Origin of the sequence: Kitasatospora phosalacinea, from assembly GCF_000716545.1 — a bacterium.
Taxonomy (GTDB): domain Bacteria; phylum Actinomycetota; class Actinomycetes; order Streptomycetales; family Streptomycetaceae; genus Kitasatospora; species Kitasatospora phosalacinea.
Window position 1 is genome coordinate 55,447 of record NZ_JNWZ01000007.1, and the last position, 56,236, is coordinate 111,682.

General features: G+C 75.3%; 56 protein-coding genes (2 of these 56 running past the window's edge). 35 read left to right on the plus strand and 21 right to left on the minus strand.

The features are described 5' to 3' along the window. The 4 genes from OO48_RS05340 to OO48_RS05355 form a co-directional block, all read left to right on the plus strand. Positions 1–1,163, plus strand: partial view of a hypothetical protein gene (locus OO48_RS05340; protein ID WP_157845381.1) — the 3' portion only. 1,114 nt of this gene lie to the left of the window's left edge; the window shows 1,163 of its 2,277 coding nt (coding positions 1,115–2,277); its start codon lies beyond the left edge, outside the window; the stop codon is at positions 1,161–1,163. After that, on the plus strand, positions 1,153–2,493 hold the full coding sequence (locus tag OO48_RS05345; RefSeq protein ID WP_245194520.1) for a hypothetical protein: 1,341 nt from the start codon (positions 1,153–1,155) through the stop codon (positions 2,491–2,493). The genes OO48_RS05340 and OO48_RS05345 overlap by 11 nt, the downstream gene beginning before the upstream one ends. 181 nt (positions 2,494–2,674) lie before the next feature. Beyond that, entirely contained in the window at positions 2,675–3,403 is a 729-nt protein-coding gene (locus OO48_RS05350; protein WP_033213173.1) for an SDR family oxidoreductase, read from the plus strand. A 296-nt stretch (positions 3,404–3,699) separates the two neighbouring features. After that, positions 3,700–4,122: a MarR family transcriptional regulator gene (locus OO48_RS05355; RefSeq protein ID WP_051731757.1), complete on the plus strand. Its 423-nt coding sequence runs from the start codon at positions 3,700–3,702 to the stop codon at positions 4,120–4,122. A gap of 46 nt (positions 4,123–4,168) precedes the next feature. On the opposite strand, the gene OO48_RS05360 is transcribed toward OO48_RS05355, so the two are convergent. Beyond that, positions 4,169–5,755, minus strand: coding sequence for a multicopper oxidase family protein (locus OO48_RS05360; RefSeq protein WP_081951924.1), 1,587 nt, complete (start codon positions 5,753–5,755; stop codon positions 4,169–4,171). Positions 5,756–5,936: 181 nt separating this feature from the next. Here OO48_RS05360 and OO48_RS05365 point away from each other — a divergent pair, with 181 nt between their 5' ends. Continuing rightward, a complete protein-coding gene (locus tag OO48_RS05365; protein ID WP_033213175.1) occupies positions 5,937–6,578 on the plus strand; it encodes an NAD(P)-dependent oxidoreductase in 642 nt (213 codons plus the stop codon). Between the two features lie 15 nt (positions 6,579–6,593). On the opposite strand, the gene OO48_RS05370 is transcribed toward OO48_RS05365, so the two are convergent. Continuing rightward, the gene (locus OO48_RS05370) at positions 6,594–7,376 is read right to left on the minus strand and encodes a dioxygenase family protein (protein WP_033213176.1); all 783 of its coding nucleotides are present in this window, start codon (positions 7,374–7,376) and stop codon (positions 6,594–6,596) included. Positions 7,377–7,478: 102 nt separating this feature from the next. Between OO48_RS05370 and OO48_RS05375 the strand changes: the two genes are divergently transcribed. Beyond that, positions 7,479–7,943 carry a MarR family winged helix-turn-helix transcriptional regulator gene (locus OO48_RS05375; RefSeq protein WP_033213177.1) on the plus strand — a complete coding sequence of 155 codons (465 nt, stop codon included), beginning with the start codon at positions 7,479–7,481 and terminating at the stop codon, positions 7,941–7,943. 30 nt (positions 7,944–7,973) lie between these two features. Here the strand turns inward: OO48_RS05375 and OO48_RS05380 are convergent, their stop codons facing one another. Both OO48_RS05380 and trxA read right to left on the minus strand, forming a co-directional pair. Next, positions 7,974–9,080 (minus strand): WD40/YVTN/BNR-like repeat-containing protein, encoded by a 1,107-nt coding sequence (locus OO48_RS05380; protein WP_033213178.1) that lies wholly within the window; start codon positions 9,078–9,080, stop codon positions 7,974–7,976. Between the two features lie 228 nt (positions 9,081–9,308). After that, positions 9,309–9,698 carry a thioredoxin gene (gene trxA, locus OO48_RS05385; RefSeq protein ID WP_280842390.1) on the minus strand — a complete coding sequence of 130 codons (390 nt, stop codon included), beginning with the start codon at positions 9,696–9,698 and terminating at the stop codon, positions 9,309–9,311. A gap of 170 nt (positions 9,699–9,868) precedes the next feature. On the opposite strand from trxA, the gene OO48_RS05390 reads away from it, so the two are divergent. The 5 genes from OO48_RS05390 to OO48_RS05410 all read left to right on the plus strand — a co-directional run bounded on the left by OO48_RS05390 (position 9,869) and on the right by OO48_RS05410 (position 12,619). Next, positions 9,869–10,444, plus strand: coding sequence for a hypothetical protein (locus OO48_RS05390; protein ID WP_051731758.1), 576 nt, complete (start codon positions 9,869–9,871; stop codon positions 10,442–10,444). Positions 10,445–10,622: 178 nt separating this feature from the next. Next, positions 10,623–11,195: a sigma-70 family RNA polymerase sigma factor gene (locus OO48_RS05395; protein WP_106970255.1), complete on the plus strand. Its 573-nt coding sequence runs from the start codon at positions 10,623–10,625 to the stop codon at positions 11,193–11,195. Further along, positions 11,192–11,959: an anti-sigma factor family protein gene (locus OO48_RS05400; protein WP_051731759.1), complete on the plus strand. Its 768-nt coding sequence runs from the start codon at positions 11,192–11,194 to the stop codon at positions 11,957–11,959. Before OO48_RS05395 ends, OO48_RS05400 begins: the two co-directional genes overlap by 4 nt. A 53-nt stretch (positions 11,960–12,012) precedes the next feature. Beyond that, positions 12,013–12,213, plus strand: a complete 201-nt coding sequence (locus OO48_RS05405; RefSeq protein WP_033213179.1) for a hypothetical protein — start codon at positions 12,013–12,015, stop codon at positions 12,211–12,213. Between the two features lie 115 nt (positions 12,214–12,328). Then, on the plus strand, positions 12,329–12,619 hold the full coding sequence (locus OO48_RS05410) for a DUF1876 domain-containing protein (RefSeq protein ID WP_033213180.1): 291 nt from the start codon (positions 12,329–12,331) through the stop codon (positions 12,617–12,619). 19 nt (positions 12,620–12,638) lie between these two features. On the opposite strand, the gene OO48_RS05415 is transcribed toward OO48_RS05410, so the two are convergent. Next, positions 12,639–13,844, minus strand: a complete 1,206-nt coding sequence (locus OO48_RS05415; RefSeq protein WP_033213181.1) for an NAD(P)/FAD-dependent oxidoreductase — start codon at positions 13,842–13,844, stop codon at positions 12,639–12,641. A 210-nt stretch (positions 13,845–14,054) separates the two neighbouring features. Between OO48_RS05415 and OO48_RS05420 the strand changes: the two genes are divergently transcribed. Continuing rightward, positions 14,055–14,840 (plus strand): VOC family protein, encoded by a 786-nt coding sequence (locus OO48_RS05420; protein WP_033213182.1) that lies wholly within the window; start codon positions 14,055–14,057, stop codon positions 14,838–14,840. Between the two features lie 26 nt (positions 14,841–14,866). On the opposite strand, the gene OO48_RS05425 is transcribed toward OO48_RS05420, so the two are convergent. Then, a complete protein-coding gene (locus OO48_RS05425; protein ID WP_051731760.1) occupies positions 14,867–15,616 on the minus strand; it encodes a DUF2470 domain-containing protein in 750 nt (249 codons plus the stop codon). 72 nt (positions 15,617–15,688) lie between these two features. Further along, positions 15,689–16,315, minus strand: a complete 627-nt coding sequence (locus OO48_RS05430) for a TetR/AcrR family transcriptional regulator (RefSeq protein ID WP_033213183.1) — start codon at positions 16,313–16,315, stop codon at positions 15,689–15,691. Positions 16,316–16,495: 180 nt separating this feature from the next. On the opposite strand from OO48_RS05430, the gene OO48_RS05435 reads away from it, so the two are divergent. Genes OO48_RS05435 through OO48_RS05445 form a run of 3 tightly spaced genes read left to right on the plus strand, consistent with a single transcriptional unit; the run spans position 16,496 to position 18,986 of the window. Next, positions 16,496–17,251 carry an SDR family oxidoreductase gene (locus OO48_RS05435; RefSeq protein WP_033213184.1) on the plus strand — a complete coding sequence of 252 codons (756 nt, stop codon included), beginning with the start codon at positions 16,496–16,498 and terminating at the stop codon, positions 17,249–17,251. Continuing rightward, complete coding sequence (locus tag OO48_RS05440; protein WP_033213185.1) at positions 17,248–18,033, plus strand: SDR family NAD(P)-dependent oxidoreductase; 786 nt, start codon at positions 17,248–17,250, stop codon at positions 18,031–18,033. The genes OO48_RS05435 and OO48_RS05440 overlap by 4 nt, the downstream gene beginning before the upstream one ends. Then, on the plus strand, positions 18,030–18,986 hold the full coding sequence (locus OO48_RS05445) for an NADPH:quinone oxidoreductase family protein (RefSeq protein WP_033213186.1): 957 nt from the start codon (positions 18,030–18,032) through the stop codon (positions 18,984–18,986). The genes OO48_RS05440 and OO48_RS05445 overlap by 4 nt, the downstream gene beginning before the upstream one ends. Before the next feature lie 71 nt (positions 18,987–19,057). On the opposite strand, the gene OO48_RS05450 is transcribed toward OO48_RS05445, so the two are convergent. The 10 genes from OO48_RS05450 to OO48_RS34890 form a co-directional block, all read right to left on the minus strand. Beyond that, positions 19,058–20,269 (minus strand): acyl-CoA dehydrogenase family protein, encoded by a 1,212-nt coding sequence (locus OO48_RS05450; RefSeq protein ID WP_033213187.1) that lies wholly within the window; start codon positions 20,267–20,269, stop codon positions 19,058–19,060. A gap of 3 nt (positions 20,270–20,272) precedes the next feature. Continuing rightward, positions 20,273–21,304: a phosphotransferase family protein gene (locus OO48_RS05455; protein ID WP_033213188.1), complete on the minus strand. Its 1,032-nt coding sequence runs from the start codon at positions 21,302–21,304 to the stop codon at positions 20,273–20,275. A 182-nt stretch (positions 21,305–21,486) separates the two neighbouring features. Continuing rightward, positions 21,487–22,035 (minus strand): DUF6529 family protein, encoded by a 549-nt coding sequence (locus OO48_RS05460; protein ID WP_063830615.1) that lies wholly within the window; start codon positions 22,033–22,035, stop codon positions 21,487–21,489. A 1-nt stretch (position 22,036) separates the two neighbouring features. Next, positions 22,037–22,975: a COG4315 family predicted lipoprotein gene (locus OO48_RS34885; RefSeq protein WP_081951926.1), complete on the minus strand. Its 939-nt coding sequence runs from the start codon at positions 22,973–22,975 to the stop codon at positions 22,037–22,039. Between the two features lie 141 nt (positions 22,976–23,116). Beyond that, entirely contained in the window at positions 23,117–23,353 is a 237-nt protein-coding gene (locus OO48_RS05470; RefSeq protein WP_033213189.1) for a hypothetical protein, read from the minus strand. A 780-nt stretch (positions 23,354–24,133) separates the two neighbouring features. Beyond that, positions 24,134–25,162, minus strand: coding sequence for an NAD(P)/FAD-dependent oxidoreductase (locus OO48_RS05480; protein ID WP_033213190.1), 1,029 nt, complete (start codon positions 25,160–25,162; stop codon positions 24,134–24,136). Continuing rightward, entirely contained in the window at positions 25,159–25,677 is a 519-nt protein-coding gene (locus OO48_RS05485; RefSeq protein ID WP_033213191.1) for an isoprenylcysteine carboxyl methyltransferase family protein, read from the minus strand. The genes OO48_RS05480 and OO48_RS05485 overlap by 4 nt, the downstream gene beginning before the upstream one ends. A 6-nt stretch (positions 25,678–25,683) precedes the next feature. Then, positions 25,684–26,739, minus strand: coding sequence for a type III polyketide synthase (locus OO48_RS05490; RefSeq protein ID WP_033213192.1), 1,056 nt, complete (start codon positions 26,737–26,739; stop codon positions 25,684–25,686). A 75-nt stretch (positions 26,740–26,814) separates the two neighbouring features. Beyond that, positions 26,815–27,003: a hypothetical protein gene (locus OO48_RS05495; protein ID WP_033213193.1), complete on the minus strand. Its 189-nt coding sequence runs from the start codon at positions 27,001–27,003 to the stop codon at positions 26,815–26,817. A 28-nt stretch (positions 27,004–27,031) separates the two neighbouring features. Beyond that, positions 27,032–28,792 carry a serine/threonine-protein kinase gene (locus tag OO48_RS34890; protein ID WP_051731763.1) on the minus strand — a complete coding sequence of 587 codons (1,761 nt, stop codon included), beginning with the start codon at positions 28,790–28,792 and terminating at the stop codon, positions 27,032–27,034. Between the two features lie 157 nt (positions 28,793–28,949). Between OO48_RS34890 and OO48_RS05505 the strand changes: the two genes are divergently transcribed. Then, positions 28,950–29,765 carry a UbiA family prenyltransferase gene (locus tag OO48_RS05505; protein ID WP_245194521.1) on the plus strand — a complete coding sequence of 272 codons (816 nt, stop codon included), beginning with the start codon at positions 28,950–28,952 and terminating at the stop codon, positions 29,763–29,765. A 96-nt stretch (positions 29,766–29,861) separates the two neighbouring features. Here the strand turns inward: OO48_RS05505 and OO48_RS05510 are convergent, their stop codons facing one another. Together OO48_RS05510 and OO48_RS05515 are read right to left on the minus strand one after the other, a co-directional pair. Continuing rightward, positions 29,862–30,608, minus strand: coding sequence for an SDR family NAD(P)-dependent oxidoreductase (locus tag OO48_RS05510; protein ID WP_033213195.1), 747 nt, complete (start codon positions 30,606–30,608; stop codon positions 29,862–29,864). Positions 30,609–30,930: 322 nt separating this feature from the next. Next, positions 30,931–32,499, minus strand: a complete 1,569-nt coding sequence (locus tag OO48_RS05515) for an alpha-amylase family glycosyl hydrolase (RefSeq protein ID WP_033213196.1) — start codon at positions 32,497–32,499, stop codon at positions 30,931–30,933. A 163-nt stretch (positions 32,500–32,662) separates the two neighbouring features. On the opposite strand from OO48_RS05515, the gene OO48_RS05520 reads away from it, so the two are divergent. The 17 genes from OO48_RS05520 (at position 32,663) to ddaH (ending at position 51,041) form a co-directional block, all read left to right on the plus strand. Further along, the gene (locus tag OO48_RS05520; protein ID WP_157845382.1) at positions 32,663–33,289 is read left to right on the plus strand and encodes a tetratricopeptide repeat protein; all 627 of its coding nucleotides are present in this window, start codon (positions 32,663–32,665) and stop codon (positions 33,287–33,289) included. Between the two features lie 24 nt (positions 33,290–33,313). Further along, the gene (locus OO48_RS05525) at positions 33,314–33,592 is read left to right on the plus strand and encodes a hypothetical protein (protein ID WP_033213198.1); all 279 of its coding nucleotides are present in this window, start codon (positions 33,314–33,316) and stop codon (positions 33,590–33,592) included. Positions 33,593–33,746: 154 nt separating this feature from the next. Next, positions 33,747–35,153 carry a hypothetical protein gene (locus OO48_RS05530; protein WP_033213199.1) on the plus strand — a complete coding sequence of 469 codons (1,407 nt, stop codon included), beginning with the start codon at positions 33,747–33,749 and terminating at the stop codon, positions 35,151–35,153. Between the two features lie 184 nt (positions 35,154–35,337). Beyond that, the gene (locus tag OO48_RS05535; RefSeq protein WP_033213200.1) at positions 35,338–36,624 is read left to right on the plus strand and encodes a lysine N(6)-hydroxylase/L-ornithine N(5)-oxygenase family protein; all 1,287 of its coding nucleotides are present in this window, start codon (positions 35,338–35,340) and stop codon (positions 36,622–36,624) included. Continuing rightward, a complete protein-coding gene (locus OO48_RS05540; RefSeq protein ID WP_033213201.1) occupies positions 36,624–38,171 on the plus strand; it encodes a class I tRNA ligase family protein in 1,548 nt (515 codons plus the stop codon). The genes OO48_RS05535 and OO48_RS05540 overlap by 1 nt, the downstream gene beginning before the upstream one ends. After that, positions 38,168–39,220 carry an NAD(P)/FAD-dependent oxidoreductase gene (locus OO48_RS05545; RefSeq protein WP_051731764.1) on the plus strand — a complete coding sequence of 351 codons (1,053 nt, stop codon included), beginning with the start codon at positions 38,168–38,170 and terminating at the stop codon, positions 39,218–39,220. The genes OO48_RS05540 and OO48_RS05545 overlap by 4 nt, the downstream gene beginning before the upstream one ends. Continuing rightward, on the plus strand, positions 39,217–40,491 hold the full coding sequence (locus OO48_RS05550; RefSeq protein WP_033213202.1) for an MFS transporter: 1,275 nt from the start codon (positions 39,217–39,219) through the stop codon (positions 40,489–40,491). Before OO48_RS05545 ends, OO48_RS05550 begins: the two co-directional genes overlap by 4 nt. Further along, entirely contained in the window at positions 40,488–41,756 is a 1,269-nt protein-coding gene (locus OO48_RS05555; RefSeq protein ID WP_033213203.1) for an ATP-grasp domain-containing protein, read from the plus strand. Before OO48_RS05550 ends, OO48_RS05555 begins: the two co-directional genes overlap by 4 nt. Beyond that, on the plus strand, positions 41,753–43,069 hold the full coding sequence (locus OO48_RS05560; RefSeq protein ID WP_081951928.1) for an ATP-grasp domain-containing protein: 1,317 nt from the start codon (positions 41,753–41,755) through the stop codon (positions 43,067–43,069). The genes OO48_RS05555 and OO48_RS05560 overlap by 4 nt, the downstream gene beginning before the upstream one ends. Then, on the plus strand, positions 43,066–44,280 hold the full coding sequence (locus OO48_RS05565) for an acyl-CoA dehydrogenase family protein (protein ID WP_033213204.1): 1,215 nt from the start codon (positions 43,066–43,068) through the stop codon (positions 44,278–44,280). Before OO48_RS05560 ends, OO48_RS05565 begins: the two co-directional genes overlap by 4 nt. A 53-nt stretch (positions 44,281–44,333) precedes the next feature. Then, positions 44,334–45,503, plus strand: a complete 1,170-nt coding sequence (locus tag OO48_RS05570; protein ID WP_033213205.1) for an acyl-CoA dehydrogenase family protein — start codon at positions 44,334–44,336, stop codon at positions 45,501–45,503. Positions 45,504–45,546: 43 nt separating this feature from the next. Then, positions 45,547–47,274: a tryptophan 2-C-methyltransferase gene (gene tsrT, locus OO48_RS05575; RefSeq protein WP_033213206.1), complete on the plus strand. Its 1,728-nt coding sequence runs from the start codon at positions 45,547–45,549 to the stop codon at positions 47,272–47,274. Between the two features lie 63 nt (positions 47,275–47,337). Beyond that, the gene (locus tag OO48_RS05580; protein ID WP_245194522.1) at positions 47,338–48,081 is read left to right on the plus strand and encodes a LuxR C-terminal-related transcriptional regulator; all 744 of its coding nucleotides are present in this window, start codon (positions 47,338–47,340) and stop codon (positions 48,079–48,081) included. 34 nt (positions 48,082–48,115) lie between these two features. Next, a complete protein-coding gene (locus OO48_RS05585; protein ID WP_051731765.1) occupies positions 48,116–48,466 on the plus strand; it encodes a cupin domain-containing protein in 351 nt (116 codons plus the stop codon). Beyond that, positions 48,463–48,801 carry an avidin-fold protein gene (locus OO48_RS05590; protein WP_033213207.1) on the plus strand — a complete coding sequence of 113 codons (339 nt, stop codon included), beginning with the start codon at positions 48,463–48,465 and terminating at the stop codon, positions 48,799–48,801. Before OO48_RS05585 ends, OO48_RS05590 begins: the two co-directional genes overlap by 4 nt. Continuing rightward, a complete protein-coding gene (locus OO48_RS05595; RefSeq protein ID WP_033213208.1) occupies positions 48,798–50,153 on the plus strand; it encodes an FAD-binding oxidoreductase in 1,356 nt (451 codons plus the stop codon). Before OO48_RS05590 ends, OO48_RS05595 begins: the two co-directional genes overlap by 4 nt. Positions 50,154–50,231: 78 nt before the next feature. Beyond that, the gene (ddaH, locus tag OO48_RS05600) at positions 50,232–51,041 is read left to right on the plus strand and encodes a dimethylargininase (protein ID WP_209439437.1); all 810 of its coding nucleotides are present in this window, start codon (positions 50,232–50,234) and stop codon (positions 51,039–51,041) included. A gap of 55 nt (positions 51,042–51,096) precedes the next feature. Here ddaH and katG read toward each other — a convergent pair whose 3' ends face one another. After that, positions 51,097–53,319 carry a catalase/peroxidase HPI gene (gene katG, locus OO48_RS05605; RefSeq protein WP_033213209.1) on the minus strand — a complete coding sequence of 741 codons (2,223 nt, stop codon included), beginning with the start codon at positions 53,317–53,319 and terminating at the stop codon, positions 51,097–51,099. A 190-nt stretch (positions 53,320–53,509) separates the two neighbouring features. Here katG and OO48_RS05610 point away from each other — a divergent pair, with 190 nt between their 5' ends. After that, on the plus strand, positions 53,510–53,920 hold the full coding sequence (locus OO48_RS05610) for a Fur family transcriptional regulator (protein WP_033213210.1): 411 nt from the start codon (positions 53,510–53,512) through the stop codon (positions 53,918–53,920). Between the two features lie 137 nt (positions 53,921–54,057). On the opposite strand, the gene OO48_RS05615 is transcribed toward OO48_RS05610, so the two are convergent. Next, positions 54,058–55,356 carry an amidohydrolase family protein gene (locus OO48_RS05615; protein ID WP_051731766.1) on the minus strand — a complete coding sequence of 433 codons (1,299 nt, stop codon included), beginning with the start codon at positions 55,354–55,356 and terminating at the stop codon, positions 54,058–54,060. Between the two features lie 222 nt (positions 55,357–55,578). On the opposite strand from OO48_RS05615, the gene OO48_RS05620 reads away from it, so the two are divergent. Then, positions 55,579–56,236, plus strand: the 5' portion of a protein-coding gene (locus OO48_RS05620) for a methyltransferase (RefSeq protein WP_245194523.1). It continues 338 nt past the right edge of the window; 658 of the gene's 996 nt are visible here — the first part of the coding sequence; it begins with the start codon at positions 55,579–55,581; the stop codon falls past the right edge of the window.

The following is a 56,236-nucleotide window of genomic DNA, read 5'->3' on the forward strand; positions in this document are numbered from 1 at the left end:
CCGACCCGCTCACCGCCGAGCAGTTGGCGGCCGTCCGGCAGCGGATCGCCGACCTCGCCGCCAAGACCCCCGTCCACCTGCTGTTCACCCCCTCCGGCACCGACGACGAGAGCGCCGGCAACGGTCAGCTCCTGCTCGCCCAAGTCCGCCGGCTCACCGGCCGGGACGGCGTGTACGTGCAGGTCGACCCGGTCAACGGCTACCTCAGGCTCGCCGAGTACGCCCCCGCCGGCACGGACGTCGAGAGCCGGTTCCGGCGCGCCGACCTCGACTACCCCGACCGCAGCACCGCCTCCGACGGGTTGAGGATCCCGGAGCGGCTGAACACCGCCCTGGACGAGATCGCCGCCGCCCGGCCCACCGGCGAGCGGGGCGACGACGCCGACGACTACCCGCTGCCCGAACTGCGCAGCAACAAGCTGCCGCCGCTGTTCAGCGACGACTTCGCGCCCGGCGTCCTGCTCGGTGCCATGCTGCTCGGCATCCTGCTGCTGCTCGCCTGGGGCGCCGTCGCCGCCGCCCGGGCCGTCGTCCGCTCCCGGCGCCACCGGGCCGTCAACCCGGTCCCGGCGCAGCGCGCCGCCGGCCCCCACCGCACCGCCGCCCGGCCCACCGCCCGCCAACTGCGCGTCTGGGCCGGCGAGGACACCCGCGCCCTCGCCGCCCGCCTCGCCGCCGTCGACCAGGACGCCCCCGGCCGGGCCCGCGCCTGGGACTGCCTGGACGCCGCCGAACTCCTGCTCGGCGGGGACGGCGGACGCGCCGCCGACCCGTCCGACCTGGCCGCCGCCACCGCCCTCGCCCGGGCCGGCTTCGACGCCCTCCGGGGCCGCCCCGACCGGCAGTTGTGCCGCACCAACCCGCTGCACGGCGCCGCCGCCGGAGGCAAGGTCCCGTCCTGGTTCGACTCCGTCGACCTCAGCCCCCGGACCGCCCGCCTCTGCGCCGAATGCCACCACGACTTCCAGAACGGCGGTGCCGTCCGCACCGCCGCCGACCGCACTGCCCGCCGCGCCGAGGCCGAGAAGCGACTGCTCCACCTCCCCGACGCCGACGGCGGCGCCCCCGTCCCCTGGGACCGGTCCGGCCAGGTCCTGCCGGCCGCACTCGAAGGTCTCGACGCACTCATCCTCAGGGCCAGGGAGTCCGCCAGTGTCCAGTGACCGAACCGCCGTGCCGAACCGCCGCCCGCTGCGGAGCCCGCTGCCGGGCCCGCTGGCCGCCCTGCTGCTGGCCTGCGCCGTCCTGCTCGGCACCGGCGCCCCCGCCCGGGCGGCCGACGCCACCCCGGCCACCACGGCGACCGGCGAGAGCATCGCGGCCGCGCTCAAGACCGGCCCGGTGTACGTCGACCCGGCCTTCGCCGCCGCCGTCACCCCCCTCCAGCAGCAGCAGATCAGCGAGCAGATCGCCGCGACCGGGCTGCCGATCAAGGTGGTGCTGGTGCCGCTCCAGAAGGGCGACGCCTTCAACGGCGAAGCCAAGTCGATGGCCGCGGTGGTGCAGGAACGGCTCGGCCAGTCCCCGCTGATCCTGCTCACCAGCGACGACTACGGCAGCTGGCTCAACGGCTACGAGTGGCCCACCGGCAACGCCCACCAGGCCCGTGACGCGGCCAACGCCGTCGCCCTGATCAAGGAGCTCAAGGACGCCGGACTGGCCGCCAAGGTCGGCCGGGCGATCGAGCTGATCAGCACCGGCAAGGGCACCGAGGTCTACAAGGCCGAGGCCGAGCGCGTCGACCGCGAGTACGCGTCCCGCCCGAAGCACCAGGAGCCCTCCGACGGCTCCCCGTCCTCGTCGTCCACCGGCCCGTTCGCCGTCGCCGCGGTGCTGGTGCTCGTCCTGGTCGTCGGCGCCGCCCTGGTGGTCCGCGGCCGCCGCCGGCCCCGGCACACCGCCTTCACCTTCCCGGACGCGGTGTTCGCCGCCGACCGGGCCGCCGACGAGGCCGGGCTGCGCCGCCAGGCCGCCGACGAGGTGCTCGCCCTCGGCACCGCCCTGGAGGGCGCCGACGGCGCCACCACCCCCGGCCTCGGCCGCGCCCTGGACGCCTACGACGCGGCCGGCCGGGTCCTCGACGGCGCCGCCGGCATCCCCGACCTGGCCGGCGTGCTCGCCCTCGCCGCCGAGGGACGCGCCGCGCTCACCACCGAACCCCGGCTGCCGCTCTGCTTCTTCGACCCCCGGCACGGCACCGCCGTCCGCCGCACCACCTGGCGCCCCCTCGGCCGCCGCGAACGCGTCGACGTCGCCGTCTGCGCGGACTGCGGCCAGGCGCTCAAGGCCCGCCGCTCCCCGCAGGTCCTCGCCGTCCGCGACCAGGGCCGCACCGTTCCGTACTTCGAGGTCCCCGCCGAACGCAGCCTGTGGGCCGCCACCGGCTACGGCTCCCTGCTCTCCGGCCCGGACGACACGCTCGCCGCCCGCGTCGGCGCCGGTGAGTTCAGCCGCGCCGCGACCCGCCACCGGACCGCCGACCACCGGGACTGACCCCGGCGCCCGGCCCGTCCCGCGCACCCAGCTCGGCGCGTCCTCGTACCCGAAGCCCGGGCAGCCGCCGCCCCCGCACCGCTCCGCAGTCGCACGGCACTTCGGCTCCCGCGCCCCGACTGCTCACGTCCGCGCCGGTAGGTTCGCGCACGAGAACGGACACCACCGACGGAGGCCACCGATGGAACTGACCGACCGCGTCCTGGTCGTCACCGGCGCGGGCCGCGGCACCGGCCGCGCCCTCGCCCTGCGGGCCGGACGGCTGGGCGCCCGGGTGCTGCTGTCCGCCCGCTCCGCCGAGACGGCCCGTGCCGTCGCCGCCGAGATCGCCGCCGACAGCGGCGCACCCGCCGAGGGCCTGCCCTGCGACCTCGCCGACCCCGCCTCGGTACGGGACTTCGCCGCCGCGGTCGCCGCCCGCACCGACCGGGTCGACGTCCTGGTCAACAACGGCGCCCGCTACCTGCACGGCACCGACCTGCTGGACGCCGACGACGAGGCGGTCGCCGACACCATCGCCGCCGGCGCCACCGGCACCGTCCTGGTCACCCGGCACCTGCTGCCCCTACTGCGCGCCTCCGCCGCCGCCGACGTGGTCAACCTGGTCTCCTCCGTCGCCGAACCCCGCAACCACCGCTCCGGCTCCCACCCCGCCTTCTACGCCGCCAAGGCCGCCCAGGCGGGCTTCGCCGACGTCCTCTCCGCCCGGCTGCGCCCCGAGGGCATCCGGGTGATCTCCCTCTACCCGCCCGACTTCACCGACGCCGACCCGCTCGACCCGTCCTGGGAGACCGCCCCGCGCACCGCCGCCGACCCGCTCACCGCCCAGTCGGTCACCGACTGCGTGCTGTTCGCGATCTCCCAGCCCCGGGACTGCTTCATCCGCTCCTTCCAGTTCGAGCAGCTGTAGCGCCCCGGGGGACGAGCGACCCGCGACCGCCGACACCCGCGCGGCGGCGGCCGCCTGTACGCGGTCGACGCCGCCGGCCCGGTCCGGAAGTCCGCAACCGCCTCCCGGGAGGGCGAGTTCGTCGTCGCGCCGAGCCTGCGGGAGTTCCTCGAACAACTCACCGGACGGATCGCCGACGGGCTCTGAGCACGCGCCCCGCCCCGCCGGGGCGGCGCGTCACTCCGACGGAACGGCGGCCCGGCGGTCGTCCCGCCGCGCCCGCGGTGGTGAAGCCGAGGAGGGCGACGACGGACCGGATGATCGCCCTGGCCCAGTTCGGCCAGCAGGACATCGCCGCCCGGCTGGGGCTCAACGTCACGGACCTCACCTGCCTCGGCTTCGTCATCGAGGCGGCCCTGGCCGGCGAGCCGCTCGCGGCCGGAGACCTCGCCGAGCGCGCCCAACTGACGACGGGGGCGGTGACCGGGGTGCTCAACCGCCTGGAGAAGGCCGGCTACGCCGTCCGCGAGACCGATCCGAACGACCGGCGGCGGGTCCGCGTGGTGATGGCGGACGACGCGCAGGCCCGGGTCTTCCAGGTGTACGGCCCGTTCTACGAGCGCCTCGGCGCCCTGTTCGCCGACTACACGCCCGACGAGGTCGCGGTGATCGCCGACTGGTTCACCCGGGCCGGGGCGGCGATGGACCAGTCCCTGGAGGAGATCAGGAACGCCGGGTAGGCGGCGCGGGCGCGCCCCGGGCGGCGGCTCCCCGCCGCCGGCCCGGTCAGGGGGCCGTGTACCGCACGGTCTGCATCATGCCGAGGTCCTCGTGGTGCAGGTGGTGGCAGTGCGCGATGGCGCGGCCGGTGAAGTCCTCGTAGCGGACCAGGAAGGTCACCGACTCGCCGGGCGTGCCGCCGGCCAGGCCGACGGTGTCGTGCCAGACGGGCGGCTCCAGTCGGACGCCGTTCCGGTGGGTGACCATGAACTGGTTGGTGTGCAGGTGGAAGGGGTGGTTGAAGCCGGGGGAGGTCTCGCCGGTGCGCACCGTCCAGCGCTCGGTGCGGCCCAGCGGCAGCACGTGGTTGACGTGGTCGGGGTCGTACAGGCCGTACGCCGGGTCGCGGCGCAGGTCGCCGCCCGGATCGGCGGGCGGGGTCGGGTGGGTGCCGAGCACCCGGAAGGCGTCCGGGAAGGGCTGCGGGAAGACGCCCGGGTCGAGGTGGAAGAGCACCTCCCGGTCCGGGCCGGTGACCTCCCGCTCGTCGAGGAACGGCCGGCCCGGCGGCAGGGCGCGCGGCAGGCCCATCGGCGGGACGACCGGCTCGCCCGCGACCTCGACCGTCAGCAGCGGCTGCGGCACCCGCTCCGCGCGCAGCTCGTACCGCCCGGGCGCCCCGCCCCGGACCAGCACGTCCACCCGGTTGCCCATCACCAGCTCGACCGTCCGCGCGGGCACCGGGGCGGGCAGCGTCACCCCGTCCTGGGCGATCCGGTGCATCGTCAGCACGCCCTCGGGGCCGCCGAGTTGCAGCTTGAGCGCGGTGAACGCGGTCGCCCCCACCAGCCGCCACCGCTGCACCTCGCCCGGCCGCAGCGCCAGCACCGGGTTGACCGCGCCGTTGACGGTGAACACCGACGGCACCCCCGCCGTCCAGGCCCCCGAGGTGAACGGCGGCACCCGGCCGTCGCGCAGCTTCAACTCGTTGACGCACACCACCACGTCCGCGGCGGCCCGGACCTCCGGCACCTCGTCCACGTCCCCCTCCACCACGATCACCCCGGCCATGCCCCCGGCCAACTGCTCGGCGGTGGAGCCGTGCAGGTGCGGGTGGTACCAGTACGTCCCGGCCGGGTGGTCGGCCGGGACGTGCACCGCCGAGGTGTAGCGCGGCTCCGGATCGCCGGCCGCGGCGCGCGGCGCGAACTCCCGCAGCACGTTGTCGGCGTGCCCGGCCGGGGAGACGTGCATCCCGTGGGTGTGCAGGTTGAAGCTGTTGGGGCGGTGCGGCATCCGGCCCGCCCGCATGCCGCCGGCGGGGTTCGGCGGCAGCCCGTTGACGTGCGTCAGCAGCAGGGTGTCCCCGGCCCGCACCCGCAGCGTCGGCCCCGGGAAGCCCCCGTTGTAGGCGCGGACGACGACCCGCCCGTACCCCGGCACCCCGACCTCGGCGTACCGGACGTCCAGCACCTGCTCCAGCACCGACGGCACCCGCCCCGGCGCCGGCCGCCGCCGGACGGTCGCGGGCTGCGGGAAGGCCGTCGGGCCCGCAGCCGCCGCGGCGGTTCCGGTGCCCGCCGCCGGGACGAGGCCGACGGCGGCGACCGTCCTGAGCACCGACCGGCGACTGATACCGCGAATGTCTTCCATAGGCGGGCAATCTACGACAAATCGTCCGGCTGCCCGGTCCGCCGCACCGGACTCGAAGCTCGTCGTGGCCGACCCCGCGGCACGCTCACCACCCCGCGCGGCGGCTTCCCGCCCCGCGCGGCGTTCACATGTTCTGATGAAACGTCAGGTTCGAGGGCGCGGAGAGCGAGGCTGGTCGGGCATGCGGATCGCGGTCATCGGGGCGAACGGCGCGATCGGCCGGTGCGTGGTGACCGAGGCGCTGGCCCGGGGGCACCTGGTGACGGCGGTGGTCCGGAGGCCGGAGGAGTACCAGGGGCTGGCGATCAGCGTGGAGCGCGGTGACGTGCTGGACCCGGAGGACGTCGCGCGGGTCGCGGCCGGTCGGCGGGCCGTGGTGAGCGCGGTCGGCGGCGGGGACGGCCCCGGCCGGGGGCGGCTGGTGGAGCCCGCCGCGCACGCGCTGGTCGCGGGGCTGCGCAGCCTCGCGGACGCGGCCCCGCGCCTGCTGGTGGTCGGCAGCGCCGGCAGCCTCACCACCGCGTCCGGCGCGCCGCTGTGGGACGACCCGTCCGTGACGCCCCGCCAGTTCGAGCTGATGCGCGCCCACGGCCGGGCCCTGGACTACCTGCGCACCGTCCGCGACCTCGACTGGACGGTGCTCAGCCCCCCGCAGAACCTGCTCCCGGGCGAGCGCACCGGCACCTACCGCTCCGGCACCGACGACCTGCTGACCACCCCGGACGGCCTGTCCGCCCTCTCGCTGCCCGACCTCGCCGCCGCCCTGGTCGACGAACTCGAACACCCGGCCCACCGCGGCGAACGCTTCACCTGCGCCTACTGACGCCCCCGGCCGGGCTCAGCCGAACTGGACGGAGCGCTTGGCCAGGCCCATCCAGAAGCCGTCGATGACGCTGCGCTGGTCGCCGAGGTCGGCCTCGGCGGCGCCGAGGGTGACGAAGAGCGGGGCGAAGTGCTCGGTGCGGGGGTGGGCGAGCCGGCCGGCGGGGGCCTTGTGCTCGAAGTCGAGGAGGGCGTCGAGGTCGCGGGCCTCCAGGGCGCGGCGCCCCCAGTCGTCGAACTCGGCCATCACGGAGGTGACCCGGCCGTCGGGGGAGAGGGCGCGCAGGTTGTGGGTGAAGAAGCCGGAGCCGACGATCAGGACGCCCTCGTCGCGCAGCGGGGCGAGCTTGCGGCCGATCTCCATCAGCTTGCGCGGGTCGAGGGTGGGCAGGGAGACCTGGAGGACGGGGACGTCCGCGTCGGGGTACATCTCCACCAGCGGGACGTACGCGCCGTGGTCCAGCCCGCGGTCGGGCACGTCCTGCACGGGGGTGCCGGGGGCGTTCAGCAACTTGCGGACGGACGCGGCGAGTTCGGGCGCGCCGGGGGCGGTGTACCGGACGTGGTAGTAGTGCTCGGGGAAGCCCCAGAAGTCGTACACCAGCGGGACGGTGTCCACCGCGCCGATCGCCAGCGGGGCCTCCTCCCAGTGGGCGGAGACCATCAGGATCGCCTTGGGGCGGGGCAGGCCGGCGGACCAGGCGGCGAGCTGGCCGGGCCAGACGGGGTCGTCGGCGAGCGGGGGCGCGCCGTGCGAGAGGTAGAGGGCGGGCATGCGCTCGGTGGTGGGGGTGCTCATGGGTCCGTCCTCCTGTAGCCGGCCTGTAGTTCAAATTTGAACCTTGTGGCTCCGAAGGTACACCTTGGTTCGAATTTGAACAACCGGAGTAGACTGCGGGCCATGGACGATCCCCGCTGGCTCGACGAGACCGAGATGGCCGCCTGGCGCGGGTTCGTCGAGGCCACCAACCTGGTCGCCCGCCGGCTGGAGCGCCAGCTCAAGGAGGACGCGGGGCTCTCCCACACCCAGTACGAGATCCTGGTCCAGCTCTCCGCCGTCCCCGGCGGCTCGCTGCGGATGACCGACCTGGCCGACCGCCTGGTCACCTCCAAGAGCGGCCTCACCTACCAGGTCACCCAGCTGGAGAAGGCCGGCCTGGTCGCCCGCCGCTCCTGCCCGAGCGACGTGCGCGGCGTCTTCGCCGAGATCACCGACCAGGGCTGGGCGGTGCTGCGGGCCGCCGCCCCCGGCCACGTCGCCGCCGTCCGCGAGGCGCTGATCGACGTCCTCACCCCGGCGCAGCTCGCCGCCCTCGCCGACAGCCTCGGCACCGTCAGCGACCGCCTGCGCGCCGCCGACTCCTGAGCCGCCCGCGAGCCGCCCGGTGCTCCGGGCTCAGCCGATCGCCGCCGCCCGGACGCACAGCACGTCCGGCAGGTGGGAGGTGAGCAGAGACCAGTGGTCGCCGCCGTCGGGCGAGCCGTACACCTCGCCGTTGCGGTTGCCGAAGTAGACGCCCGCCGGGTCGGCGTCGTCGGTGCACAGCGCGTCGCGCAGGACCACGCCGTAGTGCTGCTCGGCGGGCAGGCCGGTGTCCAGCGGCTGCCAGGTCTCGCCCGCGTCGGTGGTGCGGAAGACCCGGCAGCGGCGGTCGACGGGCAGCCGGGCGTAGTCGGCGTCCAGCGGGAACAGGTACGCGGTGCCGGAGGTATGCGGGTGCGCGGCGACGCCGAAGCCGAAGTCGGCGGGCAGGTCGCCGGCGATCGACTTCCACGTCCGCCCGGCGTCGTCGCTGCGGTAGACGCCGCCGTGGTTCTGCAGGTAGAGCCGGTCCGGGTCGCCCGCGTCCCGGGCGATCTTGTGCACGCACTGGCCGAACTCGGGGAACCGGTCGGGCAGGAAGTCGGCGCGCACGCCCAGGTTGGACGGCCGCCAGCTCAGGCCGCCGTCGGCGGTGCGGTAGGCGCCGCCGGAGGAGACGGCGACCAGCAGCGCGTCCGGGTCGCGCGGGTCGGTGAGGATCGTGTGCATGCCCTGGCCGCCGAAGCCGGCGCCCCAGTGCTCGCGCTGCGGGTGGTCCCACAGCGCGTCGACCAGCGCGAAGCTCTCGCCGCCGTCGGTGGAGCGGAACAGCGCGGCGGGCTGGGTGCCCGCGTACACCACCCCGGGGGCCTCGTCGCCGGCCGGCTGCAACTGCCACACCCGCTCCAGCGAGGCGCCCGTCCGCTCCGGGAACCGGACGGCCGGCCGCGCGGGCTCCTGCCAGCTCGCGCCCAGGTCGTCCGACCACCACACCGACGGGCCCCAGTGGCTGCTGTCCGCCCCGACCAGCAGCCTGGTGCGGCCGCCGCGGCGGTCGACGCCCACCGAGTAGATCGCGTTCATCTGGAAGTGCGGGCCGCTGAACTCCCACTTCTCGCGGTCCGAACTGCGGCCCAGGAACAGGCCCTTCTGCGTGCCGACGGCCAGCAGGAAATCCCGTGCATCCCGTACATCGTTCATCGTCGAACCCATCCGGAGACTCGGTCGTAACGCGGTCTCGCAGCAGTGTGCTCCGGGGCACTGACAGCCGCACGCCAGCGCGCCGACGGGACGCCCGGACCGCCGCCGACGGCGGGGAGTTCCGGCGGGAAGGCCCCGGACAGCGGAACGGGGCGCCCGGAGAAGTGGTTCTCCGGACGCCCCGTCAGTCTGCGGGCCGCCGCTCGGCGTGCCGACCGCCGCCGGACGTCAGTTCTGGGCGGACTTCTGGGCGGCCACGCCGGCGTGGACCTCGGCCATGTCCAACTTCCGGGCCTGGCCGATCAGGTCCTCCAGGGCGGCTTCGGGGAGCGCGCCGGGCTGGGCGAAGACCAGGACGCCCTCGCGGATGATCGCCAGGGTCGGAATCGACCGGATGTCGAACGCCGCGGCCAGCTCCTGCTGGGCCTCGGTGTCGACCTTCGCGAAGGTGATGTCCGCGTGCTTGTCGGACGCCCGCTCGAAGACCGGCGCGAACTGGCGGCACGGGCCGCACCAGGCCGCCCAGAAGTCGATCAGGACGAACGCCTTGCCGTCCTCGCCCTGGACCACCTCGTCGAAGTTGTCCTTGGTCAATTCCACCGTGCTCATCATCGCCACCTGCCTCTCGCAGCTCCGGCCCCGCCGTTCGGGCCCTTCGCCCGGCACAACTCCGCCACCTGCGGAACTATTCCGGCGGCGGCGGTGAACACCCGGGACCAGCCGTACGTACCCCCGGACGAACCGGTCGAACCGGACCGGACCGCACCCTCCCGGACGGGAGCACCCCGATGACCAGCACCGGCAGGACCGCCCCCCGCAGCCGCCGCCTCACCCTGCTCGCCGCCGGAGCCCTCGCCGCCGCCGCCCTGGTCGCCGGCTGCGGCAGCGGCGGCGGCAGCGGGAGCGGCGGCGACCCGGCGGGCCGCACCGGCGACCCCGGGCAGAGCCAGGGCGCCCTGATGACCGAGCAGGACGCCGTCCTCGGCACCCTGGTCACCGACGGCCAGGGCCACACCCTGTACCGCTTCGACCAGGACACCAACCACCCCTCGGCCACCCACTGCACCGACTCCTGCGCCGCCCTGTGGCCGCCCGAACTCGCGGGCGGCAGCGGCGGCGCCGACCTCAAGGGCATCGACGGCAAGCTCGTCTCCACCGTCACCCGCCCCGACGGCAGCCACCAACTCACCCTCGACGGCTGGCCGTTGTACCGCTACGCCCCCGACACCAAACCCGGCGAGACCAAGGGCCAGGGCGTGGACGGCACCTGGTTCGCCGCCACCCCGAGCGGGGCCAAGGCGATGCCGGTCAACGGCGGTACCTCGCCCGGCACGACGCCCGGCACCTCGCCCGGCGGTTACTGAGCGGCGCCGGGACGGCGGCCGTGGCCGGGGGAGCGGAGCGGGAGGTGCGGCTCGGGCGCCCGAGCCGCACCCCCGTCACGGTTATCGACACGAGCCGCCCCGGACTTGAGACCCCGCCCCCGCCCCGCGCCCCCCGCGCCCGATCGCCGCCCCGCGCCCCGCGCGCGAGGATGGCGCCGTGGCCGAGCCCCCGCGCACCACCGGCCCCCGCGGCACCGGGCGCCCCGCCGCCGAGGACCGGCTGATGCGCGCGCTTTACCGGGAACACGCCGGCCCGCTGTACGGCATGGTGCTGCACCTGGTCGGCGGCGACCGGCAGCGCGCCGAGGACGTCGTCCAGGAGACCCTGGTGCGCGCCTGGCGGAACCTCGACCGGCTCGACCCGGACCGGGACGGCCTGCGGCCCTGGCTGGCGACCGTCGCCCGCCGGATCGTCATCGACGGCCACCGCAGCGCCCGCGCCCGCCCCCGCGAGGTGCCCGAGAGCGCGCTCGACCGCCTCCCGGACGCCGCCGCCCCCGCCGCCGAGGACGAACTCGACCGCGCGCTGCGGCTGATGACGCTCACCGACGCGCTCGGCGCGCTCTCCGCCGAGCACCGCGCCGCGATCACCGAGACCTACCTGCGCGGCCGCACCGCCACCGAGGCCGCCGCCGTCCTCGGCGTCCCGCCGGGCACCGTCCGCTCCCGGCTGCACTACGCCCTGCGGGCCCTGCGGCTCGCCCTGGAGGAACGGGGCGCGACCCCATGACCACCCCGCAGAACCCGCACGACGACCGGCGCGACGGCCGGCACGAGGACCCGCGAGAGGGCCGGCACGAGGACCCGCACGCCGACCTCGGCGCGCACCTGCTCGGCGTGCTCGAACCCGAACGCGCCGCCCGCTTCGCCGACCACCTCGCGCACTGTCCGCGCTGCACCGCCGAGGCCGCCGAACTCGCCCCGACCACCGCGCTGCTCGCCGAACTCGCCGAGGACGCGCTCCCGGAGCCCGCGGCGCCCGCCGGGGGCGTCGAACCCGGCGGCGCGGAGCGGCTGCTCGGCCGGGTGGCCGCCGAGCGGCGGCGCTCCCGGGTGCGGCGACTGGTGCTCGCGGCCGTCGCGGCGATCCTCGCGCTGGGCGGCCCCGCGATCACCTGGGCGGTCCTCGAAGGCGGTCAGGTCGCCTCGGTGGCACAGCGGTTCAGCGCCACCGACCCGGCCACCGGGGTGTCCGCCACGGTCGGCCTCGACCCCGCCGCCTGGGGCAGCCGGATCACGCTCGACCTGGGCCGCGTCCCGGGCCCGCAGACCTGCGAACTGGTCGCCGTCGGCACCGACGGCACCCGGCAGACGGTCACCACCTGGACCGTTCCGCCCACCGGCTACGGCGCCACCACCGGGCTGCGCACCGGCGGCGGCAGCGGGCTGCCCCCGACGGCGATCGCCCGCTTCGAGGTCCGCTCCGGGACGGCGGTGCTGGTCGCCGTCCCCGTCCACCCCGCCGGCCCGTCCGGCGCGGCACACTGGGGGTGAGGAGGCCACGCGGGCCCGGGAGCCGCCCGCCGCGGGGCGCGTGGACGGCCGCGATGAACCAGATCCCCCTGCTCTGCCCGCGCTGCGGCCTGCCGCAGCAGGTCGTCCACCAGGAGGACCCCCACCATCCGGTGCGCGTGGTGCACACCGGGACGGGCCGGGAGTCCTGCGACGGACCCGGGAGCGCCGAGGAGCCGGAGAGCGTCGGCGAAGCCCCGATCGACGTGGAACGGACCGGCCTCGACCGCTGCTGACCCGGGCGCGTCCGTCCCCCGTCCGGCCCCGCCTGGCCGCCGGGGCCCGGGCGTCGCACCCTGGAAGGACCGGACCGGTTCGAACGCCCCGCACGCACCCCGGGAGGTGGCGGCCATGACGAGGACGCTGGTCGGATGGCACGTCGAGATGGAGTTCGAGGAGGACGGCGACCGCACCAGGGCCGCCGCGATGGTCCGCCTCGCGGACGGCACGGAGCTGCGCGGCCACGGCGGCTCCACCAGGCACCGGGCCGACCTCCCGCAGCTGCGGGTCGGCGAGGAGGTCGCCGGGGCCCGCGCCCTCAACGACCTCGCCATGCAACTGCTCACCAAGGCCCACGAGGAGGTCGCGGCCCGGCCCCCCGGCGATCCGGCGGCCCCGCTGATGTGGCGCGACGTGACCTGACCGCGCCCCGGTCGGCGGATCAGAGCTCGTCCAGCGGCACCGCCGGATCGGCCAGCCGCCCGGGGTCCACGGGCCGCCCGGAGCGGACCAGTTCGCGGATCGGGTCGGTGACGTCCCAGACGTTCACGTTCATGCCGGCCAGCACCTTCCCGCCGGACAGCCAGAACGCGATGAACTCCCGCCCGGCGACGTCGCCCCGGAACACCACCCGGTCGTAGCCGCCCGGCTCCGCGTACCCGGTGTACTCCATGCCCAGGTCGTACTGGTCGGTGAAGAAGTACGGGACGCGGTCGTACACCGCGGACTTGCCGAGCATCGAGGCGGCCGCCACGGCGGGCTGGTTGAGCGCGTTCGCCCAGTGCTCGACCCGGATCGGCTTGCCGAACAGCGGGTGGAAGGCGTTCGCCACGTCGCCCGCCGCGAACACGTCGGGGTGCGAGGTGGCCAGGTGCTGGTCGGTGCGCACCCCGTCGTCCACGGTCAGGCCCGCGTTCTCGGCCAGCGCCGTGTTCGGGCTGATGCCCACGCCGACCAGCAGCACGTCCGCCGGGACGGTGCTCCCGTCGCCCAGCCGCACCCCGTCCGCCCGCAGCTCCTCGACCCGCACGCCGAAGCGCAGGTCCACGCCGTGCGCCCGGTGCAGGTCGGCGAAGACCTGCGCGGCCTCCCGGCCCAGCACCCGCAGCAGCGGCAGCTCGGCCGCCTCCAGCACCGTCACCTCCGCCCCGGCGGTGCGGGCCGCGGCCGCCGCCTCCAGGCCGATCCAGCCCGCGCCGACCACCACCACCCGGGCCCCCGGCCGGAACGCCGCCCGCAGCTGCTCGCTGTCACCGAGCCGCCGCAGCGTCCGCACGAAGTCCCCGTCGCCGCCCGGCACCGGCAGTCGGCGCGGCGCCGAACCGGTGGCCAGCAGCAGCTTCGAGAACGGCAGCCGCTCGCCGCCCTCCAGCGTCACGGTGTGCCCCGCCGGGTCGATCGCGGTGGCCGCCGTGCCCAGCCGCAGCTCCACCCCGTGCTGCCCGTACCAGTCGGCCGGGTGGACGTAGACCTTCTCCTTCTCCTCCTTGCCGAGCAGGTACCCCTTCGACAGCGGCGGCCGCTCGTACGGCCGCTCCGCCTCGTCGCCGACCAGGGTGACCGGCCCCCGGTAGCCCTCCGCGCGCAGCGCCTCGGCGGCCTTCGCCCCGGCCAGGCTCGCCCCGACGATCACGATCCCGGTGTCCATGCCCACGTCCTTCCCACAGCGGTGTTCCCACGTAGCCGTCCTGCCCGACCATGGCACCCGCACGCGTCCGATCGGGGGACCCGCGCCGGACGGCGGCCGGGCGCGGCCGGGATTCGCCCGCGAGGCGCACCACCATCCGGCGGGGCCGTCCACCTAGGCTGGGGCGGGTCCGGCCGTCCGGCCGGCGGAGCGTCGAAGGGAGCCCGCGGGATGGTGGAGCGAACGGCCACGGTGCGCTGCGTGCCCGCGGTGCCGTGCTGGGTCGGGCTGACGGCCCGCGACCTGTCGGCCGCGCAGGGCTTCTACGGGCCGCTGCTGGGCTGGGAGTTCATCCCCGGCCCGGACCGCTGGGGCCGCTTCCTGCGCGCGGTCGTCGACGGCGTCGAGGTGGCCGGTCTGAGCGCGCTCGGCACCGACTGGGAACGCCCGGTCGCCTGGACCACCTACTTCGGCATCGAGAGCGCCGACCGCGCCGCCGACGGCGTCCGCGAACGCGGCGGCACCCTCGCCGTCGGCCCGCTCGCCTTCGACGCCGGCCGGGTCGCCCTGGCCGCCGACCCCTTCGGCGCCACCTTCGGCATCTGGGAGGGCGAACCCGCCGACGACCGCCCCGGCGACGCCCCCTGGACCGCCCGCCCCGGCGCCCCCGCCTGGATCGAGCTGCGCACCGCCGACCCGTTCGCCGCCGCGCTCTTCTACGGCGAGGTGTTCCGCTGGGACGACCGCGACCCGGCGCGGTTCGAAGTCCGCTACGAGCACGAACGCGTCGTGCTGCGCTCCGAGGACCGCAGCGTCGCCGCGCTGCGCGCCGCCCGGGGCCTCTCCCCGCACTGGGAGGTCTTCTTCGCCGTCACCGACACCGACACCGCCGCCCACCGCGCCACCACCCTCGGCGGCCGCGTCGTGGACGGCCCCGCCGACTCCCCCTACGGCCGGGTGGCCCGCCTCGCCGACGCGGAGGGCGGCCACTTCTCGATCCTCGGCCCGGCGGTCTGAGGAGGGCCCCGTCGGGGGCGCCTGTCTCAGGGGGTGAGGGCCGACGCGAACAGCCGGTGCATCGCCTCCGGCAGGTCGTCGGGGTGGGTGGCCGGGCGGTGGAAGTCGAAGCGGGCGTCCAGGGTGTCGTCGCCGATGAGCAGGCGCACGCGCAGGCCGTGGCGGTCGAGGGCGACCGGGCGGACCGCGTGCGGGCGGTCGACGGCGGGCCGGCGGTGCTCCAGGGCCCGTGCGCCGAGCAGCAGCAGCCGGTCGGCGTGGGCGGCGGCCAGGTGCTGGAGCAGGCCGGCCTCCTGTGCGGCCACCGGGTCGGGCGCCGCGGCGGTCACCTCGTCCGGGTCGAGGCAGCACTCGGAGCCCCACAGGTCGTTCAGCGCCAGGTGCTCGGGCTCCAGCCGGAGCAGCACGCCGCCTCCGTGGCCGTGGCGGGGGAACAGCGCGGCGGCGCTCTCGCCGGGGGAGCGGGAGAGCGGGCCGCTGAGCCGGAGCCGGCCCCGGACGCGGTGCGGGACGGCGACGGGGGCGACGTCGACGCAGTCGAGTTCGGCGGTGAGCGGGCCGCGGGCGAGTGCGGTGATCCGGTGGAGGGCCGACTCGCGGCCGACCAGCACCGCGACCGAGCCGTCCGGCCGCGGCGCGCAGGCGACCTGCGGGGGCAGGCCGGGGCGGGCGGTGAGGTCGGCGCCGCGGACGTCCAGGACCGCCGAGGAGGCGAACTCCAGCAGGGTGCGGGCGCGTTCGGCGGCGGACGGGCGGTGGGCGGGCTGGGGCAGCACGGGAGCCTCCCTCTAGATTAGGTAAGCCTAACCTAACCAAGGGGGAGGCTGGTGGTCCAGTGCGGGATCCGCTCAGTCGCCGATCCGCTCGGCCGGCGCGCCCAGCATCCGCAGCACCAGCTGCCCGTACCGGCGCCCCAGCTCCTCCGGGGACTCGCTGCTGCGCTCGGTGTACCAGCGCGAGACGTCGATGCCGAGCGAGGTGACCGCGCGGGCCGCGGTGCGCTGGTCGGGGACGCGGAACAGGCCGGCCGCCACCCCGTCCGCGATGATCCGCAGCACCGCCTCCTCGATCCGGATCCGCAGCTCGGCGACGGCCGCGAAGTCCTCCTCGGGCAGCGCGTGCAGCTCGTGGTTGACGATCCGGCCGACGGTGTGGCCGCGGGCGTGCCAGACGGTGAAGGACTCCGCCAGCCCGCGCATCCGCTCCACCGGGTCCGCCCCGGTGCGCTCGGCCCGCTCCACCAGCTCCAGGGTGGCGCGGTGGCCGGTGCGGGAGATCTCGGCGAGCAGCGCCGCCTTCGAGGGGTAGTGGATGTACAGCGCGGCGGGGCTCATCCCGGCGGCGGTGGCGATGTCCCGGGTGGTGGTGGCGTGGTAGCCGCGGCGGGCGAAGGAGTCCACGGCGGCCAGCAGCAGCCGCCGGGCGGCCTCGGTGCTCTCCCCGGGCCAGAGCGCGTCGGTCGCTGGGTCGGTCATGGGCTCATCCTCCCAGACGGCTCCGGCCCGACCCGGCGGGCCGGGCCGCCGGCCGCGGGCTGTCGGCGACGGCTGTCGGCGCCGGGTCGCCGGCGTCGGGCTGTTGACAGTGTGGCCCGCCGCCAAGATGCTGAGCAAGCGCTTAGTCACATCAGGTTCCGAGAGGTGCGAGGTACGAGGATGACTGTGTCGTTCGAGGGCAGGGTGGCCGTGGTCACCGGCGCGAGCCGGGGCATCGGGTTCGGCATCGCCCGGGAACTGGTCCGGCGCGGGGCGAAGGTCTGCCTCACCGCGCGCACCGAGGAGACCCTGGCCGAGGCCGCGAAGGCGCTCGGCGGGCCCGAGCACGCGATCGCCGTCGCCGGGAAGTCCGACGACGCCGCGCACCAGGAGGAGACCGTCACCCGCGTCCTGGAGACCTACGGGCGGCTCGACCTGCTGGTCAACAACACCGGCATCAACCCGGTCTACGGCCCCGTGCTGGACACCGACCCGGCCGCCGCCGCCAAGATCCTCGCCGTCAACGTGCTCGCCCCGCTGGCCTGGACCCGCCGCGCCCACGCCGCCTGGATGGCCGAGCACGGCGGCGCCGTCGTCAACGTCGCCTCGATCGCCGGCATCCGGGCCTCCAACGGCATCGGCATGTACGGGGTCTCCAAGGCCGCGCTGATCCGCCTCACCGCCGAGCTCGCCTCCGAACTCGGCCCCGGCATCCGGGTCAACGCCGTCGCCCCGGCCGTGGTCAAGACCAAGTTCGCCGAGGCCCTCTACGAAGGCCGCGAGGAGAAGGTCGCCCGCGCCTACCCGCTCGGCCGCCTGGGCCTCCCCGAGGACGTGGCCGGCGCCGTCGCCTTCCTGCTCTCCGAGGACGCCGCCTGGATCACCGGCCAGACCCTGGTCGTCGACGGCGGCGTCACCCTCGGCGGCGGGCTGTGAGCAGCCCGGACCCCGGGTTCGCCGGGGCCGGAGCCGTCGTCACCGGCGCCGGGCGCGGCATCGGCGCGGCCCTCGCCCGGGCGCTGGCCGCCGCCGGCGCCCGGGTGGTGGTCAACGACCTCGACGCCGACGCGGCCCGCGCGGTGGCCGCCGAGACCGGCGGGTACGCCGTCCCCGGCGACGCCGCGAGCGAGGACGGCGTCGCCGCGCTGATCGACACCGCCCGCGCCCGCCTCGGCGCCGTCGACCTGTACTGCGCCAACGCGGGCGTCGCCACCACCGGCGGCCCCGACGCCGCACCCGACGCCTGGGAACTGGCCTGGCAGGTCAACGTCCTCGGCCACGTCCGGGCCAGCCGCCTGCTGCTGCCCGACTGGCTGGAACGCGGCACCGGCCGCTTCCTGGCCACCGTCTCCGCCGCCGGCCTGCTCACCATGCTCGGCTCCGCCCCGTACGCCGTCACCAAGCACGGCGCGCTGGCCTACGCCGAGTGGCTGTCCGCGACGTACCGGCACCGCGGCGTGCGGGTGCACGCGCTGTGCCCGCAGGGCGTGCGCACCCGGATGCTCGACGGCACCGGCGTCCACGGGCAGGTGCTGCTCGCGCCCACCGCCGTCGAACCGGAGGAGGTCGCCGCGAGCGCCCTGCGCGGCATGGCGGCCGACGAGTTCCTGATCCTCCCGCACCCGGAGACCGCCGGGCACTACGCGGCCCGCGCCACCGCCCCCGACCGCTGGCTGCGCGGCATGAACCGACTCCAACGACAGATCGAGGCCCGATGAAAGCCTGGCGGATCACCCGACTCGGCGCACCCCTGGACGTGATGGAACTCGTCGACGGCGCCGACCTCCCGGCCCCCGGACCGGGCCAACTCCTGGTCCGCGTACGGGCGGCCGCCGTCAACTTCCCCGACGCGCTGATGGCCGCCGGGCAGTACCAGGTCCGTCCGCCGCTGCCGTTCACCCCCGGCGTGGAACTCTGCGGCGAGGTCGTCGAAGGCCCGCGCAGCGGCGAACGCCTCGTCGGCGCCGCGCAGTTGCCCGCCGGAGCGTTCGCCGAGTACGCCCTGATGGACGCCGCCGCCGCGCTGCCCGCCCCCGACTACCTGGACGACGCCGAGGCCGCCGGCTTCCACATCGCCTACCAGACCGCCTGGTTCGCCCTGCACCGCCGCGCCCGCCTCGCCCCCGGCGAGACGCTCCTGGTGCACGCCGCGGCCGGCGGCGTCGGCAGCGCCGCCGTCCAACTCGGCAAGGCCGCCGGGGCGTTCGTCATCGCGGTGGTCGGCGGCCCGGAGAAGGCGGCCGCCGCCCGCGCGTTGGGCGCGGACCTGGTCGTCGACCGCCGGGCCGAGGACTTCGTGGCCGCCGTCAAGGCCGCCACCGGCGGCCGCGGCGCGGACGTGGTCTTCGACCCGGTCGGCGGCCCCGCCTTCGCCGGCTCCACCAAGTGCGTCGCCTTCGAGGGCCGCATCGTCCTGATCGGCTTCGCCTCCGGCGAGATCCCCGCCCCGCCGCTCGGCCACGCCCTGGTCAAGAACTACTCCCTGCTCGGCCTGCACTGGGGCCTGTACACCACCCGCGACCCCGACGCCGTCCGGGCCTGCCACACCGCCCTCACCGACCTCGCCCCGCGCCCCCTGGTCTCCGCCCGGCTCCCCCTGGAGTCCGCCGCCGAGGCCGTGCACGCCCTCGCCGCCGGCACCACCACCGGCCGCCTCGCGATCGTCCCCTAGCGGGACGCGGCCGGAGGCGTCCGCCGTTCCGGGCCCGGGATCTGGACCCCGGACCCGGAACGGCGGTGCGTTCAGCGGTACTTGCGCAGCTCGCGGCGGGCCAGCGAGCGCTTGTGGACCTCGTCCGGGCCGTCGGCCAGCCGCAGGGTGCGGTTGCCGGCCCAGAGCTGGGCGAGGGGGGTGTCCTGGCTGACGCCGGCCGCGCCGTGGGCCTGGACGGCCTTGTCGAGGATCCACTCGACGGTGGACGGGACGGCGATCTTGATCGCCTGGATCTCGGTGTGGGCGCCGCGGTTGCCGACGGTGTCCATCAGCCAGGCGGTCTTCAGCACCAGCAGCCGGGCCTGCTCGATCCGGACCCTCGCCTCGGCGATCCAGTCCTGGACGACGCCCTGGTCGGCGAGCGGACGGCCGAACGCCACCCGGGAGTTGACCCGGCGGCAGGTCAGCTCCAGGGCGCGTTCGGCGATGCCGAGGGCCCGCATGCAGTGGTGGATGCGGCCGGGGCCCAGCCTGGCCTGGGCGATGGCGAAGCCGCCGCCCTCCTCGCCGATCAGGTTGGCGGCGGGCACCCGGACGTCCTCGAAGAGGATCTCGGCGTGCCCGCCGTGGTCGTCGTCCGGGTAGCCGAACACCCGCATGCCGCGCAGCACCCGCACGCCCGGGGTGTCGCGCGGGACCAGGACCATCGACTGCTGCCGGTGGGGCTCGGCGGCCGGGTCGGTCTTGCCCATCACGATGAAGACCTTGCAGTCCGGGTTCATCGCCCCGGTGATGTACCACTTGCGGCCGTTGACGACGTACTCGTCGCCGTCGCGCTCGATCCGGGTGGTGATGTTGGTGGCGTCCGAGGACGCCACCTCCGGTTCGGTCATCGCGAAGGCGGAGCGGATCCCGCCGTCGAGCAGCGGCCGCAGCCAGCGCTCGCGCTGGTCGGGGGAGCCGAACTGGGCGAGCAGTTCCATGTTCCCGGTGTCGGGCGCCGCGCAGTTGAGCGCGGGCGGAGCCAACAGGATCGAGCGGCCGGTGAGTTCGGCCAGCGGGGCGTACTGCAGGTTGGTCAGCCCGGCGCCGAGCTCGCCGGGGAAGAACAGGTTCCACAGGCCGCGGGCCTTCGCGGCGGCCCGCAACTCGCCGACCACCGGCGGGACCGACCACGGTTCGCGGGCCGGGTCGGCGAGCTGTTCGGCCAGCACCGGTTCGGCGGGGTAGACCGACTCGTCCATGAAGGAGCCCAGTCGGCCGAGGAGTTCGGTGGTGCGGGTGTCGTGGGAGAAGTCCATGGCTCAGCCCTCCACCGATCCGGAGAGCGACGCGAGGCCGAACCCCACGAACAGCGGCACCAGTTCGCCGACCCGGTCGAAGCCGGCGCCGACCGTGCCGCCCCGGGTGTAGCGGAAGTGGATGCCCTCCAGGACGACCGCCAGCTTGAAGGAGGCGAAGGCGACGTACCAGCCGAGCCCGGAGACGTCCCGGCCGGAGGCGTCCGCGTAGCGGCGGACCAGTTCGGCGGTGGACGGGAAGCCGGGGGCGAGGGCCGCGCCGGGGAGCGACCCGTCGAAGCGGCGGGCGAGTCCGGTGTACATCACCAGCAGGCCCAGGTCGGTGAGCGGGTCGCCGACGGTGGACATCTCCCAGTCCAGGACGGCCGCGATCCGGTCCGCGCCGTCCACCAGGACGTTGTCCAGCCGGTAGTCGCCGTGCACCAGCGCGGGGGCGGGGGAGGGCGGCAGGGTTTCGGCGAGGCGGCGGTGCAGCTCGTCCGCGCCCGGCACCTCGCGGCTCCGCGAGGCGTCCAACTGCTTCCCCCAACGCCGCAGTTGGCGTTCCAGGAAGCCCTCGGGGCGGCCGAAGCCGGCCAGGCCCACCGCGTCCGGGTCCAGCGCGTGCAGGGCCACCAGGGTCTCCACCAGGCGGACCCCGAGGGCGTGCACCCGCGGTTCGCCGAGCGCGGCCAGCGCCTCCGCGTCCCGGTGGGCGGTGCCGGGGACGTACTCCATCAGGTAGAACGGCGCGCCGATCACCTCGGCGTCCTCCACCAGCAGCACCGGCCGGGGCACCGGCACCGCCGTCCCCGCCAGTGCGCCCAGCACCCGGTACTCGCGGCCCATGTCGTGCGCGGTGGCCAGCACGTGCCCCAGCGGCGGGCGGCGCAGCACCCAGCGGGAGACGCCGTCCTCGACCAGGTACGTCAGGTTGGACCGCCCGCCCTCGAACAGCCGGGCGGTGAGCGGCCCCGCGAGGGGCGCGGGCAGGGCGGTGTCCAGGCGGACGCGCAGCCTCTCCAGGTCGATTCCGGGCGGAGCGGCGGTGGTCATCGGGGCACCTCGCAGAGGGTCGGAACGTGCTGACTAAGCGCTTGCTCAGGCTGGCGCCTGCCCAGGATCGGCCCGGCGGCGGCGCTTGTCAACGAGCGGCGGCGGAACGGACGCGCGACCGCCCGCCCGGGACGGCGGCCCCGGACGGGCGGTGCGCGGAAGCGGCCGGCCGTCGCCGCCGCTCAGAACCCGGGCGCGGCGTACCCGTCCAGGAACCACAGCGCCGCCGACCACCACAGCACCCCCACCGCGCAGAACAGCGCCCCGCCCGCCGCCGGCAGCACCCAGCCGCGCAGCCCGCCGTGCCGCACCAGCAGCACCTTCGCCGCGAACGCCCCGTACAGGAAGCACCCCGTCGCCGAGTGCAGGCCCACCCGGACGTCCGTGAACCGCACCCCGTACGCCAGCAGGCAGTGCTGGGCGATCGGCAGCGACAGCGCGAACGCCAGCCAGCCGCCCACCCGGTGCCCCACCCGCACCGGACGGGCCGCCGGGCCGCGCCGGTACATCGCCAGCGCCAGCGCCACCTGCACCAGCGCCAGCGCGAACAGCGCCGAGCCCAGCCACGACTTCAGCCGCAGCGCGTCCTCGCCGGACGCCCCGAACAGGCTCCGCCCCGGATCCGGCACGTGCGCCCGCCCGAACCAGAGCAGCCCCAGCGAGACCGCCACCGGCGCGAGCACCGCCAGCAGCGGGACCGCGGCCGACCCGCCGGGGCGGCGCCCGGCCACCTCAGCCCTCCTGCGGGCCGGCGTCGGCCGGGGCCTCGTTCGCAGGGGCCTCGTTCGCCGGGGCCTGGGCGGGATCCTGGGCGGGATCCTGGGCGGGGGCCTGGGCCGGCGGCACCTCGACCGGAGCCTGGGCGGGCTGCTGGTCGGGCTCCTGGGCGGGCTGCTGGGCGGGTTGCCGGTCGGGCTCCTGGGCGGCGGGCGCGGGCGTCTGTGCCGGGGCCTGGGCGGTCGGGGCCTGGGTGGCCGGGGCCTGCGCGGGGTCCTGGGCGCCGGGGTCCGCCGGGTCGGCGGCCGGGGTGTCCGGGGACGCGCCCGCGCTCGCCGACGCACTCGTCGAGGCGCCCGCGCTCGCCGAGGCGCCCGCGCTCGGCACCGCGCCGCCCGCGCCGCGCAGCGTCGCGATGTCGACGCCCACCGGGTCGCCCAGCGAGGTCACCGCGTAGAAGGTGCCGTGCGGGTCCGCCACCGTGTGCCCGGCGGCCTCGCCCGGCCCCCGGTCACCCGTGTACCGGTACAGCGGGTGGCCCTTGTACAGCACCTGCGCCGTCCCGTCGGGCAGCGCCGCCGCGCCCAGCAGCCCGTCGTCCACGCCCGGCCCGGCCAGCGGGAACCCCGGGGTGGTCACCGGCGGCCAGGACTTCGCGCACTCGTCCAGGCAACTCGCGTGCACCGAGTCGTCGGCGCCGTACAGGTACAGGGTGCGGCCCTGGGCGTCCACCAGGACCGGGCCCAGGCTGCCCACGCTGGCCAGCGCCACCTTGATGCCCACCGAGGACGCGAACGTCGACACCGACGGGGAGGAACTCGCGGAGGGCGCCGCCGCCGCCGACGGGGAGTCCGCGGCCGGCGGTGCGTTCAGGTTCGCGGGCGACCCGCAGGCGGCCGCGGTCAGGATGGACAGCGACAGCATCGCGGCGGCGGCACGACGGGTACGGGGCATCGGGGCTCCAGGGGACGGCGCGGCACTGGAACACCATCCACTCCCGCCGTCCGCCACCCGGCCACTCCAGAGCCGGGCCGCTCCGCACCAGGGGGGACCAGGTTGCCCCGGAAGGCCCACCCGGGACCCCGTCCGGCCCCCTCAGTCCTCCGCGTGCGCCCACACCGTCCGGTCGCCGCCCCGCCACGCCACCAGGTCCGGATCGTCCAGGTCCGGTTCGGCGACGCCCGCCCGCCGGATCAGCTCCACCACGTCCTGCGGCCCGGTCGCCCGCCCCACCGCCCGTCCGTAGATCTCCACCCGCCGGTACGGCCGCGCCCCGCGGGTCGGCGGCCGCACCACGACCGGCGGGTGGAATATGTCTCCGGACTCGCTCATGCCTCCAGTGTCCCGCGCCGGGCGCGCAACGGCCCGTCGGCGTCGCTCCGGGTCACCGGCCGGGCGCGTATCGTGGTCGCCCGTGCGCGCCGCTCGACCCGTCACCGCCCCCGGCGGGGTGCCGCTGCCGGGCCACCTGCCCGCGCTGCTCACCCGGCCGCTGCCCTTCCTCGACACCCATCCGGCCCACGGCGACCTGGTGCGGGTGCGGGTGCGGGTCGGGCCGCGGGAGATGTACGTGGCCAGCGGGCCGGAGCCGGTGCGGCGGGTGCTGACCGATCGGACGGCGTTCGACCGGACGGGGCCGCTGTACGCCAAGGTCCGGGCCTTCCTCGGGAACGGGCTGGCGTCCTGCCCGCACGTCGGCCACCGACCGCTGCGCGGGACCGTGCAGCCCGCCTTCCGGCGCGCGCTGCTGCCGCACCACGCGCGGACGACGGCCGCCGAGACCGCGGCGCTCACCGCCGGGTGGCGGGCCGGGCAGGTGGCCGACGCCACGCATCAGGCGTTCCGACTGACCACCGCCGTCGCCGTGCGCACCCTGTTCTCGGCCGGGCCGGACCCGAGGGCCGCCGAGGACCTGCGCGGGGCGCTGGACGTGCTGCTGCGGGGCATCCACCCGCGGGTGGTGCCGCCCGCCGCCGACCTGCTGCCGACGTCGGCGCGCCGCGACTACCGCCGGCCGCTGGCGGCTGCGCCCCGCCGGGGCGGGCCAGGTCCGTCCGGTGCCGCGGATCGTGCTGTCGCCCGGCCCGCAGCCGATGCTGCCGGAGGAGCGGATCAGCGGGCCAGCAGGTTGACCGCGGCGCCGAAGACCGGCGGCAGGGCGGCGGCCAGCGGGACGACGCGGGGGCCCAGCCAGGGGTGGTGGCGGGTGGCCAGCAGGGCGGCGGTCAGCAGGCGGTAGGAGCGGGTGGCCCGGCGCCAGGCGTGTTCGTAGGCGGCGGGGCGGCCGGCCGCCAGGCAGCGGACGGCGGCCTCGGCGGAGGCCAGGGCCAGCGCGACGCCCTCGCCGGTCAGCGCGTCCAGGTACCCGGCGGCGTCGCCGACCAGCAGTACTCGGCCGCGCACCCGGGCCCCCGCCCGCTGCCGCAGCGGGCCCGCGCCCCGGACCGGACCGGCCTGCGCGTCGCCCAGCCGCTCCAGCAGGGACGGGAACGCTTCGAGTTGGCGGTCGAACGGGAGGCGCGCGGTGCCCAGCACGGCGACCCCGACCGTGCCGTCCGCGACCGGCGTCACGTACGCCTCGGCGTGCCGCGACCAGTGCACCTCGACCAGGTCGCTCCACGGCCGCACCGCGAAGTGCCGCCGCTGGCCGTACCTGGCCGGGTGCCGGCCGGCGGCCGGGAGGTGCAGGCCGAGGGCGCGGCGGACGGGGGAGTGCAGGCCGTCCGCCGCGATCAGGTGCCGGGCGGTCAACCCGCCGGCGCTGACCGCGTGCCGGGTGACGTTCAGCCCGTCGGCCCGGGCGGCGAGGCGGTGGACGCCGAGCTGTTCGGCGCGGGCGGCGAGCGCAGCGTGCAGGGCGGTGCGGCGCACGCCCAGGCCGTGGCCGGTGCGGAAGCGGGCCTCGGCGGTGCGGGCGCCGTCCGCCGACAGGTAGCGGATGCCCGCGAACGGGCGGCCCTCGACGCCGACGCCCAGGCGCTCCAGGGCCCGCACCGCGCCCGGCATCAGGCCCTCGCCGCACGCCTTGTCGATCGGCGTCGCGCGCGGCTCCAGCACGGTGACGGACAGGCCCGCCCGGGCGGCGTGGATCGCGGCGGCCAGCCCGGCCGGGCCGCCGCCGACCACCAGCAGGTCGATCACACCGCCGCCCGGCAGCGGGCCAGCGCGGCGTCCTCGCAGCGCAGCCTGGTCGCCAGCAGCCAGGCGTCCAGCGCGGTGAAGCAGAGCGCGGTCACCCAGGCGGTGTGCACCAGCGGCAGCGCGAAGCCCTCCACCACCACCGCCAGGTAGTTGGGGTGCCGCAGCCACCGGTACGGCCCGCCGGCCACCAGCGGCAGGCCCGGCACCACGATCACCCGGGTGTTCCAGCGCGGCCCCAGCGTCCGGATGCACCACCAGCGCAACCCCTGCGCGCCCAGCGCCAGCGCCAGCATCGGCCAGCCCAGCACGGGCACGAACGGCCGCTGCGCGTACCGCACTTCGAGCAGGCAGCCGACCAGCAGCGCGGTGTGCAGCACCACCATCGCCGGGTAGTGCCCGCGCCCGTACTCGACGCCGCCCCGGGCCAGGCTCCAGGCGGCGTTGCGGCGGGCGACCAACAGTTCGGCCAGTCGCTCCACGGCGACCAGCGCGATCAGGACGGTGTACCAGATCATGGGCGACTACCAACGCAGCAGGATGAGTTCGGAGGCGAAACCGGGCCCGAGGGCCAGCATCAGGCCGTACGAGCCGGGTGGTGGCGGACCCGCCGCGAGGACGTCCCGCAGGATGTGCAGCACGGACGCCGAGGAGAGGTTGCCGCAGCGCGCCAGCGAGGCCCGGCTCGGGGCCAACGCGGCGGCGGGCAGGCCGAGTTCGTCCTGCAACACGTCCAACACCCGCGGCCCGCCCGGGTGGCAGACCCAGGCCGTCACGTCGTTCGGCTTCAGGTCGTGCGCGGCCAGGAAGGAGGACACCTCCTCGCCCACGAACAGCCGTACCAGCTCCGGGAGTTCGGCTCCCAGCAGGATCCGGAAGCCGGAGTCGCCGACCTCCCAGCCGAGCAGCCGTTCGGTGCCCGGGTACAGCCGGCTGCGGGTCGCCACCACCTCGGGGCCCGCGCAGTCGACCGCGTCGCCGACCGCGACCAGCGCGCCCGCGCCGTCCCCGAACAGCGCCGTGGCCAGCAGGTTCGCCGTCGAGGTGTCGGCGCGCTGCAGCGTCAGCGAACACAGCTCGGTGGCCAGCAGCAGCGCCGTCCCGCCCGGACGGCCCGCCAGCAGATCGTCCACCGCCGCCACGCCCGCCGCCCCGCCCGCGCAGCCCAGGCCGAACAGCGGCAGCCGCCGGACGTCCTCGCGCAGGCCCAGCCGGGGCGCCAGCCGGGCCTCCAGGGAGGGGGCGGCGACGCCCGTGACCGTGGTGGAGACGACGAAGTCGACCTGTTCGGGCGGGAGTTCGGCCTCGCGCAGGGCCCCGGCGGCGGCCCGCTCGGCGAGTTCGGCCGCGGCCGCCAGCCAGGCGTCGTTGGTCCGGCCGAAACCGTCGAGCTCCGCGAACCGCTCCAACGGGAGCGCCAGGTGCCGGAACTCCACGCCCGCGCCCGCCGCGAACCGCTCGGCGAGGGCCCGTGCGTGCCCGTCGCCGTCCGGGCGCAGCGCCGCCACCGCTCCGGCCAACTCCCGCTGCCCGTAGCGGTGGGCCGGGAGCACTCCGTGCACAGCCGCGATCCGCGTCACCGGCCCAGGATAGGGAAGAGTCCACCCGAATCCGGCAATTCGCCCACTCGGGCGCGTCCCGGTGGTGACGGGCGGTCAGGGGAACAGGGCGGGCACGGTGCGCACCGTGCGCACCGCGTTGGCGGGAGGGGGCCCGGGACGGCGGCGGGCGTCCCGGCGGGGGAGGGGAGGCGGACACCAGGCGGTCGAGGCCAGGCCGGGGCCGGTGAGGGGTTGGAGCCGGAGGGCGAAGTGCGCGGCGGCCGTGGCGGGCGGGTCGGTCACGGGCCAGTCGTGCCGGGAGGGCGGACGGTCACAGGCGCAGGGTGTTCCAGCCGCAGGTGATCTCCTCGCGGAGGTCCGACTGCGGGGCGTCGGTCAGCAGGGCCAGCAGCGCGGCGCCGTCCGCCGGGCGGGCGGCCGGGTCCGGGGCGAGGGCGCGGGTGACGGCGGCGGCCAGGGCCGGGTCCAGGGCGCGGACGGCGGCCAGCGCGGACGGCTCGGGGCCGGTGTCGACGATCCGGCGGATCACCCCGCCGGTGCTGGTCGCCGCGAACGGGCTGGCGCCGTGCGCCGCGCACACCACGCAGCAGGCCCAGGCCCAGACGTCCGCGGCGGTGCCGACCCGCTCCTCGCCGAACTGCTCGGGCGCCATGTAGGTGAGCGTGCCGGGGTTGGCGCCGGTCATGGTCAGCCGGGTGCCGTCGACCAGCGCGGCGATGCCGAAGTCCAGCAGCCGGGGACCGGCCGAGGTGAGCATGATGTTGGCGGGCTTGAGGTCCCGGTGGACCAGCCCGAGCCGGTGCACCCCCGAGAGGGCCACGGCCAGGGCCAGGGCGAGCGCCCGCAGCGCCTCGGGGGAGCGCAGCGGCCCGAGTTCGCGCAGGTGCGCGTCGAGCGGCCGCCCGTCCAGCAGCTCCATCGCCAGGAACGGGCGGCCCGCGTCCACCCCGGTGTCCAGCACCCGGGCGGTGTACGCGCCCGGCACCATCGCCAGCACCTCCGACTCCCGCTGGAAGCGGCGCAGCAGGTCGGGGTCGTCCAGCAGGTCCAGGTTGATCGTCTTCAGCGCGACCTGGGTCGCCGCCCCCTCCCGCTGCGCCAGGTACACGGTGCCCATCCCGCCCGCGCCGATCCGGCCCAGCAGCCGGTACCCGCCGATGCCGCGCGGCTCGTGCCCGTTCAGCGGCTGGTGCGGCACCCGGACGGGCCCGGGTGCGGCGGGGGTGTACGCGGGGGCGTACGCGGTGGCGGGGGCGGTCGCGGGCGGCGCGGCGGGTGCGGCGGCGTCCCGCGCGGGGGCCGCGAAGAAGGGGTCGGGGCCCGGCGCGGCGACGTACGGGTTCGCCGGGGAGTGCGCGAAAGCCCCGGGCGCCGCTCCGGTCTGCGGCGGGAAGGCGAATCCGGCGGTCGGCCAGGTCGGTGCGGTCGGTGCGGGCAGTCGGCGGGCGGAGACCAGCGCGACCGCCTGGAACACCGCGCCGGCCGCCAGCACGCCCATCGGCAGCACGAGCACCCCGGCGACGGCGAACAGGCCCAGCCGGAGCAGGTTCCGCCGCCGGACCCGTCCGTCCGCGGCCACCGCGGCCGGCATCCCGACGGAGAGCAGCGCGCGCCGCGACAGGTGGGCGAGCAGCAGCCAGGCCGCCAGCGGCACCGCGCCGATGATCAGCACCCGCAGCTCCGCACCGCCGACGGTCAGGCCGAGGTCCATCGCCATGTGCTGCGAGTCCGCGAACACCAGCGAACCGCGCAGCAGTTCGAAGCCGTAGTTGGGGACGGCGGAGGCCGCCGCCACGAACCCGGCCGCGAACACCATGCACGCCGCGACCTCGGCCGCCACCGCCCCCGCCTCCACCGGCGCCGAGCCGGACACCGAGGCCACCGCCCGCCTCCGGGCCTCCAACTGGGCGCGGCGCAGCAGCGGCAGCGACAGCAGCCGGACGACCAGCGCGAGCAGTACGGTCAGCGACAGGTCCACGGCGAGCTCACCGTAGCCGGTGGACCAGCCGGCGGACTCCGCCGCGAGCGAGGCGGCGATCGGCTGGTCAGCGGCGAAACCGAGGTGCACCACCGTCGGCTCCTCCTTCCGTGGGCAGCGGGGCGGGCCGGTGGAGTATACGGGCCGCGGAGCCGCGCCCGACGGGTGAATTCCGTTCCCCGCCGAGGATCTTGACGAATCGTCCATGTCCTCGTCGGCGATCCGCCGCGCACCGCCTAGCCTGGCCGGTGTGAGCAGCACAGTCGTGGAGAACCGGGCCCGGATCGGCACCCTGCTGCGGGCCTGCCACCCCGCACCGGCCGCCGCCGTCACCGCACTGGCCGCCGCGATGGCCGCCACCGCCGGACGCGGCGCGCTCGGCACGGCCCTCACCGCCGGCGCGGTCGCCGCCGGACAGCTCTCGATCGGCTGGAGCAACGACCTGATCGACCGGCACCGGGACGCGGACGCCGGACGGGCCGACAAGCCGCTCGCCGCCGATGAACTGACGGCACGTCAGGTCTCCGGGGCCACCCGCTGGGCGGTCGTCTGCTGCGTCCTGCTGTCGGCGGCCTGCGGGGCGGCCGCGGCGACCGCGCACCTGGTGGCGGTGGCCGCCGGCTGGGCGTACAACCTGCGGCTCAAGGCCACCGTCTGGTCCTGGCTGCCGTACGCGGTGGCGTTCGCCCTGCTGCCCGCCTTCGTCACGCTCGCCCTGCCCGGGCGGCCCTGGCCCGCCCCGGAGGTCCTCGGCGCGGGCGCGCTGCTCGGCACCGCCGCGCACTTCGCCAACGTCCTGCCCGACCTGGCCGCGGACCGCGCCGCCGGCGTCCGCGGCCTGCCGCAACGCCTCGGCCGCCGCGCCTCGGCCGCCACCGCCGTCCTCACCGCGGCCGCGGCCGCCCTCCTGCTCGCCCCCGGCTGGCCCGTCCTCGCCGTCACCGCCCCGCCCGCCCTCACCACCCTCCTCGCCCCGCCCCGCAGCCGCGCCCCCTTCCTCTCCGTGATCGCGGCGGCGGCGGTCGCGCTCACGGTCCTACTCCTGGGCGACGGCCTGCGGGGCTGAAGCGGGGGAAATCCGCCCGGTGGGCGCCGACCGTCGGCAGGACGGCCCCGCCGTTCCCGGGCCCCTGAACGCGCGCCCTCCGAACGCGTGCCCTTCCTAGGCCGAGAAACCGCCGTCCACCGGGATCACCGCGCCCGTGACGTACCCCGCTTCGGGGCCGGCCAGGTGGGCGACGACGGCGGCGATCTCCGCGGGGGCGGCGTAGCGGCCGAGGGCCGTGATCCCGCTGATGCCGGCGGCGTTCGGGCCGTCGGCGGGGTTGGCGTCGGTGTCGGTCGGGCCGGGGTGGACCAGGTTGACGGTGATCCCGCGCGGGCCCAGCTCGCGGGCCAGGCCCTTGGTCAGGCCGATCAGTGCGGTCTTGGTCATCGCGTACAGGGCGAGGCCGGGGAACGGGACCCGGTCGGCGATGTTGCTGCCGATGCCGATGATCCGGCCGCCCTCCGGCAGGTGCTCCGCGGCGGCCCGGGCCAGCAGGAACGGGGCGCGGACGTTGACGGCCAGGGTGCTGTCGAGCTGGGCCGTGTCGACCCCGTCCAGCGGCCCGGAGGGGAACGCGGCGGCGTTGTTGACCAGGACGTCCAGCCGTCCGAAGGTCTCCACCGCGCGGTCCACCGCGCCGGTCAGCTCCTCCTCGACCGCGTTGTCGGCCCGGACCGCCAGCGCCCGGCGGCCCAGTGCCTCGATCTCCCGGACCACCCGGTCCGCCTGCTCGGTCTCCTGGCGGTAGGTCAGGACGACGTCGGCGCCCTGCCGGGCGAGCCGGAGTGCGACGGCGGCACCGATGCCCCGGCTGCCGCCGGTCACCAGGGCCGCGCGTCCTTCGATGCGGTTGCTGTTCATGCCGTCGAGCTTCGTCCGGTCGGGCGCCGGTCGCTGGCGGCAATCGGCCGCCGCGTTTCGATCACCGCGGGCGTCCCTCCGAGGACCCGTCCGGGTGCCGACGGCTGTCGGGAGAGGGCCTTACGGGCGGAGCAGCCCCAGCCCCAGTCCCGGTCCCGGTCCCGGTCCCGGGACGGCGGCGAGCAGGAACAGCCGGGGCCGGGACGGACCGCGGGCGAAGAGCAGGGCGGGCGGGCCGGTCGGCACCGCACCGACCGCAGGCGTGCCCCACCGGCGCACGCCTGCGGTCGGACCGCTGTGCGGCGAAGGCCGGCAGCCGGGTTCAGCGGGTGAAGACCGCGTACGAGAAGCCCTCCGCGCGCAGCACCGAGTGGGTCAGCGACACGCCCCGCCCGAACAGCGGCCGCCCCGGCAGGTCGCGTTCCACCGGCAGGCAGGCGGGCGTCCGGCGCGGGTTGACCACCACCAGGTAGCGCTCGCCCCGCAGGTACGCCAACGGGTAGCCGGTGTGCAGCAGTTCGACCGGTGCGTGCGGCCCCAGGCCCGGGTGCGCGCGCCGCAGCGCGATCAACTCCCGTACCCGGTGCAGCAGCGAGGACTCGTCGGCGCGCTGGGAGGCGACGTCCGGACGGTCGGGGGAGGGGTCCAGCGGCAGGTAGAAGCTCTCGGCGGGCGCGGAGGAGAACCCGGCGTCCGCCGTGGCGTCCCACTGCATCGGGGTGCGCGAACCGGCCCGGTTGTAGCGCGGGCCCAGCACGCTGCCCTCGGTGTCCGGCAGGCCGGGCACGAAGCGCATGCCTATCTCGTCGCCGTAGTAGATCGTCGGGACGGTCGGCCAGGTCAGCTGGAAGGTGAAGGCGGCCGCCGCCTGCTCGCGGGTGCGCGGGCCGCAGACCAGCCGGGAGAAGTCGTGGTTCGCGGTCGGCAGCGAGGCGAAGCCGTGCCCGGCCGCGGCCTTCGCGGTGCGCTCCCACTCGGCCAGGAACGGGCCCATCGAACCGCGCCCCTCCGGGTCGAAGTAGCAGGGCTGCGCCGACCACTCCTCGTGCACCGTGCCCGCGCCGTTGTTCCACAGCGAGCGCAGCGCCGCGCCGTCGCCGGGGCCGCCGAACTGCAGGAAGAAGTCGCCGTGGAAGCCCATCGGCACCGAGCGGGCCGGGTCGCCCCACTCGGCCAGGATCACGTTGTCGGGGTGGTTCGCGTCCATCCAGGCCCGGGTCTCGCGCCACAGCCGGCCGGTCTCCACGAACCCGGGGTCGTCCTTGACCAGCGAGGACGCCATGTCCACCCGGAAGCCCGAGACGCCCAGCGCGAACCAGTGCGCCATGATCTCGCGCAGCGCCGCCCGGTTGGCCCGCGGGCCCTCGGCGTCCACCGGCTGCCGCCACGGCTCGGCCGGGTCGGTGCGGGCGTAGCCGAAGTTCAGCGCGGGCTGGAAGTCGAAGAAGTTGGGCCGGTACCAGCCCGGGCGGCCGCCCGGCGAGGCCACGTACCCGGGGGCCGGGCGGTCCGCCCACACGTAGCGGTGGTCGTCGGGGTCGGCGGCCGAGCGGACGAACCACGGGTGCCGGTCCGAGGTGTGGCCCGCGACCAGGTCCAGCAGCACCCGGATGCCGCCGCGGCGGGCCTCCTCGGTGAACTTCGCCAGGTCCTCCGGCGTCCCGTAGCGGGGCGCGGTGGTCAGGAAGTCCGCCACGTCGTAGCCGGCGTCGCCGAACGGGGAGGCGAAGCACGGGTTCAGCCACACCGCGTCCACCCCCAGCCAGCGCAGGTACTCCAGCCGCTCCGTCAGGCCCGCGAAGTCGCCGATCCCGTCCCCGTTCCCGTCAGCGAAGCTCTGCGGGTAGATCTGGTACAGCACCGCGTCACTCGCCCACTCCGTACCCACCACGGCCCCTCTCGCCCTGCCCGTCCCGTACCGCACAGCGGTGTCCCCCCCAAGCCATGCCCCGCCCCGGCCCCGGGGAACCAACCGGCCCGGTGCGGGGGGCGCACGTGCCGGGTGGCATCATCGCCGGGTCGTGACGGTTCGTGCGCGGGCGGGAGTGGTTCCGGTGGGATGGCAGTGGTGGCGCGGGAAGCGGCGCGCGGAGCGGGACGGGCAGTCGGTGTCGCGGGTGGCGGCCGGGGCGTCCTACCGGCCGCCGGACGGGGAACTGGTCGCGATGCTGGCTGCCGCGGAGGCCGGGGACGACGTCGCGATGGGCGACCTGGGGACGGTGTACTACTCGAACGGCGAGCAGAAGGCCGCGCTGTACTGGTGGGAGCGCTCCTGGGCGGCCGGGAACACCGTCTCCGGGTACAACCTGGGCGCGCACCACTCGGCGGCCGGGGACGGCAACCGGGCCCAGGTGATCTGGGAGCAGGTCGCCGCCCTCGGCGACCCCGACGCCATGCTGGGCCTGGTCAAGCAGGCCCTGGAACGCGGCGACGCGGCCGGGGTGGACCGCTGGGCGCCGGAGATCCTGGCCCAGGACCAGGCGTTCCCGATCACCGCCCTGGGCGTGGCCTTCCGCGACGACGGCGACCTCGACCGGGCCGTGCACGCCTTCCGGCGCGCGGAGGAACTGGGCGACGCCTACGCCATGGAGTACCGGGCCCGGCTCCTCGCCGACCAGGGCCGCACCGCCGAGGCCGTGGCCCTGCTGGAGAAGGCCGCGACCGCGCAGCGGATGCTCTGAGCGGCCGCCCGGCAGGGGGCGGAGGTGCTGACGGCGGCAGTGGCGGAGCGGCACGGCGAGCAGGTCGCGGCGGTGGTCGCGGACGCGCTGGGCTCCGATCCGCTGGAGACCGCGCTGCCCGCGAAGCTCCCCGGACTCCCCGCCCGGCTCCGCGGCCGGGTCAGGCCGTCCGTCCGAAAGGTGAGAAGGGGGCAGCGCGGTGCGGGGGCGGCCGTTAGGGTGCGTGACATGACCCTGCTGGTGAGCCGCCGCCATGTCGACCATGGCCGTGCCACCACGACGGGTTGTCGCCGCGTCGGCTGACGCGGCCCGCACCCCTCCCCTCCCGTCGAGGGCCGCTCACGCATTCCGCCGAGCGGCCCCGCGCTTCCCCCGTCCCCGGTGCCGTGTGCCGTTCGGCGTCCACTTCCTTCCGCTCCCGGCGGAAGGACCCCGCCTCCCGGAACAGGACCCCGCCATGCGCACCCGCCTGCTGCTCCCCGCCCTCGCCCTGGCCGCGGCGCTCGCCGCCACGGCCTTCGGGCCGCTGCCGCCGCAGAACCCGGCCACCGCCCCGAACGGCAACGCCGGGATGCACGGCGACTCCGCGTCCAGCGACACCACCCCGTACGCCGGGCCGGGCACCGGCGCCGTCAAGTGGAGCCGCACCGCGCTCGCCTCCGCCTGCCCCACCGTCACGGTCGGGCAGGACGGCTACCCGGTCGCGCTGTGCACCACGATCTTCGGCCAGACCCCGACCGTGCACCTGCTCGACCCGGCCGACGGCGACGACCTGGCCTCGCTGGAACTCCCCAAGGGCGCGCTGTTCGGCGGCGTGTACGCCTACCTCGACCAGAGTGACCGGCTGGTGGGCGTCGACGGCAACGACAACCTGCTGCGGATCGGCCACCACCGCACCAGCGGCGGCGGCTGGCAGTTGACGGTCGACCAGAGCACCCCGCTGGCCGGCGCGGTACCGTCCGGCGACAACATCGTCGGCCTCAGCCCCGGCTGGGACGGCAAGGTCTGGTTCGCCACCGGCGGCGGCGTGATCGGCACCGCCGACACCGCCACCGGCGCGGTCCGCACCCTGGCCACCGGCGAGGGCGTCGCCAACAGCATCTCCACCGTCCCCGGCCACACCGCCGTCGCCACCGACCACGCCCTGTACCTGCTCGGCCAGAGCGCGGACGGCACGCCCGTCGTGCAGTGGCGCGCCCCGTACGACCGCGGCCCCGGTCGCAAGCCCGGCCAGCTCAGCTGGGGCACCGGCGCCACGCCCGGCTTCTTCGGCCCCGGCGACGGCACCGAGTACGTCACCATCACCGACAACGCCGCGCCGCACGAGAACCTGCTGGTCTACAGGGTGGACGCCGGGCCGGCGCCGGTCTGCACCACGCCCGTGCTCACCAAGTGGGCCGCCAGCGGCACCGAGGACGCGGTGATCGCCTCCGGCCGCAGCGTCTTCGTCACCAACACCTACGGCTACCCGTACCCGGCGCTGCCCGCGGGCGCGCCCGCCAGCGTCCCGTCCTCGGCCTCCTACCAGGGCGGCCTGGCCCGGGTCGACCTGAACGCGAGCGGCACCGGCTGCACCACCGTGTGGGAGAGCGACGTCAAGTCGGCGGCGCTGCCCCGGCTCTCGCTCGGCGACGACCTGATCTACACCGTCACCGTCAGCGGCCCCACCGACTCGATCGGCACCCAGACCTTCGCCACCTACTCGCACGCCGTGATCGACCCGGCCACCGGCGCCAAGGTCGCCGGCGGCTCCTTCGGCATCGGACTGCTGTACAACCCGCTGCAGATGACCGGCACCACCGCGCCCGACGGCACCCTCTACCAGGGCACCGAGACCGGCGTGCTGCGCATCACCAGGAAGTAGCGCCCGCACGGCGGGAAGGGCCCCGGGGCGGGTTCCCCGGGGCCCTTCGCGCGCCCGTCCGGAAATTCCCCCGCCGCCGGGAAGCCCGCCCTACCTGCCGGGAACCCCGGCTTCCTAGATTCCTCGTCGCGACAGAGGCACGACAACCGGCCCTGGACGAAACCGAGTTCACGAGGGGGAAAGTGTGGCTGACCTAGAGGTGGGCGTACTGGCGATCGGCGCCGGCCCGGCGAACCTGGCCCTCGCCGCCGCGATCGAGGAGAGCGGATCGGCCGAACTGGCCGAGCGCACCCTGCTGTTGGAACAGGCACCGGACATCAAGTGGCAGCGCGACCTGCTGATGCCCTGGGCCCGCAGCCAGGTCTCCTTCCTGAAGGACCTGGTGACGCTGCGCGACCCGCGCAGCCGCTTCTCGTTCCTCAACTTCCTGCACCAGCACGACCGGCTGGACCAGTTCATCAACCTGGGCACCTTCCACCCGCACCGCTGGGAGTTCTCCGACTACCTCCAGTGGGTCGCCCACTCGCTGGAGAAGGTGCGGATCCGCTACGACGCCAAGGTCGTCGCCGCCGAACCGCGGCACGACGCCGACGGCAAGCTCACCGGCTGGCAGGTCACCCTCGCCGACGGCGACACCATCCGCTGCCGCGACCTGGTCGTCGGCGCCGGCCGCGACATGCACATCCCGCCGGTCTTCGCCGACCTGCCCGCCGAGAAGGTCATCCACAGCGCCCGCTTCCGCAGCCGGATCAACGCCGTCGACAAGGACGCCCCGCTGCGCACCGTGGTGATCGGCGGCGCGCAGAGCGCCGCCGAGATGTTCATGGCGCTGTACGAGAACCTGCCGAACTCCACCGTCACCATGCTGGTCCGCTCGATCGGCCTGCAGAACTACCAGACCAGCAAGTTCGTCAACGAGCTGTTCTACCCGTCCTTCGTGGACGAGTTCTACGACGCCCCCGCCGAGACCCGCGCCCAGCTCCTCGACGAGATGCGGTTCACCAACTACGCGGCGCTCGCCCCGCCGTTCCTCGACGAGCTCTACATGCTGCTCTACCGGGAGCGGATGACCGGCACCGGCCGGGCCGAGGTCCGGGCGATGACCGAGGTGCTCGCCGCCCGCGAGGAGGACGGCGAGGTGGTCCTCGACCTGCGCGACCGGCGCACCGGCAAGGTCACCGAGCAGCGCTGCGACCTCGTCCTGCTCGGCACCGGCTACGACAGCCGGATGCCCTCGCTGGTACGGGAGTTGACCGAGAAGGCCGGGCTGCCCGAGGTCACCGTCAGCCGCGACTACCGGGTCGACCTGGGGGCCGGCACCGACGCCGCGCTGTACCTCCAGGGCGTCAACGAGGCCACCCACGGCATCGCCGACTCGCTGATCAGCGTGCTCGCCCACCGGGCCCGCGACATCACCGGCGACCTGCTGGAGCGCCACGGCCTGAACGCCCTCGCGGCGGGCGGACGCTGATGGCCGCGCTGCTGGTGATCGCCCCCGGCCCCACCGCCAACGGCGACCTGCACCTGGGCCACCTGGCCGGCCCGTTCCTGTCCGCCGACGTGTGCGCCCGCTACGCCCGCGCCACCGGCCGCGACACCCTGTTCGGCACCGGTGTGCACTTCACCCAGAACTACATCGTCACCACCGCCCGCCGGCTCGGCGAACAGCCCGAGGAGCTGCGGCAGCGAGCCGCCGAACAGGTCGAGGCGACCCTCGCTGCGGCCGGCATCGTCCCCGACGGCTTCGTCCGGTTCGACGAGCGCTACCTCAAGACCGTCCGCACCTTCTTCGAACGGCTGCACAGCGAAGGCCACTTGAGGCTGCGCAAGGTCAAGTTCCCGTACCTGCCCGCCACCGGCGAGTACCTCACCGACGCGTACGTCCGCGGCGGCTGCCCGGTCTGCCTGGCCGAGGGCTGCGCCGGGCTGTGCGAGAGCTGCGGCCACTGGATCGCCTCCGGCGAGTTGCTCGAACCGCGCTCCACCCGGCACCCCGAACTCCCGGTCGAACTGCGGGAGAAGGAGGTCCTGGTCCTCCCGCTGGAGAAGCAGCGACCGGCGCTGGCCAGCTACTTCGCCCGGATCGCCCCCACCATGCGGCCCCGACTCGCCCAGCTGATCGAGGAGTTGATGGCCGGCCGGCTGCCCGACTACCCGATCACGCTGCCCATCGACTGGGGCATCCCCGCCCCGTTCGCCGAGACCCCCGGCCAGGTGCTGTACGCCGACACCGAGGCCGTCGCCTGGAGCCTGCACACCATCGCGCTGGCCGCCGAGTCGCGCGGCGAGGTCCCCGGCGACGAGGAACGGCACTGGGCGCTGGAGGCCGGCCCCGAAGTCGCCTACTTCTTCGGCTCCGACGCCGGCTTCGCCTTCGCCCTGGCCGGCACCGCCATGCTGCTCGCCCTCGGCGGACTCGCCCTGCCCGCGCACTTCGTCACCAACGAGTTCTACGAGCTCGACAGCGACAAGTTCTCCACCAGCCGCGGCCACGTCGTCACCGGACGCCAGCTCATCGCCGAAGTCCCGCGCGACCTGGTCCGCTACTACCTGGCCGCCACCGGCCCCGACTACCAGCGCACCAACTTCACCCGCGCCGCCATGGACCGGGTCTGCGGACAGCGCCTGGTCGAACCCTGGAACCGGGTCGCCGCCAAGGCCGAGGCGTACCTCGACCGCGGCCCGCTGCCCGTCAGCGCCCGCTCCCGGCACGCCGCCGCACTCAGCGCCGAACGCTTCGCCGCCGCCCTGCGCCCGCGCCGCTTCAGCCTCAGCACCGCCGCCTTCACCCTCACCGAACAGCTCGGCCGGCTCGACCGCTGGGAGGTCACCGACACCGACGCCGGCGACTTCTGGCACGAACTCGACCTGTTCCTGCGCTGCGCCGCCCCGCTGCTGGTCGACCTCGCCGCCGAGGGCCTGCCCGACACCGCGATCCCCGCCGAGCACACCGCCACCACCGTCCGCCCCCGCGCCCTGCCCCGACTGGCGGCCAGAGTGCGCGGCGGCGGACGGTGAGCAGCACCGCCGCGCACGTCCTGGTGGTCGGCGCGGGCGTCACCGGCCTGCTCACCGCGGTCGCCTGCGCCCGGGCCGGCCACCGGGTCACCGTGCTGGAACGCGGCCCGCTGCCCAACCCCGACGCCACCTCGCACGACCAGCACCGCGCCATCCGCACCCTGCTGCCCGGCGACCCCGACGGCACCGCCCGCCGGCTCGACGCGCACCGCCACTGGCAGGACCTGGAGACCCTGTTCGGCACCCCGCTGTACCGCCGGGTCGGCACGCTCACCGCCCACCCCGCCGACCGCCTCGACGAACTGCTCGCCGAGGCCGACAAGTCCGGCGTCCCCGTCGACCTGCCGGCGGCGGCCGGGCTCCCGCCCCTGGGACTGCCGCCCGGCACCGTCGGGGTGCGCGAGCTCACCGGCGGCGTCCTGCTCGCCGACCGGGTGCTGCACGCAGCCGCCCGCTGGCTCACCGCCCGGCCCGGCGTGGTGCTGCGCCCGCACAGCACCGTCCGCTCGGTGTTCACCGGCTCCGGCCGGATCGTGCTGGACACCGGCGAGGTGCTCCGCGCCGACCTCGCCCTGCTGGCCGGCGGCCCCTGGACGCGCCGGCTCGCCGACAGCCCCGTCACCCTGCACCGGCAGACCATGCTCTACCTGCGCCGCCCCGCCGGGGACGACCGCTGGGACGACGCGCCCGCCGCCGGCGGCCTCGGCCGCGCGGGCCGCGGCTGGGTGCTGCCGCCCGGCGCCGGCACCCTGCTCAAACTCAGCTCCGACACGGTGTGCCGCCCCGTCGCGGACACCGACAGCACCGGCGAGGACCAGCGGCCCCACCTGGACCGGCTGGCCGCCGAGGGCATCCTGCCGGACCTGGAGCGCTACCCCGTGGCCGGCGTCCGGGTCTGCCACTACACCGCGGACACCGCCACCGGCGGCCCGCTGCTCACCCGGGTCTCCCCGGGCCTGTGGACCCGCGCCGCCTGCGGCGGCGGCGGGTTCTCCACCGCTCCGCTGGTCGCGGAACGCATCGCCAAGGCAGTGAAGGAGGCGGCATGACCGACGACGACAGGCCACCGATCGGCGTCCTCGACACGCTCAGGGCCACCCCGGCCACCGTCCGCTACCTGCTCGGCGGCGTCCTGGTCAACCAGCTCGGCGCGTTCGTCCAGACCTTCCTGGTTCTCTACCTGACGCACCGGAACATGTCGGGCGGCACCGCGGGCCTGGCGCTCGGCGCGTACAGCCTGGGCACCGCCGTCGGCACCGTGCTGGGCGGCGAGGCCACCCACCGGCTCGGCGCCCGCACCACCATCGTGGTCGCGATGGCCGGCTCGGCGCCGCTGGTCGCGGTGCTGCCGCTGCTGGCCCGCCCCGGGCTGCTGGTGCCGCTGCTGCTCGCCGTCGCCGGGGCCGGGCTGTTCGCCCAGGCGTACCGGCCGGCCGCGTCGGTGCTGCTCAGCGACCTGATGCCGGACCGCTACCACGTGATGGCGTTCTCGATGATGCGGATCGCCCTCAACGTCGGCGCCGCGCTCGCCCCGCTGATCGCCGCCGGGGTGATCCTGCTCGACTGGGACCTGCTGTTCTGGATCGACGGCGCCACCACCCTGCTCTACGCGGCCCTCGCCTACCGGCTGCTGCCCAGGCACGCGGTGCCCGAGCCGGAGGTCCGGGAGACCTCCGAGCGCCGGGCCACCGGCCGGGCCGCGTACGCGGCGATGCTGCGCGACCGGGCCTACCTGGCGTACCTGGCCGCGATCACGCTCGGCACGCTCACCTACGTGCAGTCCTCGGTCTCGCTGCCGCTGGAGATCGTCCGCGACGGCTACCCGACCTGGCTGTACAGCGCGGTGCTGGCCACCTCCTCGGTCATCCTGATCAGCTGCGAGCTGAAGATCACCGCGTACATCACCCGGATCCCCACCTACCTGGCGGTCGGCGCGGGCCACGCGCTGAACGCGGTCGGGCTGGCGGTGTACGGGCTGGCGGTGCACTCCGGGGCGTTCGTGCTGCTCGGCGCGGTGGTCTACGTCGCCGGGCTGATGACGGCGGCGCCCAGCATGTTCGCCCACCCGGCGACCTTCCCGTCCCACCTCAAGGCCCGCTACCTCGCCGCCATGCACGCCGTCACCGGCCTGGCCGGGGCGGTCGCCCCGCTGTTCGGCGTCTACCTGTGGGAGCGGTTCGGCCAGGGCTTCTGGGCGATGGCCGGACTGACGGCCGCCGCGGCCGGCGCGCTCGCGGTGTACGGCGTCAAGCGCGACGCGGACCGGCGGGCCGCCGAGACCGCCGCCGAGCCCGTCGAGCCGGTCGGGGGCGCGGCATGAGCGCCCGTCCCGTGCTGGTCGTCGGCTACGTCGCCTTCGCGGTGCCCGCGCTGGCCGCCCTCCAGGCCGCCGACTCGGTGGTCTACGTCGAGGAACCGGACGTCGCCCGCAAGCGGCACCTCGCCGACGCGGTCGAACGGATCGACTACGCCCGCGAGTTGATCGAGTGGGAGTACCACCTGCCGGGCCGGGCGGACGCCTTCTTCGCCGCCCACCCCGGGCTCGACCCGGTCGCGGTGATCCCCGCCGTCGAGTACGCGGTGCCGTTCGCGGCCCGGCTCGCCGAGCGCTACGGGCTGCCCGGTGCGAGCCTGGGAGCGGCCCAACTGCTGCGCGACAAGCACCAGTTGCGGGTGGTGGCGGCCGCCGCCGGGATAGCCAACCCGGCCTCCGAGCCGGTCGCGAGCGCCGCCGAACTGGCCGGCTTCATGGCCCGGCACCCCGGCCCGGCCGTGCTCAAGCCCGCCAACCGGCAGGCCTCGGTCGGCACCCTGGTGGTCGGCGGCCCCGAGGAGGCCGAGGCCGCCTGGGCGTTCGGGCAGGCCCAGGACGAGGGCGTGTTCGTCCCCGACCGGCCGATCCCGCCCGCCATGCTGGCCGAACAGTACGTCGACGGGCCCGAGTTCAGCGTCGAGATGCTGGTCGCCGACGGCCGCCCGGTGTTCGCCAACACCACCGGCAAACTGCTCTACCCCGGCCCGCACCCGATCGAGTCCGGGCACACCGTCCCGGCCGAACTGCCCCACGAGACGCACGAGCTGCTGGCGAAGGAGACCGAACGGCTGGCCGCCGCCGTCGGCTTCGGCACCGGCGTGCTGCACTGCGAGTGGATCCTCGCCGACGGCGTCCCGGTGCTGGTCGAGTGCGCCGGACGGCTGCCCGGCGACTCCATCACCGACCTGATCGAGGCCGCCTACCCCGTCGAACTCACCGGCGCCTACTACGCGCTGATGCGCGGCGAGGACCCGGGGCCGCTGCCCGCCAAGGCCGAACGCGCCGCCGCCGCCGCCTTCCTGGCCCCCGGCCGGCCCGGCACCGTCACCGCCGTGCACGGCCTGGACGCCGCCTCCGCCGCCGAGGGCGTGCGGCTCGCCGTGGTCGGCATCGGCCCCGGCCACCGCGCCGCCGCTCTGCGCAGCTCCTGGGACCGGGCCGGCATCGTCACCACCCTCGCCGACACCCCCGCCGAGGCCCGCCGGCTCGCCGACGCCGCCGCCGCGCTGGTCCGGTTCGACCTCGACCCCCTTGCAGAGGAGGAATCATGACGGAGCACCGGGAAGCGATGCCGGGCACGCTGCTGGTGATCGGCAGCGGACTGAAGGAGTACCGCGAGTACCTGGTCGGCCCGATGAGCCGCCGCGCCCGCGCCGCCGGGCTGGAACTGCTGCTGGTCAACAACCTGCGACCGACCTGGCAGCGCGAGTACTTCGACGAGATCGTGGTGGCCGACGTCTTCGACACCGCCACCATGAACGCCACCGTCCGGGAGATCGCCGCCCGCCGGTACGTGGTCGGCCTGCTCTGCTGGGACGAGCCGCTGGTGCTCGACGCGGGCCTGCTGGCCGCCGAACTCGGCGTCCCCGGCCTGTCCGAACGCGGCGTGCGCGGGGTGCGCGACAAGGAGCGCACCCGCACCGTGCTCACCGCCGCCGGCCTGCGCCAGCCCGGCTTCGCGCTCACCACCGACCTGGACGAGGCCCGCGCCGCCGCCGCCCGGATCGGCTACCCGGTGGTGCTCAAGCCGCGCGCCATGGGCGCCAGCATCGGCGTGGTCTTCGCCGCCGACGAGCGCGAGCTCGACGCGGCCTTCGACACCGCGCTGTCCGCCAGCCGGGTCGACCCCGGGCCGTACCGGGCCAGCGTGATCGTCGAGGAGTACGCGGGCGGCCCCGAGATCAGCGTCGACGGCGCCGTCCACAAGGGCGAGTACCGGCCGCTGTTCCTGGCCCGCAAGTACAGCAGCGACGAACCGTACTTCGAGGAGGTCGGCCACGTCGTCGACGCCGCCGACCCGCTGCTCTCCGACCCCGCCCTGCTCGCCCACCTGGCCGACGCGCACCGGGCGCTCGGCGTCGAGGACGGCATCACCCACACCGAGCTGCGGCTCACCCCGCGCGGCCCGCTGATCGTCGAGGTCAACGGACGGCTCGGCGGCGACCTGATCCCGCTGCTCGGGAAGATCGCCACCGGCCTGGAGCCCGGCGAGGTGCTGTTCGACATCGCGGTCGGCCGCCGACCGGAGATCGCCCCGACCCGCGCCGCGGTGGCCGGCATCCGCTTCGGCTGCCCCGAACGGGACTGCCGACTGGAGGAGTTGACCCTCCCCGAGCCCGGCGACGCGCCCGGCCTGCTGCGCGCCGCCCCGATGGCCCCGCCCGGCACCGTGCTGCGGCTGCCCCCCGGCGGCTACCTGGCCCGGCACTCCTTCGTGGTCTGCGAGGCCGACAGCGTCGCCGCCTGCGAACAGCGCCTGGACGCCGCCGCCGCGCTGGTGCGCACCGTCACCTCCGAGGTCGAACCCGCCGACCCGCACGCCCCGTTCGCCATGCCCGCCGGACTCCTGGATGTGGACCGATGAACACCGACACCTCGAAAGCCGCCCCGGACGACACCCCGCTCGGCGCCGCCGAGGTCCTGCGCCGCGCCCGGGAGCTGGCGCCCGTCCTGCGCAAGCGGGCCCCCGAGATCGAGGCCAACCGCACGCTGCCCGCCGACGTGGTCGAACTGCTGCGCGCCACCGGCGTGTTCCGGATCGGCCACGGCCCCGGGACGGGCGGCCCCGGCCTCACCTCGGTGGAGCAGCTGGAGGTGATCGAGGCCCTCGCGTACGGCGACGCCTCCGCCGCCTGGTGCGCCGGGATCGGCGCGATGGGCGGCGCGGTCACCAACTTCCTCACCCCGGAGGCGACCCGCGCCCTCTACACCGGTCCCGACCTGATCACCGCGGGCTCGCTGGTCCCGGCCGGCCGGGCCGAGCGGGTCCCCGGCGGCTACCTGCTCAGCGGCCACTGGCCGTTCGGCTCCGGCGTCCGGCACGCCGACCTGCTGACCTCCGGCGCGTTCGTCTACCAGGACGGCGAGCCCTGGGCGGCCCCCGACAGCCCGCACGACCACGACTCGATGCAGTTCGTCGTCCGGGCCTCCGCCGCCGAGCCGGTCGACAACTGGGACACCACCGGCCTGTGCGGCACCGGCAGCAGCGACTACACCCTCACCGACGTGTTCGTCCCCGAGGGCCACACCTTCACCTTCTTCGAGCCGCGGGTCGCGCCCAACCCGATGGCCTACTCCGACTCCTTCATGCGCGCCCTGCCCGGCGTCCCGCTCGGCGTCACCCGCGCCGCGCTCGACCACGCCCGCGAGGTCGCCACCACCCGCTACGACCGGATGGCCGGCCGCAGCTGGGCCGACAGCTGGCGGGTGCAGACCGAACTGGCCCGCTGCGAGGCCGAGTTCAACGCCGCCCGGGAGGGCGTGTACGGCGCGACCCGCCGCCAGTGGGAGGTGCTGGCGGCCGGCGGCACGCTGGACGACCTCACCCTCACCGAGCGCGGCGCCGTCCCGCTGTCCGGCCTGCACGCCGTCCACGTCGCCCGCTCGGTGGTGAACCGGCTCTACGACCTGCTGCAGACCTGGTCGATCGGCCAGGACTCCCCGATGGACCGCTGGCTGCGCGACACCGCCGTGCTGAGCCAGGGCCAGATCGGCCACGACGTCGTCCTGGAGTCGGTCGGCGCCTACCTGCTCGGCCGGCCCCCGAAGGTCCGGATCGGCCTCGGTCTCCACTGAGCACCGCCGGCCACCCGACGCAACCACCCGACGCAGAAGGAGAAGTGACCAGCATGACGACGGAGATCCTGCGCCGCGCCCGGGAGTTGGCGCCCGTCCTGCGGGAGCGGGCCCCGGAGATCGAGGCCAACCGCACGCTGCCCGCCGAGGTGGTCGAACTGCTGCGCGCCACCGGCGTGTTCGGCATGTGCTTCGGCCCCGAGTGGGGCGGACCCGGCCTCACCTCGATGGAGCAGACCGAGGTGGTGGAGGCCCTCGCCTACGGCGACGCCTCGGCCGCCTGGTGCGCCGTGATCGGCGCCAACACCGGCATCTACGCCAACTTCCTGGACCAGACCGTCGCCAAGGAGGTCTTCCCGCGCCTCGACCTGGTGGTGGCCGGCCTGCTCCAGCCCTCCGGCCGGGCCGAGCGCGTCCCCGGCGGCTTCCGGCTCAGCGGCCGCTGGTCGTTCGGCTCCGGCATCAGGCACGCCGACTGGGTGACCTCCGGCGCGTTCGTCTACCAGGACGGCGAGCCCTGGGCCGCTCCCGGCAGCAAGCACCGGCACGACTCCCGGCAGTTCCTGGTGCGTCGCGAACAGGTCGAGGTGATCGACAACTGGAACACCACCGGTCTGCGCGGCAGCGGCAGTTGCGACTACACCATGGACGGGGTGTTCGTCCCCGAGGAGCACACCTACACCTTCGCCACCCCGCAGGGCCGCCCCGGCCCGCTCACCCAGCCGGACTCCTTCACCCGGGCGATGTGCGGCGTCCCGCTCGGCGTGGCCCGGGCCGCGCTCGACCACGTCCGCGAGGTCGCCGCCACCCGCTACGACCGGATGGCCGGCCACGGCTGGTCCGAGAGCTGGCGGGTGCAGACCGAACTCTCCCGGCTGGAGGCCGCGTTCAACGCCACCCGGGAGGGCGTGTACGGCGCGATGCGCCGCCAGTGGGAGGTGCTCGCGGCCGGCGGCACCCTGGACGACCTCACCCCGACCGAGCGCGCCGCCTCGCCGCTGTCCTGGCTGCACGCCTTCCGCAGCTCCCGGGAGATCGTCTCCCGCGCCTACGACCTGCTGCAGAGCTGGTCGATCCACCGCACCTCGCCGATGGACCGCTGGCTGCGGGACACCGCAGTCCTCGCCCAGCACCTGGTCGCCCAGGACCGCATCCTGCAGTCCGCCGGGGCGTACCTGCTGGGCTCCGAGCCCGAGTTCGGCATCAGCCTCGGCCTGGTCTGAGCACCCGCCGCCGACCGCCACGAATCCCAGGGGAGGGAAACCCATGAGCAGACTCGTCCTGTTGGTGAACCCGAACAAGGTGCATCCGCCGATCGCCCCGTACGCCCTCGACGTGCTCACCACCGCACTGGAGGACGACGGCTTCGAGGTGGAGGTGCTCGACCTGACCTTCCGCCGCGACGACTGGAAGACCTGCCTGCACGAGTACTTCGCCGAACGCTCCCCGATGCTGGTCGGGGTGACCGTCCGCAACACCGACACCGTGTACGCCTTCGAGCAGCGCCCGTTCGTCGGCGAGCACCTGGAGATCATCACCGAGATCCGCCGGCTCACCGACGCGCCCGTGGTCGGCGGCGGGATCGGCTTCTCCACCATGCCGTTCGCCCTGGTCGAGTACTTCGGCATCGAGTACGGCGTGAAGGGCCCCGGGGAGAAGATCATCTGCGAGCTGGCCACCGCGATCGCCGAGGGCCGCGACACCGCCGGCATCCCCGGCCTGATCCGCAACACCGGGCGCGGCGCCGTCCGGGTCCCGCCCGCGGTGCTCACCGTCCGTCACGGACAGCCCCAACCCGCCGAGCCCACCGGCCAGTTCGAGCCCCGGGTGTGGCAGGTCGACCGGCTCTCGGTGTACCGGCGGCGCTCCGGCGTGCCGCGCCGGGTCGACAACCTGGAGTACTACCGGCGCGGCGGCCTCGGCTCCATCCTGACCAAGAACGGCTGCGCCTACCGCTGCTCGCACTGCGTCGAACCCGACGCCAAGGGCACCCGTTACGGGCAGCGCGAAGTCGCCTCCGTGGTCGACGAGATGGAGTCGCTGGCGGCCCAGGGCATCCTGGACCAGCACACCACCGACAGCGAGTTCAACCTCTCCGTCGCGCACGCCAAGGACCTGCTGCGGGAGATCGTCCGCCGCCGGCACGCCGACCCGGACAATCCGCTGAACCAGCTGCGGCTCTGGGTCTACTGCCAGCCCAGCCCGTTCGACGAGGAGTTCGCCGACCTGCTGGCCGGAGCCGGCTGCCGGGGCGTCAACGTCGGCAGCGACCACATCCGCCCCGAGGTGCTCAGCGGCTGGAAGGTCACCGAGAAGGGCGGCACCTACTACACCTTCGCCGACACCGAGCGGCTGGTGCGGCTGTGCCACGAGCGCGGCATCCTCACCATGGTCGAGGCGCTGTTCGGCATGCCGGGGGAGACCCCCGAGACGGTCCGCGCCTGCGTGGACGCCTTCATGGCCCTGGACGCCACCGTCACCGGCTTCTCGCTCGGCCTGCGGCTGTTCCCGTACACCCCGATGGGCATCGACCTCGCCGAGCGGTGCGCGGGCGTGCGCACCGTCCCCGGCCTGCAGTCCAACACCGCCGACGGTCCGATCGTGCTGAAACCGCTGCGGATGTGCTCCTCCCCGGCCGAGTACGAGCGGCAGTTCATGTTCGACGAGCACGGCAACTTCCGGCTGGTCTGCTACTTCTCGCCCGGCCTGCTGCCCGACCCGGCCCGCGCCACCGACCCCGCCGAACGCTGGCACGGTGCCGTCGCCGACCTGTGGGCGCTGATCGACCCGGCCGACCACCACCGGGTCATGCTGCCCACCGTCGAGGGCATGAGCGAGCACGACAACAACTACGCCGACAACCCCTTCCTCACCAGCCTGGGCGGCCTCGGCTACACCGGCGCGTTCTGGTCGCACTGGCGCGGCCGCGAGGAGATCATGCGCAAGGCCCGGGAATCGGCCGCCCAATCGTCACATCTGCCAACTTCTGCATGACATTGCGCACTTGAGACGGCGAATTGATCAGATCATCATGAGGTAACGGAATCATCACTACCGGTGATCGACTTCGTGCGCCACACCGCACCGCACCACCGCCGCACCACCAGACGCCGCGAGGGGGACGCGATGAACCAGCACGGGATCACCACGCCGCTGACCGTGCTGCTCGCCGACGCCCAACCCGCCGTCCGGCAGGGCGTCCGCTCCATGGTCGAGGCCGCCGGGGACGCCGTCGTGGTCGGCGAGGCCGGCACCACCGGCGAGGTGCTCGCCGCCACCTCCCGGCACCGGCCCGCCGTCCTGGTCCTCGACCCGCAACTCGACGAGGGCGCCGGCATGCGGATGATCAGCCAGATCCTGCGCCTCACCCCCGAGACCGGCGTCCTGGTCTTCAGCACCCTCGACGACGACAAGGCCGTCGCCGCCGCCTTCCGCGCCGGAGCCCGCGGCTACCTGGTCAAGCGCGCCACCGCCGACCAGATCGTCCGCGGCATCCACGCCGTCGGCGCCGGCGAGGCCATCCTCGACCGCGTCATCGCGGCCCGGCTCGGCACCCTGATCGGCACCGGCCCCCGCCCGCGCAGCTACCCGTTCCCGCAACTCAGCGACCGCGAACGCGAAGTGCTCGAACACCTCGCCGCCGGCCGCTCCAACACCGTCATCGCCCGGGAACTCGCCCTCGCCTCCAAGACGGTCAGCAACCGGATCTCCAACATCCTCGGCAAACTCGGCGTCGCCGACCGCGCCCAGGCCCTGGTCCTGGCCCGCGACGCCGGCCTCGGCCACGCCGCCGCCCGCTGAACCCGTCCCCCCTTCCTCCGAACGGAGCCCCGCCATGCCCGAAACCGGCCCGCCGCCCGGCCTGGTGATCCGCCGCCAGGAACCCGAACGGCTCGAACGCGCCCACGGCCTCGACCTCAGACTGCTCCACCCCTGGGGCGAGTTGACCACCCCCTTCCACGGCGCCTGGTGCGTCCTGCGCCCCGGCGACCTCACCGACACCCACCAGCACACCGAACGCGAACTCTTCATCTGCATCAGCGGCCGCGGCGAAGTCCGCACCGCCGACACCAGCCACCCCATCGCCGCCGGCGACCTCGTCCTGCTCCCCGCCGACACCGACCACGCCGTCGCCAACCCGCACGACACCGACTTCGCCTACTACGCCATCTGGTGGCAGGCGTGAACCCCCACCACCTCGACTACGAAGGCCGCCGCTTCCACGCCCCCGACGGCGACCACCGCACCGTCGCCGTCTACCACCAGCAGGGCGACCTGGTCTGGGGCGAGGTCACCGGCGGCACCATCCAGCGCGGCTGGACCGCCGGCACCCGCCAACCCGACGGCACCCTCGCCATGGGCTACACCTTCGTCCTCACCGACGGCCGGGTCGTCTGCGGCCGCACCCACAACACCCCCACCCTCACCCCCGACGGCCGCATCCGCCTCCACGAGACCTGGGAACGCTACGGCCCCCACCCCACCACCGGCACCTCCACCATCGAAGAGGTCGCCCCGTGACCCCCGTCGACTGGGCGCTGCTCGACAAGCACACCACCGGCCCCCTGCTGCGCCCCGGGGACGCGGGCTTCCGGGAGTCCTCCGCCGCCTTCAACGAGCGCTGGGCGCACCGCGCGCCCGCCGCCGTGCTGCGGGCGGCCGACGCGGCCGACGTGCTGCGGGCCGTCGACTGGGCCCGGGACCACGCGGTGCCGATCGTCCCGCGCGGCGGCGGGCACTCGTACGCCGGGCACTCCGTCAACTCCGGTCTGGTGGTGGACCTGCGGGCGCTGGACGCGATCACCGTCGACCCCGTCACCGCGCGGGTCACCGTCGGTGGCGGCGTCCTGACCGGCGCGCTCTACGCCGCGCTGCGCCCGTACGGGCTCGCGCTGCCGCTCGGCAACGGCACCGGCGTCGGGATCGCCGGCTTGGCGCTCGGCGGGGGCTCCGCCGCGACCTCCCGCCGGTTCGGGCTGACGGCCGACACGCTGCGCGCCACCACCCTGGCCACCGCCGCCGGCACCGTGCTGACCTGCGACGCCGAGCAGAACGAGGACCTGTACTGGGCCTGCCGGGGCGGCGGTGGCGGCAACTTCGGCATCAACCTGGACCTGACCTTCCAGGCCGTCCGGGCCCCCGCCGCGGCCACCTGCGTGCTGCTCTGGGAGGCCGCTCACGCACCCGGGGTCCTGCGCACCGTCCAGGAGTTGATGCTGACCGCGCCCGAGGACACCTCGCTGCGCCTCGGCGTCTCCACCGCCGGCGGCCGCACCCTGGTCTCCGCCGTCGGCCTGCACCTCGGCCCCGCCGCCGAACTGCGCGAACTGCTCGCCCCGGCGTTCGCCGCCGGCCCGCCGCTGCGCGCGGAGATCGCCGACCGGAGCTTCTGGGACGCCATGGACCACCTCCAGCACGAGACCAGCGGCGGCGCGTTCGCCGTCCGCACCCACTTCGCCGCCCGCCCGCTGCCGCCCGAGGCCCTGGACGCCGCGCTGGCCCACCTCGCCGCCGCGCCCCCCGGCGGCAACGCCGACGGCTGCGGCCTGGCGCTGTTCGGCTGGGGCGGCGCGATCAACCGGGTCGACCCGCGGGCCACCGCCTTCGCGCACCGCGACGCCCGGTACCTGGTCAGCCTGGACACCTCCTGGCTGCCCGGCGAGGACCCGGCCGCGCAGCTCGACTGGCTGGCCGGCCTCGACCACCTGATCGCCCCGCACGCGACCGGCGGCGCCTACCTGAACTTCACCGACCCGGACCTGCGGAACTGGCGCGAGGCCTACTACGGTGCGAACTACCCGAGGCTGGTCGCCACCAAGCGCCGCCACGACCCGGACGGGCTGTTCGCCTTCCCGCAGTCCATCGGCAGCTGAACGTCCCCGAGTGCCCCGTCACGGAACACCGCCGACCGACCGTCAGCGACTCCGCCACGCCCGGAAGGAGACACCACCGTGTCGCCGCGAACCGCCACCCCGCGCCACTACCTGATGTGCCGGCCCGCGCACTTCACCGTCGACTACTCCATCAACCCGTGGATGGACCCGGCGAAGCCCACCGACACTGGCACCGCCCTCGCCCAGTGGGACCAGCTCCACGCGCTGTTCCAACGACTCGGCCACACCGTCGAGCTGATCGAACCGCTGCCCGGCCTCCCGGACATGGTGTTCGCCGCCAACGGCGCCACCACGCTGGACGGCCGGGTGCTCGGCGCCCGCTTCCGGCACCCCGAGCGGGCCGCCGAGGGCCCCGCGTACGCCGACTGGTTCCGCGAGCGCGGCTGGCGGGTCAAGGACGCCGAGCACGTCAACGAGGGCGAGGGCGACCTGCTGGTGGCCGGCGAGCGGATCCTGGCCGGCACCGGCTTCCGCACCGGGACCGCCGCGCACGCCGAGGCGCGCGAGTTCCTCGGCCGCGAGGTGGTCACCCTGCGGCTGGTCGACCCGCGCTACTACCACCTGGACACCGCGCTCGCCGTGCTCAGCGACACCGAGGTCATGTACCACCCGCCGGCCTTCGACGCCGCCTCCCGCGCGACCCTGGAGCGCCTCTACCCGGACGCGGTGCTCGCCGACGCCGACGACGCCCGGGTGTTCGGCCTGAACGCGGTCTCCGACGGCGCCAACGTCGTCCTCCCGGAGGCCGCCGTCCGCCTCGCCGAGCGGCTGCGCGAACGCGGCTTCACCCCGATCGGCGTCGACCTGACCGAACTGCTCAGGGCCGGCGGCGCCGTCAAGTGCTGCACCCTGGAACTGCGCCGCTGACACCGCACGGCGAGGGCCCGGACTCGCACGAGTCCGGGCCCTCACCGCTTCACGCTCACACCAGGTCGAAGCGGTCCAGCTCCATCACCTTGGTCCAGGCGGCGGCGAAGTCCTTGACGAACTTCTCCTTCGCGTCGTCCGAGGCGTACACCTCGGCGAGCGCCCGCAGCTCCGAGTTGGAGCCGAACACCAGGTCGGCCCGGGTGCCGGTCCACTTGACCGCACCGGAGGCGTCCCGGCCCTCGTACACCGTGTTGTCGGAGGCGACCGGGGCCCAGGCGGTGCCCAGGTCCAGCAGGTTGACGAAGAAGTCGTTGGACAGCGTGCCCGGGCGCTCGGTGAGCACGCCGTGCTGCGAGCCGCCGGTGTTGGCGCCCAGCACCCGCAGGCCGCCGACCAGGACGGTCAGCTCGGGGGCGGACAGGTTCAGCAGGTTGGCCTTGTCCACCAGCAGGTACTCGGCCGGGAGCCGGGTGCCCTTGCCCTGGTAGTTGCGGAACCCGTCGGCCTGCGGCTCCAGCGCGGCGAACGACTCGACGTCGGTCTTCTCCTGGGTGGCGTCCACCCGGCCCGGGCGGAAGCCCACCTCGACCTCGACGCCGCCGTCCTTCGCGGCCCGCTCGACCGCCGCGGTGCCGCCCAGCACGATCAGGTCGGCCAGCGAGACCTGCTTGCCGCCCCGCGCGTTGAACTCCTGCTGCACGCCCTCCAGCACCCGCAGCACCTGCGCCAGCTGCTCCGGGTCGTTGACCTCCCAGCCGCGCTGCGGCTCCAGCCGGATCCGGGCGCCGTTCGCGCCGCCGCGCTTGTCGCTGCCGCGGAAGGACGCCGCCGAGGCCCACGCGGTGGACACCAGCTGGGCGGTGGTCAGGCCGGAGTCCAGCAGCTTCGCCTTCAGCTCCGCCACGTCCGCCGCGTCGATCGGCTCGCCCTGCGGGGCCGGCAGCGGGTCCTGCCAGATCAGCTCCTCGCCGGGCACCTCGGGGCCGAGGTAGCGGACGACCGGGCCCATGTCGCGGTGCGTCAGCTTGAACCAGGCCCGGGCGAAGGCGTCCGCGAAGGCGGCCGGGTCGTTCAGGAAGCGGCGCGAGATCTGCTCGTACACCGGGTCGAAGCGCAGCGACAGGTCGGTGGTGAGCATCTGCGGGGCGTGCTTCTTCGCCGGGTCGAAGGCGTCCGGCACGGTGCCCTCGCCGGCGCCGCCCTTCGGCTTCCACTGGTGCGCGCCGGCCGGGGACTTCGTCAGCTCCCACTCGTAGCCGAACAGGATCTCGAAGAAGGAGTTGTCCCAGGTGGTGGGGGTGTTCGTCCAGGTCACCTCCAGGCCGGAGGTGATCGCGTCGGCGCCCTTGCCGGAGCCGTAGGAGCTCTTCCAGCCGAGGCCCTGCTCCTCCAGGGACGCGCCCTCGGGGGCCTCGCCGACGTTGTCCGCCGGGCCCGCGCCGTGGGTCTTGCCGAAGGTGTGGCCGCCGGCGATCAGCGCGACGGTCTCCTCGTCGTTCATCGCCATCCGGCGGAAGGTCTCGCGGATGTCGCGGGCCGCCGCGACCGGGTCCGGGTTGCCGTTGGGGCCCTCGGGGTTGACGTAGATCAGGCCCATCTGGACGGCGCCCAGCGGCTCCTCCAACTGGCGGTCGCCGGTGTAGCGCTCGTCACCCAGCCAGGTGGTCTCCGGGCCCCAGTACACGTCCTCGTCGGCCTCCCAGACGTCCGCCCGGCCGCCGCCGAAGCCGAAGGTCTCGAAGCCCATCGACTCCAGCGCCACGTTGCCCGACAGGATCAGCAGGTCGGCCCAGGACAGCGCCTGGCCGTACTTCTGCTTCACCGGCCACAGCAGGCGGCGGGCCTTGTCCAGGTTGGCGTTGTCCGGCCAGGAGTTGAGCGGTGCGAAGCGCTGCTGGCCGGCGCCCGCGCCGCCGCGGCCGTCGGAGATCCGGTAGGTGCCGGCGCTGTGCCAGGCCATCCGGACGATCAGCGGGCCGTAGTGGCCGAAGTCGGCCGGCCACCAGTCCTGCGAGGTGGTCAGCACGGTCGCGATGTCGCGCTTGACGGCCGCCAGGTCGAGCGAGGCGAAGGCCGCCGGGTAGTCGAAGTCCGCCCCCAGCGGGTTCGCCACCGCCGGGTTCTTGGCCAGGATCTTCAGGTTCAGCCGGTGCGGCCACCACTGCTGGTTGCCGCCGCCCTGGGTCGGATGGGCGGCCCGGCCGTGCGCGACCGGGCAGCCGCCCGCACCCTCGGACTTGGGGTCGGTGACGATGGCGTCGTCGTTCTCGGGCATGGAGGTCCCTCCGGGTCGGGCGGATCGCGCTCTGTGACGGACGTCTTGGCTCTTCCTCGGAGCCGATCCTAAGATAGACCCAGTCTAAGTCAAGAAGAGGATCAATCGGGTGGTGGTTCCGCTCGAATCGGGTGTCACGGGGCACCCGCTGTACAGTTCGGGCGAATGTTGAGCTGAATGGGTGAACGAGATGAGTGACCTGCTGGAACGACTGCGGTCCCGCGGCTGGCGACTGACCTCCCAGCGACGGGTGGTCGCCGAGGTGCTCGACGGCGACCACGTCCACCTGACCGCGGACGAGGTGCACGCGCGCGCCGCCGAGCGCCTCCCCGAGATCTCCCGGGCCACCGTCTACAACACCCTCGGCGAACTCGTCACCCTCGGTGAGGTGCTCGAAGTCGCCACCGACGGCCGGGCCAAGCGCTACGACCCCAATGCCCACCAGCCGCACCAGCACCTGGTCTGCTCCGCCTGCGGCACCATCCGCGACGTCCGCCCCACCGGCGACCCGCTCGCCGCCCTCCCCGCCGCCGAGCGCTTCGGCTTCGACGTCGCCACCGCCGAGGTCACCTACCGCGGGCTCTGCCCCGACTGCGCCTGACCCGACCGCGCCGCGCCCGCTGTGCCCGCCCGCCGCGCCCGCCCGCCCGAACCCGCCCCGCGCGGGTCCGGGCGCACGCGTGCCGGGGCCGACGGCCGCGTCGGTGCGGTCGTCGGCCCCGGCCGGTGCGGGCGTGCTCAGTCGGTCGCCTTCGCGGTGATGTGGTCCGAGGCGGCGCGGGCCTGCGCGCGCACCGCCGTCAGGTCGTGGTGCAGCAGCCGGCCGTGCTGCTTCACGATCCGGCCCGCCACCAGCACGGTGTCCACGTTGCCCGGGTGCGCGGAGGAGACCACCGCGCCGATCGGGTCGTGGGCGCCCGCCAGGTTCACGTCGTCGGCGCGCAGCAGCATCAGGTCGGCCTGCTTGCCGACCCGCAGCGAACCGACCTGGTCCTCCAGGCCCAGCGTGCGGGCGCCGTCCAGGGTGGCCATCCGCAGCAGGTCGGCCGGCGACAGGTGCGGGCCGGGGGACAGGTAGCTGGTCAGCAGGCCCGCCCGGACCACCGAGAAGAAGTCGCCGCCGACCGTGGTCACCACGTCCACGCCCAGGCCGGTGGTCACCCCGGCCTCGCGCAGCCGGCCGATCAGCGGGCCGCCGTGGCCCAGCCGGGCCTCCACCGCCGGGGTGATGGCGAACGCGCCGCCCGAGTCCGCGACCATCGACAGCTCGTCGTCGGCCAGCGAGTTGCCGTGCACGTACACGGTGTTCGGGCGCAGCAGGCCGTGGTCGCGCAGCAGCTCGATCGGCCGCTCGTTGACCGGGCCGGCCGCCACGTGGGTGACGATCGGCAGGCCCAGCTCGTCCGCCAGCCGCCAGTCCGCGATCACCGCGTCCGGCTTCTGGTTGGACGGGCCGAGGGAGGCCGCCGCCATGCTCAGCAGGTCCTCGCCGGGCCGGAACAGCTTGTGCGCCTGCCGGACCTCGCCCTGGTGCTCCGGGGTCAGCAGGTAGGCGAACACCGCGCGGATGCCGACCGCGCGCAGGCCGTCCAGGGCGGCCTCGGCGTACTCGAGGTCGAAGCCGGGCACGAAGCCGTCGCTGCGGACCCGGTCGGCCCGCGCGTAGGCGAAGTCCTGGACGGTGGTGACGCCGGAGTCCAGGCACTCCAGGGCGCCCAGCAGGTTGGCGATCCGCACGTCCTCCGGGCGGAAGCGCGGGCCGAGCTCCTGGCGCACCAACTGGAAGTACTCGGGCAGGTCCACGTCGACCGCGATCGAGCGGAGCACGGCCTGCCAGACGTGGCGGTGGGTGTCCACGAAGCCGGGCAGCACGATCCGGTCGGTGGCGTCGATCACGGTCGCGCCGGCCGGGGCGGACAGGTTCGGGCCGACCGCGGCGATCCGGCCGTCCTCCACCAGCACGTCCCACCCGGGGTGCGCGACCGGCTCCGGTTCGGTGTCGATGACCAGCCCGTTTCGCAGCAGCAAGGATTCCACGGTGACGCCTCCGAGCAATCGTCGAAAACTTTCCCCGAATCTAACACTCGAATTCCCCCGGGAAGCAAGGCCGGGAACGGGGTTAGTGAGGCTTTAGCGGCGCTCCAGTGCGGTGCACCACCATTTGACGCGCAGCGCGACGTCCGTTCACCGGAGGGAATTCAGATGAGCATTGTCCGGAGCGCATTCGCAAATCCCGGAGCGGAGCGCGGGATCTCCCCGGTGACCTCTCTCCGGGAGTTGGCACTGGCCGCCGCCGCACCGGCCTCGCTGCGCGCGGCGATCCGGATCGGGCTGGCCGAGGCGATCGGCGAGCAGCCCGTCCCGGTGGCCGACCTGGCCCGCGGGCTGGGCGTGGACGCGGAGGTCCTGGGCCGTCTGCTGGGCAACCTGCGGTGCTACGGGGTGTTCGACCAGACCCCCGGCGGCATCGTCCACACCGACACCTCGCGGCTGCTGCGCGAGGACCACCCGCAGCGGCTGAAGAACTGGGTGCTGTGGGTCACCGAGCCGTGGACCTGGCAGTTGTGGCCGGACCTGGAGGACGCCGTCCGGGACGGGCGCGGGCATTTCGACGAGCGTTTCGGCGAGGAATTCTTCGCGCACCTGCACCGGAACTGGGAGGAATCCACCGAGGTCTTCAACCGGTCCCAGACCGAATTGAGCCGGATCACCTCGGCCGCCATCGCCGAGGCCTTCGACCTCAGCGGCGTGAAAAGCATCGCGGACATCGGCGGCGGCCGCGGCTACACCCTGGCGACGCTGCTGGAGGCCAATCCGCACCTGCACGGCACCCTGGTCGACCTGCCCGCCGCGGTCGCCGAGCCCGACCCGCGGCTGCGCCCCGGCGGCTCGCTCGCCGACCGCTCCCAGGTGCTGG

Bases quoted from the DNA above. Each gene is read 5' to 3' on its own strand.
- OO48_RS05560 (WP_081951928.1), top strand. From the start codon at position 41,753: ATGACGGAGCACCGGGAAGCGATGCCGGGCACGCTGCTGGTGATCGGC.
- OO48_RS05390 (WP_051731758.1), top strand. From the start codon at position 9,869: ATGACCAGCACCGGCAGGACCGCCCCCCGCAGCCGCCGCCTCACCCTG.
- OO48_RS05400 (WP_051731759.1), top strand. From the start codon at position 11,192: ATGACCACCCCGCAGAACCCGCACGACGACCGGCGCGACGGCCGGCAC.
- OO48_RS05420 (WP_033213182.1), top strand. From the start codon at position 14,055: ATGGTGGAGCGAACGGCCACGGTGCGCTGCGTGCCCGCGGTGCCGTGC.
- OO48_RS05380 (WP_033213178.1), bottom strand. From the start codon at position 9,080: ATGAACGATGTACGGGATGCACGGGATTTCCTGCTGGCCGTCGGCACG.
- katG (WP_033213209.1), bottom strand. From the start codon at position 53,319: ATGCCCGAGAACGACGACGCCATCGTCACCGACCCCAAGTCCGAGGGT.
- OO48_RS05455 (WP_033213188.1), bottom strand. From the start codon at position 21,304: ATGACCACCGCCGCTCCGCCCGGAATCGACCTGGAGAGGCTGCGCGTC.
- OO48_RS05360 (WP_081951924.1), bottom strand. From the start codon at position 5,755: ATGGAAGACATTCGCGGTATCAGTCGCCGGTCGGTGCTCAGGACGGTC.
- OO48_RS05470 (WP_033213189.1), bottom strand. From the start codon at position 23,353: ATGAGCGAGTCCGGAGACATATTCCACCCGCCGGTCGTGGTGCGGCCG.
- OO48_RS05410 (WP_033213180.1), top strand. From the start codon at position 12,329: ATGACGAGGACGCTGGTCGGATGGCACGTCGAGATGGAGTTCGAGGAG.
- OO48_RS05445 (WP_033213186.1), top strand. From the start codon at position 18,030: ATGAAAGCCTGGCGGATCACCCGACTCGGCGCACCCCTGGACGTGATG.
- tsrT (WP_033213206.1), top strand. From the start codon at position 45,547: ATGAGCAGACTCGTCCTGTTGGTGAACCCGAACAAGGTGCATCCGCCG.
- OO48_RS05540 (WP_033213201.1), top strand. From the start codon at position 36,624: ATGGCCGCGCTGCTGGTGATCGCCCCCGGCCCCACCGCCAACGGCGAC.
- OO48_RS05610 (WP_033213210.1), top strand. From the start codon at position 53,510: ATGAGTGACCTGCTGGAACGACTGCGGTCCCGCGGCTGGCGACTGACC.
- OO48_RS05485 (WP_033213191.1), bottom strand. From the start codon at position 25,677: ATGATCTGGTACACCGTCCTGATCGCGCTGGTCGCCGTGGAGCGACTG.
- OO48_RS05370 (WP_033213176.1), bottom strand. From the start codon at position 7,376: ATGAGCACCCCCACCACCGAGCGCATGCCCGCCCTCTACCTCTCGCAC.
- OO48_RS05510 (WP_033213195.1), bottom strand. From the start codon at position 30,608: ATGAACAGCAACCGCATCGAAGGACGCGCGGCCCTGGTGACCGGCGGC.
- OO48_RS05530 (WP_033213199.1), top strand. From the start codon at position 33,747: ATGCGCACCCGCCTGCTGCTCCCCGCCCTCGCCCTGGCCGCGGCGCTC.
- OO48_RS05585 (WP_051731765.1), top strand. From the start codon at position 48,116: ATGCCCGAAACCGGCCCGCCGCCCGGCCTGGTGATCCGCCGCCAGGAA.
- OO48_RS05565 (WP_033213204.1), top strand. From the start codon at position 43,066: ATGAACACCGACACCTCGAAAGCCGCCCCGGACGACACCCCGCTCGGC.
- OO48_RS05405 (WP_033213179.1), top strand. From the start codon at position 12,013: ATGAACCAGATCCCCCTGCTCTGCCCGCGCTGCGGCCTGCCGCAGCAG.
- OO48_RS05350 (WP_033213173.1), top strand. From the start codon at position 2,675: ATGGAACTGACCGACCGCGTCCTGGTCGTCACCGGCGCGGGCCGCGGC.
- OO48_RS05555 (WP_033213203.1), top strand. From the start codon at position 40,488: ATGAGCGCCCGTCCCGTGCTGGTCGTCGGCTACGTCGCCTTCGCGGTG.
- OO48_RS05430 (WP_033213183.1), bottom strand. From the start codon at position 16,315: ATGACCGACCCAGCGACCGACGCGCTCTGGCCCGGGGAGAGCACCGAG.
- OO48_RS05355 (WP_051731757.1), top strand. From the start codon at position 3,700: ATGATCGCCCTGGCCCAGTTCGGCCAGCAGGACATCGCCGCCCGGCTG.
- OO48_RS05415 (WP_033213181.1), bottom strand. From the start codon at position 13,844: ATGGACACCGGGATCGTGATCGTCGGGGCGAGCCTGGCCGGGGCGAAG.
- OO48_RS05450 (WP_033213187.1), bottom strand. From the start codon at position 20,269: ATGGACTTCTCCCACGACACCCGCACCACCGAACTCCTCGGCCGACTG.
- OO48_RS05435 (WP_033213184.1), top strand. From the start codon at position 16,496: ATGACTGTGTCGTTCGAGGGCAGGGTGGCCGTGGTCACCGGCGCGAGC.
- OO48_RS34885 (WP_081951926.1), bottom strand. From the start codon at position 22,975: ATGCCCCGTACCCGTCGTGCCGCCGCCGCGATGCTGTCGCTGTCCATC.
- OO48_RS05550 (WP_033213202.1), top strand. From the start codon at position 39,217: ATGACCGACGACGACAGGCCACCGATCGGCGTCCTCGACACGCTCAGG.
- OO48_RS05570 (WP_033213205.1), top strand. From the start codon at position 44,334: ATGACGACGGAGATCCTGCGCCGCGCCCGGGAGTTGGCGCCCGTCCTG.
- OO48_RS05375 (WP_033213177.1), top strand. From the start codon at position 7,479: ATGGACGATCCCCGCTGGCTCGACGAGACCGAGATGGCCGCCTGGCGC.
- OO48_RS05365 (WP_033213175.1), top strand. From the start codon at position 5,937: ATGCGGATCGCGGTCATCGGGGCGAACGGCGCGATCGGCCGGTGCGTG.